Consider the following 45610-nt stretch of genomic DNA (forward strand, 5'->3'; position numbering starts at 1 on the left):
CGTAACCGTTCACCAAGGCCCTATTGACAGGCAGCTTTAAAGTCGTTGAGCAGAGGATAGGTGGTTTTATTCAGCGTCGCAGCAAGTATTGCCCGGATCCATTTCAGAGGATTCAGCTTTTGTTTTCGGCAGGTTTCTACGATGGTGAGTATACGTTGTCTGAACAGTTCGCCCCGATGTGACCACACGCCATAGCTGCCTTTTCGCCACAGCACATAGCTTCGCAATGAACGCTCGGCTTCATTGTTAGTGAGAGGGACGCCATCGTGACTGAGGAATACCCAGCACATGTCATCGTGTTTTAGCAGTAGCTTACACCGGTTCTGATAGCGGGGAGTCACACAGCGTCTTGATGCCAGTTCAAGTTGCTCTCGCCAGGCGATGCGTAGTTTTTCCATCCGGTCCAGGTATCGCTTTTCACTTAGTGCGTTACTCTCATACCGGTGTTGCAGCCGGAACAGTATGCGAATGAGCCTGACTAACGTTGTTCCATAGGTTTTATTCGTACCCCAGCTTTCCGCCAGCGCATTCATGTTTCTTAAGATATGCGCCCAGCACAATTGACGGTGGTCTGAATCGATGTAGTGATAACCGGCATACTGGTCAGTAACAACAATGTTTTCCGGATTATCGCCGAGTAGTTTCTTTGCCGCCCAGGCGCCACGTGAGAAGTGCGTCATAAAGCATGATAATTCTGCTGTGCATACCTGCCACATCCAGCGGTTTTCGTTACCACGCTGATGACGGGTTTCATCGCAGTGCACCACCGCCTCAGTGCGCATCGTCTCTTTGATATCCTGATACGCTGGCGTCAGTACTGAACTAACCCGGCCCTGCGCTTCAGAGATAGCACCGCGACTGAACGATAAACCGAAGTTCTGTTCGAGCTGCTGCTGGATTTTACTGATACTCTGGTGAAACTGCCCCGACTGCATTGCCACATAGGCTAGCAGGTTATTTCCCATCTGCCCCTGATTCACGTTGTCAGGTAGCGTTGCTTTTACCGTTTTACTGCACTGACAACACTGGCCCTGATGCAACTGATGTTCGACTACAGAGAATGCCTGGCTGGGAATATCAAATACCTGATGCCGACGATAAGGGGAATCATTGATAGCAATGTCACCACCGCAAGCACAAGTATCGTCGGGATAATAGGTGCGCGTCTCATCAACGGTATCGGCCAGCATCCGCTTACTACCTTTATGGCCGGATTGCGCACCGCGCTTACGGCCCGTCGGCTTTTTAGCTGGCGCAGATGAAGCTACACTCGGACCATTAGAAGATGGCGGGCGCGATGAATTACGACTGTTTTGATTCAGTCGGTCTTCGAGGTCATTTAGCCTGTCCCAGAGTGTACTAATGAGCTCATTGGCATCATCGAGATTAGTAGCGACGGGTGGCTTTGTGGGCTGCTTTTTACGTGGCATGAAACCACTCTGACAGACTGGCGGGATCAATCAATAGGATCCCCACGATCATTGAAAATAAATATTACTAACTGTCAATAGGGCCCTGGTGAACGGTTACTGAAACACCAGCCCGCCACCTTACTATGCCCGTGGGCCGCTTGCAGCAACACTGGCGTGGCAACTGCATTGCCATTGGCTTAGCCCAGGGCTTCATCGAGCCTCTGGAGGCTACCGCTCTGATGTTGGTGCATTATGGGATTTACCAGTTGTCCAGCCGGTTAGGTGAGCCGGTTAGGTGAGCCGGTAACAAATACTACCCGCTCCCAATACAATACAGAAATGAACAGGATGTTCGACGGGATCCGTGATTACATCGTGGCTCACTACTATCTGAATACTCGTACAGATACGCCATACTGGCAGGCTTGTCGCCATGATATCAGGGTCCCGGAAAACCTGTCTTTGTTGCTAAATGCCTGGGATGGCAGTGGCGAGTTTGAGGAAGCACTCGACAGTATTGACGATCAATTGGTTTATTTACGGCCTTCCTGGTACTGCATTCTGGCGGGTATGGGCAGGTTCACATCCAAGGCAGTCAACCTCCCTGATCCAGGCGCCGCTGCAGGGATTCAGCAGTATCTCACCAGCACTGTTGCTAAGCACTTCAGGGGCCGACTATACCCCCTTAGTTAGCCCAACCGTCTGAATTATCGGGTTTACGCAAGTTAATACCTGTCAACTGCCCTGCGGCGACTATCTGATAACAAGAGCGTTAATAATTTACACCTTAATATGCCGCCAGCGTGTTAAAAATACAGCTTTGCTGCAACCACCTTAAGTTGATTGACCACCGACATGTAAATAACTATCATTTGCGTTTTCATGCAATGCAACGAACTTGGAATATCAATGAACTTTCGTAAAAATGCCTTAACGGTGATGATCGGTATAGCCATGATTAGCCCTGCCGCCTATGCTCAAACGTCACAGCAAAACAGTGAGGCTAGTGACGATATTGAACATATCACCGTCAGTGGCTCTCAGGTAAAACTCAACGATAGTTTTGCCGGTGGCCAGGTGTCGCGCGGCGGCCGTGCCGGTATCCTGGGTAACCTGGATATGATGGATTCGCCCTTCAACAGCATTAACTTTACTGCCGATATTATTCGCGAGCAGCAATCACGCAGTGTCGCGGATGTGCTGCAAAATGACCCGGTAGTACGCGTTGCAAAAGGATTTGGTAACTTTCAGGAACTGTACGTTATGCGCGGTTTGCCCGTGTATTCCGACGATATGACTTACAACGGTTTATTCGGCATTTTACCGCGCCAGTATGTGGCAGCAGAACTCCTTGAGCGGGTAGAAGTGTTTCGTGGTGCCAGTGCCTTTCTAAATGGTGCTGCTCCGGGTGGCAGTGGTCTGGGCGGTTCGGTGAATATTGTGCCTAAGCGGGCCGGCGAAGAGCCGCTTAACCGCTTTACACTGGGCTATGAATCACAAGGCCATTTACTGGGCGCAGTAGATGTGAGCCGCCGCTTTGGTGAAGAAGGTAACAGCACTGGTGTACGTGTTAATCTGGTTCAACGCGGCGGCGAAACCAGCGTTGAGAATCAGGACCGCGATTTGAGCGTTGCCTCGGTGGGTATCGATCACGAAGGCGAAAAAGTAAGGGTGTCGCTGGATTTAGGCTTTCAGGATCACCAGGTCGATGCGCCACGCCCGGCAGTCACCCCCTCTGGTGGTATTCCAGACGCGCCTGAAAGCGATACCAACTTTGCTCAGCCATGGACTTATACCAATGAACGCCAGCTTTTTGGTGCCGTTCGCGGCGAATATGACTTTACCGATACCATTACCGCCTGGGCGGCATATGGATTCCGGGAGGGTGAAGAAGACAACATTTTTGCAAACCCTACCGCGCAAGTGAGCGGCGATAGCAGTGCTTATCGTTTCGACAACGCTCGTAACGACAGTATTCGCTCTGGTGAAGTAGGCGTGAATATAGAATTTGCCACCGGCGATGTGGCTCATACACTGATCACGTCGGCGTCGGTGTTTTCACTGTCGTCTGAAAACGCCTATGCGTTTTCCAGCTTCGCAGGGTTTCCTGGCAGTATTTATGATCCGCAACCGGCAGATATGCCTGCCGCAGATTTTTTTGTTGGCGGTGAACTCAACAACCCGCTGGTGACGGAAGAAACCGACCTGTCGAGTGTGGCTATTGCCGATATGTTGTCGTTGCTGGATGGTAGATTACTGGTAACCGTGGGGGGTCGTTTACAAAATATCGAGACCCGTTCCTTCAATTACAATGATGGCTCTGCCTTAGCGTCTTATGATGAGTCGAAATTCACACCGGTTGCGGGTGTCGTCTATAAATCCTCAGAGCAATTGTCTTATTACGCCAACTATATTGAAGGGCTATTGCCAGGAGAAGTGGCGCCAGCCAGCAGTGGCGGTGAGCCCATTGAGAATGCCGGTGAGGTGTTTGACCCTTATAGCGCTGAGCAGATTGAAGTGGGCGTAAAATACGATGCCGGCCGGTATGGTGGTGCGTTAAGTGTGTTTAGCACGTCGAAGCAGTCATCTGTGGTGAAAGACAATGTCTTTTCAACCGACGGCGAACAGGAAAATCAGGGCGTAGAACTAAGTGTGTTTGGCATGCCTGCCGACAACCTTCGCGTTGTAGGTGGCTTTACCTGGCTGGATGCCGAAATGACCAAAACCCAGGGCGGCCTGTTAGATGGCAAAACAGCGATTGGCGTGCCGGATCTGCAGTTAAATGTAAACCTTGAATGGGACGTTATGGCCCTTCCTGGTCTGACGCTCGACGCCCGCGCTGCCTATACGTCTGAGCAATACGCCAGTGCAGACAACAGCCTGGAAGTAGACGCGTCTAACCGGTTTGATATTGGTGCACGATACAGTTTCCTGGTTGGCCTGACAGACATCACGCTCCGCGCGCGTATCGATAACGTGTTTGATAATAATTACTGGGCGTCCGTTGGCGGTTACCCTGGTTCTAATTATCTGGTGCTGAGTGAGCCGCGAACGGTTAAGCTATCAGCGTCAGTGAGCTTTTAGTGGGTAAACCATGATGTTATCTCTCGCTGCCTTTACCGGCAGCGCGTTTGCGGTGGGGATGTTTTATACAGCCTGGCGCACTCAACGGCCCGCGCCTGGTCAGTTAATGAAGGGGTTAGCGGTGGTTTTGATGCTGTTCAGCCTTTGGTTGTGGTGCTATGAGCACGGCCCTGAATTAGGCACCTGTTACGCGGTGGTGGCGTTTTCACTGCAAGCATGGAGCTGGATTTATGTTGCCAGACAGCGCGTAGATAAAAATATTAAACGGGTGGTATTACCCTTTGAGTCGGGTATGCAATGGCCTGGTGTCAACAATATCACCCTGCGCTTGCTGAAAGCGGCTGCCGTTATCTTTTTATGCGCTGTCAGTGCCATGTTACTTACCGTGGTGTGGACCACGGCCTTGCCCATGAATAAGGTCAATCAGATTGCACTGGGCATTTATACCATGCCGGTGTTGTGGGGCGCTTTTGTTTACTGGCTGTGTGCCGACAACACAGAGTGGCGACCCGTTTTATCTGTCAGCCTCATTGGCGTGTTGAGTTATTTGCTAATTTACAGTGTTTAGTATGAAGATTTCGATTTCTCCCAACGCCAATAAAAATGCGTTAAAAAGCCATGCATGGGTAGGACTGGCTGTCAGTGTATTAATGTACTGGGTGTGTTTTTCCGGTGCACTTTCTGTTTTTTCGCAGGAACTGCTCCGCTGGGAGCAACCCCATGTCGCAGACAACCTCGATTATTCGCCGGCCACCATTCAGGCCGCCTACAAACAGTTCTTAACCATGCAGGGCGGCAGCGCGGAAGGTGACATCGTTGTGCGTTTACCCACACAGGATCTGCCTCGCGCGCGCATCAGTGCCGATGGCGAGGTATGGAATATTGCGCCTGATGGGTCTTTAAGTGAACCTTCCAGCACGCCGATCACCGACTTGATTGTAGACTTGCATGTTGCGCTGCATTTACCTGAAGACACAGGGATGATGATAGTGAGTATGCTGGGCGCCATGCTAAGCGCACTGATCATCTCCGGTATCATTGCCCACAGACGCATTTTTAAAGACGCATTTCGTTTACGTACCGGCAATAACGAACAATTAACCCAGGGTGATTTACATAATCGAATGAGCGTATGGGGACTCCCCTTTCACTTGATGATTGCATTAACCGGCGTGTATTTTGGCCTGGCGTCGTTCCTGACCTCGTTTTACGCCGATGCGCTGTATGCCGGCAATAAAATGGATTTGTTTGCCGATATTTATGGCTCATCCATACAGGTAGAGGCGCAACCTCAGATAGCAAACATAGCGGGCGCTTTGACCGAATTAGACCGCATTGCACCGAATACCCAGCCGATTTTTGTCACGCTGGAGAATGCTACCAGGGACAGTCAGTACATTTTGCTCAGTTCGCAACACATGGATAAACTGATCTATGCTGAACAGTATCGCTTTGATTCCCATGGCAATTACATCAACAAAGTGGGTTATTCGGATGGCAAAGCCGGGCAGCAGGCGATTTTTTCGGTGTACCGCATCCACTTTGGTCACTTTGGGCCAGAAGCCATGAAAATATTCTTCGGGTTGATGGGCTTTGCACTAACAATTATTTCTGTGACCGGGATAAACCTGTGGCTGGCAAAGCGGCAAAAACAGGATATTTTGAATCAACTTTGGATGGGCATAGTATGGGGTACACCTATAGCCATGGTTATTGCTGCCATTGCCTCGCTGCTATTCGGACTGGCAACAAAGCCCGTATTCTGGGTTATATTAACCGCTGTACTGGTTGGCGCATTGCGGCAACAAGTGTTGGTTAAAACCCATCTGGGCTTATTGAAAATGCTAACAATACTGCTTGTTATATTACCCGTTACCCACGCTGTAGTGCATTACCCTGACGTGATGGTATTGAATTCGCTGGTTATCGATGTTGCATTTGTTGTTTTTGCTGCCTGCGTATGGCGCTATCGCGACTCCCGAATTCGTAAAGGCTGGCTGAGTTAGTCTAATATATGGCTCCTGTGCGATTGTCTCCCAGGAATTATAACCGCAATACTGCAACCGGATTGTTAGAGTCAGCCTGATCATGAGAGTCTGAAAAGTTGTAGATAGTAAGTAGTTAATCTAAGGCTGATACTACAGTGCGGTTGTAGGGTTAATTGCTTCACACATCAGGCATATTGCGCCGCCGCCCAACCGCTACTCCAGGCCCATTGGAAGTTGTAGCCACCTAACCAACCGGTGACGTCTACTACTTCGCCGATAAAGAATAGTTGTTCTACTTTTTTGCTCATCATGGTTTTTGATGACAACTCGTCAGTATCTACGCCGCCAAGTGTCACTTCGGCCGTTCGATAACCCTCGGTACCGTTTGGCTGAATCTGCCAATCTTCAAAAAATCCGGCGATGGCGTCGGCTTCTTTGCTGTTTAACTGCTTAACCGGTTTGTTTTCCCAGTGGTTCAATTCGCAAAAGGTTGCAGCGACCCGTTTAGGGAAGTGTTTTGATAACCAGGTTGTTATTAAAGAATCAGGATTCTTTAACTGCGCTTCCGCCAGACTTTCAGCGATATCAAAAGTGGGGGAAGCGTTAATATGCAAGGTGTCGCCTGGTTGCCAGTAGCTTGAAATCTGCAGCATGGCCGGGCCGCTTAAGCCACGGTGGGTAAATAAGGTGTTTTCTCTGAAAGTGGTATTATTGCAGGTGGCATAGGTATCGATAGCCACGCCGCTCAGTTCGGCCAGGATCGTTTTGTCTTGTTCATGCAGGGTAAAAGGCACGAGCCCTGCCCGGGTGGGCAACACTTTAAGGCCAAATTGCTCTGCCAGCTTATAACCAAAGGGGGTGGCACCGAGTTTTGGCAGGCTCAGTCCACCGGTAGCCACCACCAGGGATTCACATTCGTAATCGCCCATAGAGGTGCTTAAGGCAAACCCCTCATCGGTTTTACTAACGTTGAGGATTTCACAGCGGGTGGTGATGTCGACGTTGGCCTTACGGCATTCACTTACCAGTAAATTCACGATATCGGCCGCGGATTCGTCGCAAAATAGCTGACCCAGGGTTTTCTCATGATAGGCAATGCCGTATTCGGCCACCAGGGATATGAAATCCCACTGGGTATACCGACTAAGCGCTGATTTACAAAAGTGTGGATTGTTACACAGAAAGTTTTCGTGGCTGGCATACATGTTGGTGAAGTTACACCGGCCGCCACCAGACATGAGGATTTTACGGCCGATTTTCTTTGCGTGATCCAGCACCGCCACGCTGCGGCCGCGCTTCCCGGCCTCAGCTGCACAGAATAATCCGGCTGCCCCCGCGCCAATCACTACTACGTCAAACTTATTCAAAACAACACGCTCCTCTCCTGACCGGCGTATTATAGGTCAGGAGAAGCGTGGTTAATATGGTTTGGCAGATTTAATTGCTGTGTTCAACCGCTGCTTTAACCACATCCAGCCGGGCTTTCCATGGGTCGGTAGCGTGCTTCATTTCGCCACTGCGGGTCATATTCAGCATATTACTTTGCGCCGGGTCGAAAGCCTGCCAGGCCGGTGCACCGTCACTCTCAGGCTGACCTGTTTTGGCAAAGCTGACGATATACTGATGAATAGTTTCAGCAGCCGCTGCGTCCTGCTCAGTTAAGGCATCGCCATACTTGGCTGCTACCGTATTAAAGAAAAACGGAATGTCCGAAGCATGGGGAGCCCCAGGACTATCGTTACTCTTGGCAACGGTGCCAAAACGGTAATAGAAAGCCTTCTGACCATGTGCGGTCATTTGTTCCGCCACAAATCTAGCTGGCTCCTGCATAGTGCGGTCCTGCCCTACCGAATAACCCACGGCCTGGAACGGTAAGTCACCGGCGGGATCATACACTTGCCGGGCCTTATCAGTATAAGGGCCGAAGGAAGCAAACAGCCCGGCTTTGGTTTTAAAACTATTAAAGCCAATGTCCATGCTGGTAGCCCCTACCATTACATCCACTTTCGCTACACTGCCATCGCGAAGGGCATCTTCGGTAGTTGCTGTGATAATTTCTCCATCTTGCATAGGGCCGCCCGCCCAGGTTGGTTTATCTGTTGGTGACGGATTAAACAGAGTAGCCAGATTAAACCCGTCAACGATGTCTTGCGCGCTCAATTCCCGCAGTGCAGCCAGGGCTTCTGCGTCTTTGCCGGTAATACCATGCTTCTCGGCATAATTGAGGCCGTACTGTTCACCGGCCAAAGAGCCTGGCACTGGCTCACTGACTTTGCGATGACCAAACAGTGAACGGCCACCGCCAGACATGATGATTGCCCGATTAAACAGCCCTCTTACCTGCTTCGCCTGCATCATGGCATGAACTGAGCCGCCACCGGCTGATTCCCCCATAATGGTCACGTTATTCGCATCACCACCAAAGGCAGCAATATTCTCATTCACCCACTTCAGCGCTGCAATTTGGTCCATGTACGCGTAGTTAGCCAGCATATCGCCAGCGGCTTTGGCTTCTGCCGTAAGCGCCGGATGGGCAAAGAAACCGAAGCGTCCCAGACGATAATTGAAGCTCACAAAAATAACGCCGTTTTTGGCAAATTCGCTGCCATCATAAACCGCTGGAGACGCGCCGCCATTAACAAAGCCACCACCGTAGATCCACACCAGTACCGGCGTTGAACCATCGGCATCTTTAGGTGCCCAGACATTGGCGTACAAGCAATCTTCTGCCGGCGTTTTCCCTAGCGGCGCTGCGTCGCTTGGGAAAGGCAACTGCATACAATCGTTACCGTAATCGGTGGTTTCCTTCACTCCGGTCCATGGCGTTACCGGTTGAGGTGGGCGCCAGCGTAATTCACCCACAGGGGGCGCAGCAAATGGAATACCTTTGTAGGTTACCAGTTGTTCAGTAACGGTGCCTTTTATTTTGCCGCCGGTTACTTCAACTTCCCCGGGTGTATTTGCAGCAGAGCAGGCAAACAACCCCATTAATGAACCCAACACAATCAGGCTATACCTTTGTACTGAACTACGGAACATCTTCGCATCCTGTGAATAATTAAAATAAGCGGTGCTGGTAATCTTTTGGTTACCTGTCACCGCCTAAAGAAACCGGCGCACTTTAAGTATACCGGGGGGAGTAGCGCTATAAGCTTTTCAGCATCGATTCGGCGTCACTGACTTCGAAACGACCCGGATCCTCAACATTCAGTTTTACCACTTCGCCGTCTTCAACCAGCATTGAGTAGCGCATAGAGCGAATGCCACCAAAGTCGCTGGTGTTCATGTCTAAACCAATGCTCTTGGTAAAAAATGCATTGCCATCAGCAACCATCAGAATTTCATCGGCATTGGCCGATTTGCCCCAGGCATCCATCACATAAGCGTCATTAACGCTTAAACAGATAATGCTATCCACACCTTTGGCTTTAATCTTATCGGCAAGAGCAACATAACCAGGTAAATGTGCTTCCGAGCAGGTTGGTGTAAATGCACCCGGCACAGCGAAAAGAACTACGCGTTTACCGCTAAATAATTCATTCGTATGCGGACTGGTCATTTTGCCGTCCTTCATTAATCCAAACGTCACTTCCGGCAGGGTGCTACCCACATCAATCATGTTGTTCTCCCAGAGAAATTATATAATTAACAGCAAGCTGTCTTAGGTAAATTACCTTTTAACTATAACAGTATCTGTAAATTGTGAAATAAAAAAGCCCCCGATTAACGGAGGCTTATTATTTTAAACAAACTTATCTGACAAAATTAAAAACTCACGGTCATTTCATCTGGACATTTTCGCAATCCTATCGCTCAGCTAGCTTAAGAATTAGAATGTTTAGGCTATCCCCCTGACGTCAGAAGTAATCATAGAGATACAGCAAACTGCGTTAGGTCTTTGCCAATATCATGCGTTTTTAATGTACACATCGAAGCGATGCTTCTTACTGGCGATTGCCATAGAAGGTTTTTGATTGGCCAGCAGTGATGCACTGTTAGGGCGCTTTACCACCACCCTCTTTGCGGCGGCATGAAGCGCTGCGGGTAACAGCAAATCGGCATCTTCGTCGGGGCCGAGCATCAGCTGGAACAGGCGCATTTCTTTTTTCACCAGCGCCGACTTTTTACGGTGGGGGAACATTGGGTCGAGGTACACTGCATCAACGCTACCTGCTGCCAGTTGCTGCATGTAATCGCAGCTGTTGGCATGGTACAACACAAATTGTCTGGCCAGCTCTGGTTCCTGCAGGGCGAGACGACGCAGGCCATCCGCTAACAATAAATAAGCCACCGGCGAACGCTCAATCATAATCACATTGGCACCCAGTGCGGCCAGGACAAATGCATCCCGTCCAAGCCCCGGCGTAGCATCCAGTACGGAAATAGGTTGGTTGGCTTTGATGCCCACAGCCTTAGCCACCGGCTCTTTACTGCCACCACCATGTTGACGTCGGTACTGACTCTGCCCCGACAGAAAATCCACGATTACACCGTTACTGTTGGCCACCGTCAAATCTGTTAACTGCAGGGTGTCATCAACGATCTCCAGCACCAGCGACTGCTCGCCCGACGCTTCACTCTCTGGTTTGATACCCACCGAACTGGTCAGCGAGATTAGCTGTTGCTCAACCTCAGTAGGCGCGGCCAGTTGTTGTGCTGACAGCCTTAAATACGGTAACTCAGGCATGACCATAATGCTCCTTCTGCCCTATCCAACGGTTGATTATGGCCTGCGCCCGGGCCGGGTATTCTGCCCATAGACGGTTGGCAATCTCCTGCACCTGTGGAATAAGCGGCGCGTCACGCACAATATCGGCAATTTTTAACTCAGCGATACCGGTTTGGCGTGTGCCCATAAGCTCACCCGGACCTCTGATTTCAAGGTCTTGCTGGGCGATATAAAATCCATCATTCGACTCGCGCAATACTGCCAGGCGCTTAGTGGCCGTTTTCGACAGCGGACTTTGGTACATTAGTACGCAATGACTTTCTACCGCGCCACGACCAACCCGGCCGCGTAACTGATGAAGCTGAGCCAGGCCCAGCCGCTCCGGGTTTTCGATAATCATTAAGCTGGCATTAGGCACATCTACGCCCACTTCAATCACCGTGGTAGCCACCAGTAAATCGAGTTCGCCAGACTTAAAAGCGCCCATAATTTGTTGCTTTTCCGCAGCCTTTAAGCGGCCATGAACAAGGCCAATTTGCAGGTCGGGCAGGGCGGTTTTTAAAATCACCGCGGTATCTTCAGCCGCCTGACACTGCAAAACTTCAGACTCATCAATAAGCGTGCACACCCAGTACGCCTGACGCCCTTGCTGCTGACAAGCCTCGCGCACCCGTTCAATAACATCGCCGCGGCGGGAGTCAGGTAAAGCCACCGTTTTTACCGGTGTACGCCCGGGCGGCAGTTCGTCAATAATTGAGGTGTCCAGGTCTGCATAGGCAGTCATCGCCAGCGTGCGGGGAATAGGGGTGGCGGTCATGATTAACTGATGGGGAAAACGCCCCTGCTGCTCGCCTTTTTCGCGCAACGCCAAACGCTGATGTACGCCAAAACGGTGTTGCTCATCCACAATCACCAGCGCCAGCTGATCATAGGTTACCTGTTCCTGAAAAATGGCATGGGTGCCCACCAGCATTTGCACTTCACCACTTGCCAGGCGCTCAAGTACTTCAGCACGTTGCTTACCTTTTAGTTTGCCGGCCAGCCAGCCCACTTCAATGCCGAGCGGTGCCAGCCAGTCCCTGAAGTTATTGGCATGTTGTTCGGCTAACAGTTCGGTGGGCGCCATGAGCGCGACCTGATAACCGCCACCGATGGCCGACAGCGCTGCCAGTGCGGCAACCAGGGTTTTACCGGAACCCACGTCGCCCTGTACCAGTCGCATCATGGGTCGGCTACGCGCCATATCCTGCTGAATATCGGCGGTTACCCGCTGCTGGGCACCAGTGGGTTTAAATGGCAGGGCGGCGAGTAATTTATATACCAGCTCTTGGTCAACGTTTATCGCAATACCAGGCTGCGCATCGCTTTGCTGGCGTACTTTTAGCACACTTAAATGCTGGGCCAGCAGTTCTTCCAGGATCAGGCGCATCTGCGCCGGGTGCTCACCGTTTTCGAGTTCCTGTAGCGCAACGTCTGGTGGCGGACGATGCACCAGCGTAAGCGCTTCTTTCAGGCTGACCTGTTGCTGATACATGCCGTCGGGTAATAGGTCGGTCAGGCCGCCCTTATTGAGAATTTCCAGAGCCTGATCGGTAAGGTTACGTAAGGTAAGCTGTTTCACGCCCTCGGTAGTGGGATATACCGGTGTGAGGGTTTCTTCCATGGGCGCGGCATCTTCTTCAATCAGCATAAATTCGGGGTGCATCATTTCCAGCCCCCATTTGCCGGTGCGTACTTCGCCAAAGGCCCTGATCTGATTACCGGGCGACATCATGGTGCGCTGCAAAGCGCCAAAATGAAAAAATCGCAGCGTTATAGTGCCGGTACCATCGGATAGCTTCACTACCAGCATGCGCTTTTTGCCATACTGGATATCAGCTGATTTAACTTCGCCAAGAATACTAACGTGGGTGAACGGCAAGCAATCGCCGATGGGATAGATACGTGTGCGGTCTTCATAGCGTGCAGGCAGATGAAAGAGCACATCCTGCACGGTTACCAGATTGATTTTAGCCAGTTTCTCCGCCACTTTGGCGCCAACGCCCTTAAGCTGGGTAATTGGCATTGTGGCAAGAGGCTGTTCAGACCGCATGTGAGTGTCATTCCTTACTTTTAGGGGCATATTAAATCAAGCGCTTAGGCATTGCGAGCTTCAATCGCCCCACACGCTTATTCCGGCTGGGGCTACTACTTTAATTGGCCTAAAGTACCCTTTCGCCGTGACGTCTCGCGTCTATAGTTAGCTAAAGACCGACTACCTGGATGCCGCCATGAACCTGTTAACCCTCGCTGCCCTGCTTTTGGAATTGATGGGCGTAAGCCATTCAATTGCTGTTGCGCAACCTGATAACCCGCTCTCAGGTGAGAAGCGCATTATATTAAAAGGCAATAAGGGCGAGCAACTGGACATCGGCAGTGTCACTTTCATGCCCGGCGCTGATGCGATTCACTACACACTCACCATCGACCACAGCCACTTCACCGATTACTTTTTATCAATGAAAGAAATGAAATGCCTGGAAGGCCCAGAGTTGTGGTGTCACCTGCCTTACCCTTATGAGCAACCCCGCACGGTGAGTACCGATGATTTTAGCTGGCTGGCACACGATTTACTGTTTATGTACAAGAAAAAAGGGGAGTTTGGCGCTAACTTCTGGAACGGTATCTACTATAAGATGACAATTGAAAATGGCCGGATCACCGGTGTGGCGCAGGCGGTAGACTTAAATCAGCTCGCGGCGCCGCCGGATGATCTTACCCTACCACCTTTCGGCGAATTTGAACGCACCGACATTGAACCTCAGCCGCGTTTTTTACCCTTTGTGGAAATTCGTTGATCACGTATTATCAAAGGCTAACCCTGATATCTGAGAGTCTTTATGTTTGTCCCGTCGGCTTTTTCTTTTACCGATACCGAAGCCCAGTTAGCCTTTATTAAAACGCATCCTTTTGCCCTGTTAACCACACCCGACCTGCAGACAACCCATGTGCCGTTACTGGTAAGGCAAGCAGGCGACAGCCTTGTTTTGACTGGCCATATGGCGCGCGCCAACCCGCACTGGAAGACGTTGGATAGCACTCCGGTAGTTGCCGTGTTTAGTGGCCCGCACGCCTATATCTCGCCAAAATGGTACGCCAGCAAACCCAATGTCCCCACCTGGAATTATGTTGCGGTGCACGCCAAAGGCACAGTAAGCGTAATGGATGATGAGGCATTACCCGCAGCCCTCAACGAGCTCATGCAGGCCTTTGAGCCGGATTACAACCCTGACATGCTCGGTACATCACTAGTCGAATATCAGCAAAAACTGATCCGCGGCATTGTCGGAATAGAGATCAAAGTAGACAGCTTGCAGGGCGTACGCAAACTCGGTCAGCACAAAAAAGCCGTCGATATGGCCGGGGTTTGTGAGGGACTGAAGAACAGTGGTGATCACGAATCACTGGCGCTGCTCGACTACATGCAGCGCCATGATATTGGTTACGCAGATTAACGCTCGCTGGCGAGAACTTCAGCCACTGATAAAATCAGTTTAGCCGAAGGGCGCACTTTAAAGTCAGGGTTTACATAACTGAACTCGATAAGCCCCTGTTGATTTACTATGAATATACCTGGTGCCGGTAATACCGGCGTGCCGGTGTTGTCTTTGGTCAGTGCGATATTATAGTCGTCGTACTTTTTCGCTGTGGCATCATCCACGTAAAAGCCAATGCCAAATTCGCGCAAGGCATCCAGTTTAACGTCTGACAACTGCTGGACTTTCATTTCGGTTTCGAGTTCCTGAGATTGCAGCGCTGCCGGTGTTTGCGGTGAAATCGCGAGGATTTGGTAACCTAAATCGAGTAATTGGTCTTCAATGGTCTGTAGCTCACCAAACTGACGATTGCAATATGGGCACCAGCCGCCGCGATAAAACAGAATGATGGCGGGTTTATTCATGGTCAGCGCATTCAGACTTACCGGGCTACCATCAGGAAATTGCAGGGTCACGGCTGGTACTTTCATACCATTTAGCAGCGGGGTGACGGCGTTAGCCTCAGGCGCTAACTGTTTGGCAGAAACACTCAGTGGCAGCACTATACACAGCAGGATAAAAAAAAATTTTTGTCGCATCATTGTTCTCATTAATTAAGCATCAGAAACAAAAAAGACCCGCAAGCGGGCCTATTTCTTTCAGTACAATTTTATCTAATCTATCAATGACTGCTGACGGCTATCACTCCGGCAGTTCCATCACGCCGTCGATTTCAATTTGAGCGCCTTTAGGTAACTCTTTAATGCCAATTGCTGCGCGCGCAGGATAAGGCTTGGCAAAGTACTTAGACATAATTTCGTTTACGGTGGCGAAATGGCCAAGGTCAAGTAAGTAAATGTTTACTTTCACCAGATCATTTGTAGTACCGCCAGCGGCTTCACATACGGCTTTGATGTTTTCGAACACCTGAGTGGCCTGCTCGGCAAAATCCTGGGATACCAGTTCCATAGTGGCTGGTACTAATGGGATCTGACCAGACAGGTACACCGTAGTGCCGGCTTTAACAGCCTGGCTGTATGTACCAATCGCGGCTGGCGCGTTATCAGTTTGAATAATCGACTTTGCCATGATGAGTCCTTCTCAATTAATGATGTCGCGACTGGCTGTGTCGCGAAACCCGTTGTACCTCCGGCATGATGCGAATTTTACGCATGACGTTGGCCAGATGTACGCGGTTATAAGTGGTTAATTCAAGATCTACAAAGTAGATATTGCTTTCTTTTTCCTCGGTTTGCAGCCCAATGATGTTTGAATCGCACGAGGCAATGTTATTGGTCAGTGTAGCCAGTGTACCCTGATGATTAAACAGCTCAATACGTAATGACGCTTTAAACTCGCCCTGAGGCTCTTCATCCCAGGTCATTTGCAGTACCCGCTGGGGCTCTTCTTTAGCCAGCTTACGGATATTCGGGCAACCATTCTGGTGAATGGTCATGCCTTTACCCGGGCTCAGCACCGAAACGATTTCATCATCCGGGATGGGGTGACAGCATCGCGCGTAGGTTACCAGCAGGCCTTCCGTACCACGGATGGCCACATTGCCTTTCTTGTCCGGAATATCTTCGTTCTCGCCCAACAGACGACGAGCCACAATAGCGCTTAACTCATTACCCAGGCCAATATCCACCAGCAAGTCCTCAAAGGATTCGTGCTTGGTTTCTGCGACCACGCGGTCTACCGACTCCTGGCTGATATCGTCCAGTTTTACCGCGCCCAGGGCGTGGCGTAACAGGCGGTTACCCATGGTCAGGGCTTCCTGAGAACGCTGTTTGCGCAGGTATTGGCGAATGCGCGTACGCGCTCTGGCACTGACCACAAAGTTCAGCCAGTTAGCATTTGGCTTAGCTCGTGGTGAGGTAATGATTTCCACCGTCTGACCATTTTGCAGCGGCTTGCTTAAACTGTAATTGCGGCGCTCTACCCGCACACCTACGCAGGTATTACCAATATCAGAATGCACCGCATAGGCAAAATCCACAGCCGTAGCGCCGGCAGGCAACTCGATAATTCGCCCGTCCGGGGTGAACACGTAAATCTCATCCGGGAACAGGTCGGTCTTAACGCTTTCGATAAACTCAAAGGACGAACTGGCGCTTTGCTGTAGTTCCAGCAGCGACTGCATCCATTTACGGGCCCGCAGCTGGGCGGTAGTGCCATCACTGGATTCTTTGTACATCCAGTGGGCAGCAACCCCTTTATCGGCCATTTGGTCCATGGCCTGGGTGCGGATCTGCACTTCCACCGGAATACCGTGAGGCCCCACCAACGAGGTATGCAACGACTGATAGCCATTGGTGCGTGGAATCGCAATATAGTCTTTAAAGCGTGTTTCAATGGGCTTGTACAACCCGTGCATAGCGCCAAGTGAGCGATAGCAGTCGTCCACCGAATTCACCACAATACGAAAAGCGTAGATGTCCATGACTTCGTTGAACATCTTCTCTTTGTTCTTCATTTTGCGGTAAATGGAATAGAGGTGCTTTTCGCGGCCTACCACGGTGGCTTCAATATTGTAGCCTTCCAGGCGGGTGCCCAGTTCCTGACGAATATTCTCGATGATTTCTTTACGATTGCCCCGCGCTTGTTTGACCGCTGACTTCAGGGCACGATGACGCATGGGGTACATGGCCTGGAAGCCAAGATCTTCCAGTTCATTTTTAATATCGTGAATACCCAGACGATGGGCAATAGGCGAATAGATTTCCAGGGTTTCCAGCGCGATACGACGACGCTTATCCGGGCGTAACGAGCCCAGGGTACGCATGTTGTGCGTGCGGTCGGCCAGTTTTATCAGGATTACGCGAATATCCTGCACCATGGCCATCATCATTTTGCGAAAGTTTTCGGCCTGGGCTTCCTGCTTACTGCTAAAGGCAATCTTATCGAGCTTACTGACACCTTCCACCAAATCAGCCACCGTATCGCCAAAGGCTTCGGCCAGATCTTCCTGACTGTAGTGGGTATCTTCAATAACGTCGTGCAGGAGCGCCGCCATGAGGGTTTCATGATCGAGGTGCATATCAGCCAGAATGCTGGTTACCGCAACCGGGTGGGTGATGTACGGATCACCACTTGATCGCATCTGACCATCATGGGCTTCATGTGCCAATACAAAAGCTTCCTGAACGAGCTGAACCCGTTCTGGCGGCAGGTATTCGGCGATCTTTTGTTTTAACCCTTCAAACAGATACACGTGTGTGGCGTATTTCCAATAATTTCAAGCGTTTTTCAAGAATACGGTGAAACGCGTCGGTTTCCAACGAAAAACGCCAGTGTTTCTTATAAAAGACACACTGGCGCTGTCAATTTGTGCTTCCGAGGACTACCCGATTTACTGATCAGACAGAATATTTGCAACAGATGCAAACTCAGCGTGTTCCTGATCCTGCTGGTCACGCAGCTCATCTTGCTCAAGGGTTTCAGAAGTCACTAATCCTTTTTCGATTTCGCGCAGCGCGATAACCGTTGGCTTATCATTACTTACATCAACCATTGGATCTTTGCCTTCAGTGGCGATTTGGCGGGCACGACGTGCAGCAACCAATACCAGATCAAAACGGTTACCTACTTTTTCTACTGCATCTTCGACTGTTACGCGAGCCATGAAAATCTCCGATTCGAACAAAAATATTAAAAAAATGGCCGCGTAGTATACAACAAGCCATACTTAATTGGGTAGCAATAAATCACTCAGCGCTTAATAAACTCTCTATTAGCGCCTGGTGACGTACTTTTTGCTTAGCCGTACGTAAACGCTGGGCTTCAACAATGCTGCTTAACTCCTGCAAAGTTTCAGAAAACTCGTCGTTAACCAGCACATAATCAAATTCATCAAAATGCGACATCTCTGACACCGCTTCTGCCATGCGCTTATCAATTACGCTCTGCTCATCCTGGCCGCGGTTAACCAGCCTTTCGCGGAGCGTTTCGGTAGACGGTGGCAAAATAAAAATGCTACAGGTATCGGGCATCAGGGCCTTTACCTGACGGGCGCCCTGCCAGTCGATATCCAAAAACACATCAATGCCCTGACTCAGGGTATTTTCGATGGTAATACGCGACGTGCCGTAATAATTGCCGAATACTTCGGCATACTCGAAGAATGCCTGCTGGGCAATCAGCGCTTCAAACTGCTCACGGGTGACAAAATGATAATGCTCACCATCCACTTCGCCGGGGCGGGGTGCCCGGGTAGTGTGCGACACAGACACCTGCTTCGGATTAAAGTTAACATCCGGCGCTTTAGACAATAGCGCTTTTATCAAACTGGATTTACCGGCACCGGACGGGGCCGCTAAAATAAACAGATTGCCGAGTTGTGTGGTCATAATGGTGTTCTATGCTTCATTTTTATGATGATGTTATACGGCGAAAGTGTAGCACACTCGGCGTCGACATAAACGCCGCAACAACAATATTCATCAATACCGGTCAGACCATTGTACCTGTGGTCGGTGAGTGTTAATTTTAATCTGTGATAACAATAGCAAAAGGAACTATCGGTCAATGAGCAGTGCACTACCTTACATCGAAACCAATCCGGTCTCAGAGATTAAAGCCACCGTTATCTGGTTACATGGGCTGGGCGATTCCGGCCATGGTTTTGCGCCAATCGTTCCGGAGTTAAGATTACCCGATGCCCTGGGTGTACGTTTTGTGTTCCCCCACGCGCCAGAACGCCCGGTCACTATCAACGGCGGCATGCGAATGCGCGCCTGGTACGACATTAAGTCCATGGATTTCGATAAACGCGCCGATCTCACCGGGGTCAGAGAATCGGCCGAACAGGTAGAGCAGCTAATCGAAGCAGAAATCAGTAATGGCGTTCCGCCAGAAAAAATCATCCTGGCTGGTTTTTCTCAGGGTGGCGTCATTGCGCTGCATCTTGGCCCGCGCTTCAGCAAATCACTGTGCGGGATTATGGGACTTTCAACCTACATGTGCCAGCCGGAGTTACTGGCCAACGAAGCCCATCCGGCCAATCAACAAACACCGGTCTTTATGGCCCATGGCGAAATGGACGACGTGGTCCCCATCGCAATGGGCAAAGCCGCCTACGATACGCTCACAGCAAATCAGTACAATGTCAGCTGGCAAAGCTACCGCATGCAGCATAACGTCAACATGGATGAAATAAACGCCATCAGTCAATGGCTGCAAGCGCGCTTGGCATAGATCAAATACAGGCGGTATAACATCGCCTGTGTCTGCAAAATCGTTTACACTTTGCGCTTTAGCGCCGCTGAAACAGAGCAGGCGTAATGATTGAATTCAAATTTAAAGGCGAATATTGCATTGAAGTCTTCCCGCACTATCCGAATTGCCACCCGTAAAAGTGCCCTGGCCATGTGGCAGGCCGAGTATGTTCAGGCACAGTTATTAAAGCATCACCCCGAGTGCAAGGTGGAGCTGGTTCCCATGTCGACCCAGGGCGACCGTATTCTTGATACGCCACTGGCAAAGATTGGCGGTAAAGGTCTGTTTATTAAAGAGCTCGAAATTGCCATGCTGGAAGGGCGCGCTGATATCGCCGTGCACTCCATGAAAGATGTGCCGGTAGAATTTCCCGCAGAATTTGGTCTGCATGCTATCTGCCCGCGGGAAAATCCGTTCGATGCCTTTGTATCCAATACTTATAACAACATTGACGAATTACCAGCCGGTGCCGTCGTAGGTACCAGTAGCTTGCGTCGTCAGTGTCAGTTAAAGCACCTGCGCCCGGATTTGGTTATTAAAGACCTGCGCGGCAACGTAAACACGCGACTGGCTAAACTGGACGCCGGTGATTACGATGCCATTATTCTGGCCTGTGCCGGTCTTATCCGTCTGGGTATGGAAAACCGCATTACCCAGCCTATTCCCCAGGAGCAGTCGTTACCTGCAGTGGGGCAGGGCGCTGTTGGCATTGAATGTCGCAACGACGATGCCGAGCTCATAGAGTTACTGGCTGCTCTTAACGATGCCGACACCGCTTCTCGGGTAATTGCAGAACGCGCCATGAATGAACGCCTTGAGGGCGGATGTCAGGTACCTATCGGGAGTTTTGCTACCCTTGCGGATGACACGCTGTCGCTTACTGGTATGGTAGGCTCGGCGGATGGTCAAACTCTGTTATACGCGAGTACCCAAGGCCACCGCGATAATGCCGTTGCACTAGGCAAAGAGGTTGCTGAGTCGTTGCTGGAGCAGGGCGCCGGTGAAATCTTAAAGGCTTTGCATCAGTAAACCGCTATGTATCTAATCACCCGGCCGCTGGCAAAATTAGCCACCACTGACTCGGCTTTTACCGAGGCCGGGTTGTCGGCCAGTGTGATTGCCTTACAGCAAACCAAAGAGCTCCCGGCTGGTATTGTCCGCTTACAGGATTTGCTGAAAGCTCATCCGGATGCCATTGTCATCGTTACCAGTACGGCGGCCGCCGCACCGCTGGCGGCGAATCTGGCTGGTGATATCGTTAGTCAGCCGCTGATTGCCGTCGGTCAGAGTACCGCTAACATCCTTACCCACGCTGGTTTAAACCCGATCGTCCCTGATAACGAAAATTCAGAGGGCGTACTCGCTTTACCTTTGCTCAATGATTGCGCCAATAGGCACATTTTGTTATTAAAGGGTAAAGGCGGGCGCACCACAATCCCGGAACAATTAACCCTACGCGGTGCCAGGCTAAACGAGGTGGTTCTTTATGAAAGAGTGCCATTAATCCCCCCCGTATTTAGCCGGACCTGTAACTGGACACAACTGACAGGCATTATTGCCACCAGTAGCGAACAGGCCCAGGCACTATTAAAACAATTTAATACCCAGCCGCTAACCGGTGTAAAATGGTTGACGGTCAGTGAGCGCATAGCGCAACAGCTTCATCAACAAGGCATCCGGCAAACCGATGTTTGTCCTAAAGCCAGCAACGAAGCGCTCATTACATGGATTCAGCAGAATTGGGAGTGATATATGGCTGATCAGCAGCAACCAAACCAAGAGCAACCCAAGCAGTTGCCCGACACAGCCAGCGCCAAACAATCTTCGGCCAAAGCCGCTGCGCCCAAAAGCTCACCAGACAACCCTAAACCTGCTCAGTCTGCACCGCCCAAAACAGCCAAAACTGGCCTGCTGTGGCTGGTCACTCTGCTAAACCTGCTGTTACTTGGTGGCGCGGCCTATGGTGGATACTGGTACTTCAATCAGCATAGCGTTACCCAAACCAAACTCGACACGCTGCGTAGCGAGCTAAATACTGAGCTTGGCCAGAAACACAGCCAGATGACCAACCGTGCAGCAACGCTGGAACAACAAATCAGTGCCCAGTCTGAGGCAACCCAGGATGTACTGGACGGTGAAGCAGCTCAGCAGGCCACTGTAGAGCAACTGGAAAATCAACTACAAGGCGCACTGGCGCAGATTCAGGAATTAGATGGCCGCCGGCCCACCGACTGGCTAATAGCCGAAGCCGATTATCTGGTGCGCATGGCCGGGCGTAAAATGTGGCTTGAAAAAGATCTGCGCACTGCCATTATGCTGCTTGGTAATGCCGACCAGCGCTTAAAATCATTAGCTGATCCATCGGTTCTGCCGGTAAGAGCTTTAATCGCCCAGGACATTCAGGCTCTTCAACAGGTCAACCCGGTATCGGAAGTGTCAGTCGCGCTGGCCCTCGACGGCCTGGTTAAACAGGTTGATAAACTGGCCATTATCACCCCCAAAGAAGCCAATGAATTTACCAGCGACGAAGTCAGTGACTCCGCCAGCGACTGGAAGCAAAACCTGTTGAATGTGTGGCGCTCACTGGTGGATGACTTTATTCGGGTTGAATATCGTGACGAGCCGGTTGAACCCATGATGACCGCTCAACAGGAATGGCTGTCACGCGAGCAAATAAAGCTGGCCCTGCAACAGGCGCAGGCCGCCGCTCTGGCCGGCGAACAGGCGCTGTATCAGGCGTCGATTGAACGCGCTGCTACCATCATCAGCGACGACTACATTCAGTCAAACAGCGACGTATCAGGTTTTCAAAGTGCCCTGAGCCAACTGAAGAACACCGATATCAGTAAAGCTGTGCCCACCGAGCTCAGCTCCCAGGCGGCGCTTGAGTCGCTGCTCGATAGCCGGGTAAAACGTGTGTTTGGTGAAGGAGCCAGCGCACTATGAAAAAGCTAATTTATATTTTAGTCATCGTGGCGATATGCCTGGTCGCGATGATTGCAGCGCCGTCATTAGTGGGTGACAAAGGCTATGTGATGATTCAGATGGGCAACCTGGTTTTAGAAACCAGCGTTGTCGCCCTGGGTATCATGATATTTATTGGCCTGGTAGGCTGGATCATTATCTCAACCTTACTCAGCCGTACCTGGCGACTAACCAAACTGTCGGGCAGCTGGTTTGGCAACCGTTCACGGCGCAAAACACAAAAAGCCTTTTATCGCAGTATTCAGGCCCTGGCAGAGGGTGACTGGGATGCCGCCACTAAAGCGGCGGATCAGGCCGAGAACGGCGAATTTGAAGGGGTAAATTATCTGGTTTCAGCGCAGGCTGCCGTGGCCAGAGGCCGTAAAGACACTGCCGAGCGCAAGCTAAACGAAGCGGCTGATTATGAGAGTTCGGCACTGGCCGCCAGAGTAACACTGGCGCGAATGGCGCTGGCCGAAGGTCAGCCTGGCGACGCCTTAAAAGAGCTGGCTCAGCTCAGCGACAAACAACAGGCCACTGCACCAGCCATCAAGTTAAAAGTGCAGGCGCTGGCCGAGTGTAATCAGTGGGCCCAACTGGAAGAAGAGCTGGGCAGCTATAAAAAAGTGCTCGGCGATGACTACGCCAAATGGTCTAAGCAAATTGCCAAAGGCCGGCTGGCCGAAGTGGCCAGTAAACAAGGGGCCATTGCCCTCAAATCGTTCTGGGATAACCTGCCACGCAAGCAGCGCAATGATATTGGCTACCAGGCAGCCTACGCCGAGCAATTGCTTACTCAGGGCATGCATCAGGAAGCCCAAACCGTATTACTGGACTGGCAAAAGCGCGGCCCCCAACCACAACTGTTACCGCTGCTTAAAGGCTTACAGTTACCTAATCCGGCACCTGCCATTAAGGCGCTGGAAAAATGGATCAAGGCTGACGACGAGAATCACGAGCTGTATATGGTGCTCGGTCATGTAGCTTATAACGCCGGCGACAATATGCTGGCCGACAAAGCACTGCAAAAAGCCATGAAACTTAATCCCACTCAGGAAGGTTTACTGTTGCTGGCCGAAATAAACGAAAAGGCCAATAACCGCGAGTCGGCGATGGCCTTTTACAAGCAAAGCCTTAACCTTAAACAGTAGTTTGGGATCGGGATAAAACACGCACCCGATACCAGCCTGATTTTGGCTTTTTGAGTAGGCTTATGAGTCGATTTAATATCGTTTTAGTAATCTTTGTGACGATGCTGGAAATCGCACCACGGCTTGCTCTGGCATCCCCAAACGACACCGAAATAAATGAATACCTGCAAAGTGAGTTGCAGCATATCACAACCTTAAGTGAGCGCAGTGATGTAGCAGGTACCAGACTGTACATTTCTGCCTCGCCAGTTATCAATAGCGCGATAATTTGGCAAGCTGATGGTAAACAGCGCTACCCGGCTACCGCACAAGTACTCCATGTAATGGATCAGCCTGTTATTGCTGCCGAAAAGCGATTAAAAGCACTTGCAGAACTCGCCCGTCCCTGGCGGGCAGAAAAGGCAGATGCTTCGGGCGCCGAATTATTTTATTGCTATCGGACCCAGCAGATCATCTGCGCATTGCTTAATGTCGAACAACTGGCCGCTGTACTTTCTGTTTCACCTGATGAGCTCAATCAGCAACTCACACTTGCCGATACTGAAGTACCAAATCGTACCTGGGTCGTAGCCGCTTTGGCGATACTGGGGATATCAGTAAGCGGCGTTTTATTCTGGCGCCGCCAGCAACCAGCAAAGGCAAGCCAAACACTTTCTCGGGAAACCGGTTTCAGGTTGGGCGATCTGACTATCTATCCGAAACAACTGCGTGCTTTAAGGCAGGACTTAGCCATCGACCTAACAGACCGGGACGTAAAGTTACTTCGGCATTTTGCCAGTCACCCTTGCGAAGTTATCACTAAACAAGAATTATATGATGCAGCATGGGGCCGGGAATTTATGCCTAATAGCCGCGCGCTGGAACAACACATAATCACCTTACGTAAAAAACTCGATCCCGAAAAGAAGCTGCCACCGGTAATTGAAACCGTACACGGCCAGGGATACCGATTTAGCCCTCCCGCATAAGCCTTTATCATCATTTTTACTCCAATCTTGCAAATTTCTTGCGAATAACTTTGCGTTTTCTGGCATACCCGTTTGCCGTTTAGTGTGCAATGAGCTGGTCGATTAACTAGCAACAAAAGGTATCACAATGTCATGGATTGGAATTTGGTCAGAACACGCACAAACCTACCTGTTGGTAATAACGCTTATCACGTTTTTTGCTTTCAGCCTGCCGCTTTTTTTTAAGCCTTGTCTGTGGGCAAAGCTTTTACTGTGGAAGGTCCCTGATGACACGCACCTGACCATATACTTCGGAAGGTGTCTGGGAGCCTTTGCCATTGTCACCAATATTATGTTTATGCAAGCGGCTCTTTATAATCTTGGGACGCCCTTTATTCTGCAGTTTTTTATACTGTTTTGTGGCTTGATGGTGATTGTACACATCTGGGGCGCAGTCCTGCGTATTCAGCCTGTTACAGAAACCATTGAAACAGGCTTCTGGGTGTTGTTACTTATCCTCAATTTTCTGTTCTATCCTGTTCAGCAATAAGGGGCTAAATGATGAAAATCTTAAATTACGTCATGGTGCTGATGATTTTCATGCCTCTGCACAGTGGAGCTCAATTTCTGGATGGCGAGATCGACGAATATGGCGGCGTGTTAAATCCTACGGATTTTTCCTGGCATTACTATCAGGAACAAATGGACCGCTTTCCACAGCGTATTGGCACGATCTGCTATAACGCCTACTTGCTCGACAAAGGGGGCTTACATAGTGATAGTGAAAAGTTTTTCATCCAGTGTGCGCAGCGAGGTTCGACTTCGGCAATGATCTATTTAGCACTGCTTTACGAACAAGGCACCATCAGGGAGCCACAACCAGCATTATCAACCCAGTGGCTGGCTAAAGCTGCCGATGCAGGTAACCCGATTGCTCAGTATCATTATGGCATGGCACTGATTAACGGCGTAGGGATAACTGAGCAACCGCAAGCGGGCATACAGTGGATAGCCAGGGCAGCTAAACAGGGAGAAGCGTTAGCCATAAAGCATCTGGCGAACGCTCGTTGCCTGAATTGCCAGTAGTTCTGCTAAGGTATTAAGCGGTCTGTTAAAGCAGACCGCCAACCTGATTGACGGCAACGGCAATGATATATGCCAGCAGCCCGTAAGCCACATATAAGCCCCAGGAGAGCTTGCTGCTGCCACTTTCACCTTTCAGCATGGCTACCGTTGCCACACACTGCAAGGCGACCACGTAGAACAGCATAAGGCCGAGACCGGCTTCGGTTGTCATACCGTCAGCCTGTACGCGCTCGGCAAGACCAGCCACATCTTCATCTGCGCCTTCAAGGCCAAACAGAGTACCCAACGCGCCAACAAAGACTTCACGGGCAAGGAATGACATCAGTATGGCTACACCATAACGCCAGTCGAGTCCCATGGGAGTGAAGATCGGCTCAATAAAGTGACCAATCTGGCCTAACCAGGAATCCTGCAGTGTGGAGTTCAGTGGGAAGTAGCCCAGGATCCAGATGCCTACAGACACCATAAAAATAATCGGACCGGCGCGCTTAATAAACATAATGCCGCTGTTTAATACGCGTTGGAACAGTGGCTTCCAGTGCGGCAAGCGGTACGTTGGCAGCTCCAGAATGAACGGCATATCGGTTTTTTCCAGATCCCGGGGTAAGAAGCGATTAAGGATCTGACTGACCACCAGGGCCATGAAAATACCAAAGAAATACAGGCCAAAGAAGGCCGCGCCCTGCATGTTGAAAATGCCCAGGAAAGTCTCGTTAGCAGGCACCAGCACTGCCACCAACAGAGCATATACCGGTAAGCGTGCCGAGCAGGACATCAGCGGAATAGTCAGCATGGTAATCAGGCGTTTATGCGGTGACTCAATGGTTCGCGCTGCCATGATGGCCGGAATAGCACAGGCATGGCCGGATAAATACGGAATAAAGCTGCGGCCGGAAAGGCCGAAGAAACTGAGCGGCCGGTGACACATTAACGCCGCCCGGGCCAGATAGCCGGAGTCTTCCAGCAGGCCAATGATCAGGGTTAACACCATTATCTGCGGGACAAACACCAGGAAGGAACCGAAGCCTCCGAAGATGGCGTCGTTAATAAAATCGTGAACCACGCCTTCTGTAGTCACCGCGCCAACACCGCCGGCCAGGGTTTCGATAAAGCTTTCTACCCCGTCCATTAACGGCGTAGCCAGGGTAAAAATACTCTGGAACAGCACAAACATTACCGCGATAAAGATAAGGCCGCCGGTCCAGTTGTTAAGCATGAAGTTATCGATGCGGTTCTGGTTTTTGAGCACGATGTCGTGCTGAATGCCGAAATCCCGGGCCAGTTCCTGACTGCGCTCGGCGGCTTCTGCGTGAGGTGTGCCGTTGGTTGTAGCGTAGCGCTCTGGCTCACCAGCCATGCCGAGCAGGCTTTGCTTAAACTCGTGTAAACCGTCTAACGAACGGGCCGACAGCGCCAATACCGGGCTGCCCAGCGCTTTTGATAAACCGTCGGTATCGATGGTCTCGCCAACCCGCTTTACTTCGTCAATAAAGTTCAGGGCAAACATCACCGGCTTGTTATGCTCAAAAGCGAGTCGCTGTACCTGCAGGCCCATCACCAGGCTTTGCGCCAGACGTGTGGCGTCGAGCACCACCAGCACCATCGAGGTGTCATCGTCGGCAACTGAGCGTTTAATTTCATCGACTGCGATCACTTCATCGCGGGTAAGACCGTTCAACGAGTACGCGCCGGGTAAATCTACCAGCTCGAACTTGTCACACTTACCACGCGTGATCTCGACAGTGATTCCTGGATAGTTAGCGACTTTCTGGCGTAACCCGGTAAGCTGGTTAAACAGCAAACTCTTACCACAGTTGGGTTTACCTACCATTAAAATGCGTTGCATGAATACGGCTGTCCTGAATCTAGACTAACTGGATATTTCAGTCAGTGGGGGAAATATGAATACGGGTGGCCAGGTCGTGCTCCATGGCAAAAACACTTCCACCTAACTGCATGACCATTGGCCCACCTAAGGGACCGCGTCGGATACACTGGACATCACGGCCTGTGGACAGGCCCATTTCGCTAAGGCGGGCTATAATCTGTTGATCGAGGGAGGCGTCAATTTGAGTCACCTTGGCAGACTTTGACTTACCTAATTCCCATAACGTCATACTAAAAACACCTAATCAGTGGCACCTGCTGGCCAAAACTGTGCTGCGGTCATACCGCGCACCACTTAAATAACAATCATTCCCATTTAGACTACCAGAATTTGACCAGTCAGGCTATAGCAGACCGGGTTTTGTTAGCCGTCGGCAGACGATTTGTTGAGATTAGTTCGTTTTGCCCCATATGTCTTGTAGAACAAAGACCTTATCAGGCCTGATAAATATTCATTCCGTGCTCTGAGGTCTTGCTCTAAACTAGCTTACAAGCCAATGGGGCCTGTTAATAACAAGGAATTTTACATGATTGCTTACACTATCGTTGGTACCAACAATATTGAAAAGGCCGCTGCCTTTTACGACGAACTGCTCAGTCTGGCAGGCGCACAACGCGCTATAGACGCGCCGCGCATGATTGCGTGGGGCAATAACCCTGCCGCGCCAATGTTCGCCATCGCAACCCCTTATGATGAAAAGCCAGCGACCGTAGGTAACGGTAGCATGGTGGCAATTGCAGCTACTGATCCTGATCAGGTAAATGCGTTTTATAGCAAAGCCCTTGAGCTGGGTGGCACCACAGAAGGTGAGCCCGGTGTGCGCATGGATGCCTACTATTGTGCCTACGTACGCGACCTCGACGGTAATAAACTGAACTTTTTTTGCATGGCAAAATAAACTGCACTCATAAAAAAAGCCACCTCAAAGAGGTGGCTCAACCGTCGTGAGTCAACGAGGTTATACGGAAATCAGAACTTCACGCCTACAGCCAGTTGGACACGGCGTGGGTTGTAGTATTGACGTGGCGTACCAAACAGATCAGACACAACATATGGGTTGTAGCTATAGCCAGTTTGCTTGTCGAACACGTTGAAGATATCAGCACGGAAACGCGCGGTGTAACCTTCAACAAATTCCCAGTTTTGCGTATAGCTTAAATCCACCTGCCAGTGGCTAGCGCCACGACGACCACCTGCCGGTTCAGCAAAACGGCTGGTACCTGATGAATAACCGTAAGGGGTACCATCCCACGCAGTCCAGGCTTCACCCGACTGGAACACAAAGTACGCACCAAACACACCTTCCCAGTCAGCAGTATAGGTACTGATCACTTTTACTTTATGCGGCTTATCACCAATCATATTACCGTAGCGGTTATCCCATACCATGCGGCCGCGGCCGTCACCGTAGTAAGATGAACCGATAAAGGTGTTGGCATCGTTAGTGGCAGTTGTGTTGTCCTGGTCGAAGTTACCGTAGTAGTGGCTCCAAACGTAAGAAGCGTTTACATACCACTTATCATTCTGGTACTCACCTTCGATACTCCATTCCCAGTACTTGGTCTGGCCGCCATCGACTTCAGCAATGACGTAAGACGAACCACCCACTTCCTCGCGCATGGCGTCGAGGTTAGGAATGTACAGGCCTTTCTCAGCGATATTGGCCGGTACACCACCGAAATCACCGTAGTCACCGTACAAGCGAGCACCGTTAGGCATATCTTCCCAGAAGTGACTGCCGTAGCGATAACGTAAGTGCGAGCGTACAAACAGCTCGTTAGTTACCATTTTAGTGGTACCAATAGTAAATTCGTCGATGCGACGCGGACGCATATTGTCGGCGAAGAATTTACCTGACGAACCAGGTGCACCACCGGCATCCACATAATCACCATTCTCATCAAAACGTACTAACAAGGTACGACGAGTATTGCGGTCCCAGGAAGCTGCCCGCGCCAGTGAGCTGGCATTCGGGTTGTAGCTGGCATAGTTAGCAAACACGGTAGCCGATTCTTCGTATTCCCAGGTTACGCCCAAACGCGGCTGGATCATGTCTTTCCAGTCCGTCTTGTACATTTCGTATTTCTCACCCGGCGCTAACTCGTAGCCTGAGATATTGCTACTGTTTTTACGCAGGCCCTGACCATACAAGGTATCGCGACTGATCATGACGCCGATATTATAGGTAAAGTCACCGTGTTCGATTTCATCATTGATTTCAAAATCAATCGACTCTGCATAGGAGGTAATCGATGATACTGCACTACCATCCTGGACCAGACTCATTTGCTGGATAGACGCTTCGTAAAATACGTTAGTTAAATCCGTATCACCGCCATCAGCACCAAGACCACCAATATAGCTGATAGAACCCCAGCCATTAGACAGGCGTGACAGATCTTCTTCCAGTTCAGACCAGCGTGCACCAAAGTGCAGGAAGTGAGTCATGTCACCGGTGTAGATTTCAGTATCGAAACCGACCTGGAAAGACTCACGGGCGAAATCCTGATTATTGATAGTAGAGTATGCCCCTACGCCGCCACCGCCACGCAATTCACCGTCATCGCCCACATAACCATACTGGGCAACCAGCGGCGCTGCACCAGCGTTAAAGGCATCGATAGCAGCGATTTCTTCAGCGGTTGCACCATCCGGATAGTCACGAACGCTAGGCACGCCAAAGTAACCCATTTGTACCAGGTTATTGATATCCAGCGACTCACCGAGTACCGGTACTACATCCAGCATAACGTCTGGCGTCGAGCTGCCTTCCTCAGTATATTTCGCGTATTTGAAGGTCAGGCTGGACGTATCGCCAAGCAGCCAGGAACCGTCTACACCGGTAATTGTTGTTTTATTGTCGCTTCCGTAAGAAACGCTGTCAGTCTCGAATTCACCGATTGACTGACCTTCGCCATCACGCTCTGACACGCGTTGACTGATATTCAGCAGGATATCATCGGTTGGCGCCCAGGTTACCTTACCGAAAAACTCATCCCGCACACTCTTATAAGGTTTAGCCGGGCCATAAGCAGTTACTTTATTCTCACCGGTCACTTCCGGACGGAAGTATGAACCGTAAAAGAATAACTGGTCTTTTAAGATGGGACCACTAACTGAGCCAATAATCCAGGAGCGGTCAACATCACTGATAACACCATCTACAGGCGTAGACGTAAAACCAGAGTTTTGCAGACGATACTCCAGGCTGGCGTGGAATTCATTGGTACCTGATTTAGATGCCGAGTTTACTGCAAAACCACCGGAGCGGTTAAAACCAATCGCTTTAGCACCACCGCGATCAACAGAAACATACGCAATATCGTGAGTGGCCGGTTCAGATGATAAGTTACCGAACATCGGTAATGACAAGTCCACACCATCTAAAGCATAGCTATTATCAACACCAGAACCACCGGCTGCGGGGCCGAGGATACCGTTCTCACTGTATTCCACACCTGGTAGAATTTTCAGCATGTCACGGTAAGACTGACCGATTGGCATATTCGCGATAACGTCTTCGCCAAACGAGTTAGTCAGCGATGAATCACCTTCAGTAATAATTGCCGTACCGTAAACTTCGATACGCTCTGTCTGCGCAGGTTCAAACGCTAGATTAACCACCGACGCCTGCTCCAGCAGTACTGTGGTATTGGTTTTACGTACCGAGCCGTCCGGAAAAGTAAAAGTAATATCGTAATTGCCCGGGATCAGGTAAGGCAGAGTAAATGTTCCGTCCGGACGGGTAGTTGCCGAACGCGGCTTAGGCATCACATCACTGGTAACAACAACCTGAACACCACTTACAGCTACATCACCGCCAGGCGCTGTAACCGTACCTTTAATACTCCCCGTAATCTGCTGAGCCTGAACGGGTGCGCAAATACCTGCAGCCACTGCACCGGCAAACATAACGGCAGCAGTAGAGGTTGAACGATTTTTCCAGGATTGACGAATTGCCTGGCGAATCTGACCAGACAGATACTGCCCGGCAAATTTCGCCTTAATTGACGTGAGTTCCTTATGCATGAGTGTGACCCTTTTGCTGTTTTTAGTGCGGCTAAATTACCATTTATGGTCAACATTTAACCCACAGCACGACCACACGTCAAGAATAATTTTTTCTAATTATTCATATTTTTTGAAATATTTTATCTCAGATCAAGAATAATTTTCTGCTCAAAGCTTTTATTTATTCTGCTCTAATATAAAACTCCCCGTCCTGAATCCCGTTCATGTCGAAAACTCATTAAAAAATAACCAATAATACAAAATTTAACCATATAAATTCATGAGCTTAAAATTTGAACGGCCGCTAAAAGCAAAAAAATTATTTATATCAATGTGGCGGTTAATCAGCGCATCATTATTCGTAAACGTGATTAATTATTACGCAGGAATAGGATATTGATAGGAATAAAATATTAATTATTCCTAATAAACCGGCTAAAATTATTCCAGATTTAGCACGGCAGCCGGGTTGGCTGCCGCGTTTTGAACGCTTAAGCGTTGAGGTGATTCCAGGGGCCCGAAATCGCCAGGGTTTTGGTGGGAGAATAAAGGTTTACAAACAGCGTTTTGCCAGCAGGTGAGAAACACGCACCGGCCAGTTCGGTTTGCAGGGCCAGTTGTGCAAAAGGATAAATCTCACCGGCTGGCGTTACCCCCCTTAAATGATTATCCACAATGGCGGTGTACTGATCTTCACAAATAATCAAATGGCCATTGGGCGTAACCGTAAGGTTATCACCGAAGTTAAGCAGTTGGCTGTCAGCACTTTCAACAAATAGCTGCAAAGCACCCGGTGCATCACTTTCTCCCGGGCTGCCCTCGTAAGCAGAAGGTTTGTAAGCCATGACCTGCCCCAGCTTTTTGTGCCCGCCGTTAGTGCAGCAGAAATACAACCGGTCTTCGGCCCAGTGAATGCCTTCGCCGCGGGCAAATAAAGCGGCACCGGCCTGATACCCTTGCTTTCGCAAATCATCTTCGGCACTGTCGGGCGAAGCGATATCCACCCAGGTAGTATTCAGCCACTCGCCCACGGGCATTTCCCGTTTGCTCCAGTTGCGTGAATCAAACTTCGGATAGCCTTTAACCGCCAGCGCCTGCAATTTACCACCAGCGGCCAGATTGCCATATTCGTTAGGAATTAAGCGATACAGTAAACTATCGCCGCGGTCTTCGGTGAGATAGACGATACCGGTTTCAGGGTCAACACAGGCCGCTTCATGGTTAAACCGGCCTAACGCCTTAAGCGGCTTAGCCTCCACCAGTTCGTTTGCGGTGGCAGGGACTTCAAACACGTAACCATGGTATTTATCGCCATCATCGGCGGGTGTATCCACGCTTTCTTCACAGGTGAGCCAGCTCCCCCAGGGAGTAACACCGCCAGAGCAATTTCGTACCGTGCCTACCAGACTCAGGTATTCCTGCTCTTTGATACCGGTCTTCGTATTGTAAACAAGCGTGGTGGTACCGCCGGGCAAGGCTTCGTTGCGTTCATTGTTATCGTAAGCCAGGGCAGATTTGAACGGCGCAGGTTGGCCGGGCCCGAATTCAGCTAAATGCTTGGGCTGTAACTCGTGGTTACGGATCAATGCAACCCGGTTTTCATCGAGTGGTAAACAGCCCATCCCGTCGGCGCGATCGGGGACCTGCAAGCCATCATCCATCTTATCGCCGAAAGAGGATAAAACCTGATAAGAAAAGCCTTCAGGTAATGCCAGTATGCCGTTCGGATCTTCAATCAGCGGGCCATAACCGGCACTGGTCTTCATAGTAATATTGGTTGCAGCCATAGGCTGGCGGAAAAGGCCGCCTGACATACCGGCAGCTGCCAGAGTTCCTAAGGCGACGGTAAACTGTCGTCGAGTAATCATGATGTTCCTTTGTTTTGCACGGCCATTTTTATTTTTTATGCTACCTCAGTAACATGTCTTTAGAATGACAAAATGGGTGTTGGTTCCTTCCAGACAACGGCGTAAACGCCCAGTACGCTAATTTTGCCGATAAACTACGCGCTAAACCGATGGCTACTTTTCTTCTTCCAGTAAGCGCATCAGGGTTTTACCCAGTCGAACGTTCAGTGCGCCGGCAGCCACGGCCTCGGCAGAGTTTTCCATTAACTTGGCGGCCAGTGAGCCACTGAGCTGATTGGTCATCTCATCGGTGGCTAAATCAAAAATGCTCTGCGCGGCCAGGTTCTGGGCAAGGATTTTCATCAGTTTCCAGTTGCCGGCGGTGGCCGGGCGCAGGCCGTACACTCTGGCCACCCGCTTGATGGTGCGCATGCTGATCCATAAAATCATCAGCGACTGAATTAGATGATTCGGGCTAATAAACGCCATGCTGCCGCTGGCCATGGATTCCTTTTTCACCACTTCACTGGCTTTTGCTTTCACCGGCTGTGCCACAAATTGGCGGTACATTTCTACAATTTCGGCACTGGAGTGGTCGGCCTTTAACAAGCCGGTAAAACGCTTGTAGCATTGTTCGGCATAACTGTGGCGGGTAAACTGGCTGGCATGTAGCTGTAGTGCATCCAGCGTTGCCTGCCTGGCGTCGTTGCGCGCCAACTCCGAGAGTTTTGGCCGGCGGTGGATAAACTGCGTCACTTTGCGATAGCCCCGCACCTCGCCAAGGGTCATGGTGGATACACTCAGCACAAAAATACCCAACACTGCGGCCAGCACCGAAGTAGCTACCGGCGAGGAAGCAAAGTTACTTTCAATAAACGTCACCGCCTCAAATAAGCTGAAACCCACCACGCAGCCGATACCTGAAAGCAGCGCCAGCCACTTGGCAGAAAAGCCCCTGGCAGGTTCAACAACAGTTAACGGCTCAGCCTCCCGCTTGGCCGGCATGGCATGATCCGGCGGTTGCATATCAATTTCCGTTTGTGTGACTTTGGAGCGATACGTTTTTTCTGTGGTGCTCACGGTTAGTCCTCCAGTAGATACTGAAACAGCCTGTCCAGGCCATTGCCATTTAAAATACGCGCCAGATGATCTTTAGGCACACCTGCCGGTAACGCCGGGTAATGTTCATCAGCAGGCATGGCTTTCAGCGAGTCGGGTAACGGCTCGAAGGTCGCTTCAATATAGCGCCCTTCGCTGTTTACGTAGCGCAGAGCCTGCTCATTTGAACCGGCATCGGTGGCCTGAATAGCCGACACCAGAAAGTGTTCAAACTGGATTTCGTCTTTATCCAGCTGGGCCGTTGCGCCCCGGGTTACGTCTTTCAGCAGCGCCAGCAGGTTGTCTTTCTGGGCCGCTGGAATAAGATCGCTTTTGGTGGCGACAAAGGCTACTTTGGCAATTTTTTGCTGGCGCAACAGATGGCGTTGCACCCAGCCCGGATCGCCATACACAAAGGTTTGCGCCAGATTACTTAAGGTTTCCCGCAGCTGATACAGGTGGCTCTTACTGTGGTTCAAGCCTTCAAACAAATCCACCAGTATGATCTGCTTGTCTGTCTCGCGAAACGTACTTTGCTTTAATGCCGCCAGCCAGTTCTTCTTGAACACATCAAAATGATGGGTAAAGCGCTGGGTCCAGGGGCTGGATAGATCGCTGCTGATCCGCGACGGCAAGGGCGTAAAGCCGTATTCCTGCCAGTCGAAGCCAGAGCCGGGGATAAGAAAACTGCCCGGTTGAAGCATGGAGATCCCCTGAGCTTTGGCAGCCAGCAGGTAATCGCGGTACTTACTGACCAGCAAATTAATTGCATCAGGAGTTGGCGGCTGTTCAAAATCAAATCCGCTTACCGCTTCATGCCAGCCTTTAGCAAACTGATTCTGCGGCTCATTCATTTGCTGCGCCCAGGCGGAGTCCGACCATTGGGTAAAGGATTTGTCCAGCATGGGTAAATCAGTGAGCCACTCGCCGGGATAATCAATAAACTCAAATACGATATCGGTAAACGGCAGCAGGTACTTTTTAACGCCGTGGGTCTGGCGCAGCCGCACGGTTAACTGAAACCCAGCCACCGATTCGGTAGCCGGCGGCCATTCGCCTTGTTCCAGCGCCGCCATGTGCTCTTCTACCGGGAATTCAGGCAGGTCGCCCAGCGGCTCAACCCACATGTTCTCCACCAGATCCATGGGCAGGTAACGCAGCAATGGCAGGCACTGATACTGCTGTTCACTACGGTATTTTAAGATGGTCATCAGACTGGTAAACAGCATGGATTTACCACTACGGCTTAAACCGGTAATGGTAAAACGGTGGCGGGACTGCATAAACCATTCGGCAAATTGTGCCGAGCCGGTATCAGACGCCCGTCTGACCGGTTTAAGCACGCTGTCCAGCAAGTTTCGCATGGTATTCCTCCCGCCCCTGTATACTGCTAATCCTTGAGTGTATTACTTAACTTGGGTGGCTTTGCAATCAATATCAAGCTTTTGCCACACTTTGTTACAGTTATAGCCCAAAGGGGTTATTGATGGAGTGAGCCGGTTGGGTAAACCAGCGTGGGCCGTCTTCTGCCATATAAAAATGGTCTTCCAGACGGATCCCGAACTCGCCGGGCACCACTATCATTGGCTCATTGCTAAAGCACATGCCCGGGGCTAATGGCTGCGGATTGTCTTTAACCAGATAAGGCCACTCGTGGATATCCATGCCAATGCCATGGCCGGTGCGGTGAGGTAATCCCGGCAAATCGTAATCAGGTCCAAGGCCAGCGCTTTCCAGACTAACCCGGGCCGCGGCATCAACGTCGCCACAGGGCGAGCCATTGGCCGCCGCAGCAAAAGCCGCCAGTTGCGCATCTTTTTCGGCCTGCCACAAACGGGCCTGTTTTTCGCTGGCCCCACCAAAAGAATAGGTGCGGGTAATGTCTGACAGGTAGCCATGTAACTTACAACCGGTATCGATAAGCACCAAATCGCCGGGTTTTAATACCTGCGGATCCTTTACGCCATGGGGGAAAGAGGTGGCTTTGCCAAACAGCACAATACAAAAATATGAGCCACTGGCGCCCACTTTTTTATGCGCTTCATGAATAAACTGTTCTACCTCAGTGGTGGTGATCCCTTCATGTAAGATACTGGCGGTTGCCTGATGGACTGCCAGTGTCATGTCCATGGCACGCTGAATAAGCGCCAGCTCGCTGGCCGATTTATGCATACGGCAATGGGCTGTCACGCCACTGGCGTTAATGATCTCAATATCCGGCATGGCTTTGTTAAAACCATCAACGATAAAAAACGCGGTGGCTTCATCCACACCCAAAATATCGCCGCCGCTCAAACCGGCTTGTTTTAATACTTCAGCGACCAGCGCATAGGGGCTTTCATGCTCCTGCCACCCCACAATGTCGCCGGCGATCACCTGACGTTCCGACAGCGAGTCAATCTCAAACAAAGGAGCAATATAAACTACCTCACCACTGGCGGGCAGAATAGCGCCTACCAGGCGTTCGCTGGCATACCAGTCCATGCCGGTAAAATAACTCAGGTTAGTGCCGGCATTAAGATAGATAGCCGCAATCTGATGCTCACGCATATAGTGTTGCGCCTGGTCGATACGGCTGGTGTATTCGGCTTTATCTACCGGGCGGGTGTCTTTTGTCATGTCGGTCAGTGTCGCCAGTGCCGACGTTTTGCTTGCCCCGCCTATACCTTTTTGCATGCCTTACTCCTGTGAAAAATTCCGGCTTTCAGATAGCGCTCACTATAACTCATGGGCCGGACCGGCGACAGGCAGCCGCCGGGAATTTGGTCTACCCAGACCGGCAACCGGACGGTTTCCTCTCGCTCAGGGCATTTCACTGAGGCAGTATGAATAAGGTACGATAGAATGAATAATATCCGCATATAACAAAAACAGGAGACTCTGGTGCTCACAGCTCAATCCCCCAACCCAGTAAAAATAGTAGCTTTATCTATAATGGTGGCGTGTTCAGTCATCGGTGTAACGGCTTGCTCTTCCACTTCTTCGCCGTCAGCTACCACCAGTGTGGTTCAGAATACCGCCGACAGCCGCTTTGAAGCGCTGTATGAGGCAGAGTGGGCGTGGCGCCAGAATAAAGACGCCACGGATGAGAACAGCAATACCACCAGCGCGCCGTCGAGCCTGCCGGATGTTAGCATTCCTACTCAACAAAAACGCCTTGCCCGGTGGCAGGAGACCCTGGCACAGCTCGACGCTATCGACGTAGCAGCCTTATCAGAAACCAATCAAATCAACTACGCGGTGTATCGCCTGCAAATTGAAAACCTGATTGCTGACCAGCAGTTTAAAACCTACGAAAAGCCTTTACTCGGTGATACCGCGTTCTGGAGCAACCTGGCCTATATCACCCGTGAAACCTTTCATAGCGAGCAGGATTTCGAGAACTACATTCAGTGGCTGCAAGACATGCCGCGCTATTTCGATCAGCAAATTGCCAATATGAAACTTGGCCTGGCGCGTAAGTTCACGTTACCGAAGATTTCCTTACAGGGCCGCGATGCTTCAGTGATTTCAGTTATCGAGGCGAAAGGCGCGGATAACATGTATTTCAAGCCGTTTAAGAAAATGCCTTCCCGCTTAAGTGAGGAAAAACAAGCGCAACTGCAGGCCAAAGCCAAAGCCGCTATCGCCGACTATGTTATTCCGGCTCACCAGACATTGCTGACCTTCTTACAGGAAGACTACATTCCTAATGCTCAGCCTTCGATTGCCGGTTATGACCTGCCCGATGGCAAAGCCTATTATCAGGCGCAAATTAAAAAGTACACCACGCTGGATTTGAGCGCCGAGGAAATCCATCAGATTGGTTTGAATGAGGTCGCCAGGATCCGCCAGCGCATGCATGAGGTAATGGCCGAGGTAGGCTTTGACGGTGACTTGCAGGCCTTTTTAACCTTCCTGCGTACCGACGAACAATTTTATGTTGATACCCCACAGGCACTGCTCGACCGCGCGGCCTGGACTGCCAAGGAATTTGATGGCGTCGCAGACCAGTGGTTTGGTCATCTGCCCCGCAAACGCTTTGCCATCATTAAAGTACCCGACGATATTGCGCCGTTTTATACCGCCGGCCGTGGCGGCCCGGGCACCTATTGGGTAAATACCTATGATCTGCCCTCCCGCCCTCTGTACTCACTGCCGGCACTTACGCTACATGAATCTGCACCAGGCCACGCGTTCCAGATGCCCCTTTCGCTGGAAAACGACGCCATACCAGAGTTCCGCCGTAAGAGCTATATCTCGGCTTTCGGTGAAGGCTGGGCACTGTACAGCGAGTTATTAGGTGAAGAAATGGGCCTTTACCATACCCCTTATGAGGTATTTGGCATGCTCAGCTACCAGATGTGGCGAGCGGCTCGTTTAGTGGTGGATACCGGTATCCACGCCAAGGGCTGGACCCGCAAAGAGGCGCAGGATTTTATGAAGGAGAACACCGCGCTGTCGATTCATGAAATCACCACCGAAGTCGACCGCTACATTGCCTGGCCTGGACAGGCACTCTCCTACTATCTCGGTCAGATGGCCATTGTTGACCACCGCGCGCGAGCAGAAGAAGCCCTTGGTGAGCAGTTCGATATTCGTAACTTTCACGACATGATCCTGCAAATGGGCTCAGTGCCTCTTGCGGTACTGGAAGAGCGAGTGGATAAGTTTATTGCCGAAGGCGGCCCATCGCCCTACCCGGCTGGTTAACATCCGGTAAGAGGGCATAAGCACTTATGCCCTTTTTTAATCAGCAAACTTCTGTTTATTTATAAAGCCTCGGTTGCCAGCTCAAGCGCTACAGACATCGCCTGGTCAGCGTCTGTTTGCACATCAGGTATAACGCCGCTGTATTTCCAGCTGTCGCCGGTTTGGGGATGTTGCAGCTCAGCGTAAGCCATCACCATGCTTAAATGCTCACTCAGTTGCTCCACGGTTGTCATATAACCAAGGCCAATGGTTGGCATGCCCACTATCGTCGCCCGGTCGGCTTGCTGTAATGTGAAGGCAACAAACTCCCAGGAACCGGCAACAAACGGCGATGTAACAATAAATAAAGGCTTATCACTTCGAACAGGATTCGCAACTGGTTGCGCCAACAAAGGAGTACGTTGCTGGTGAGCAAGAGTGACCATCGATAGCGGCTGCCCCTCCGGCATAAAATGACTCAGAAAATGTTGCGAGAGCGGCAATGAACTCATGCCGGCACTTCTGAGGTCGATCACTATGGCCTGACTACCTGCTAAAAACGCCATGGCTTTATCAATTTCTGCCTGCCAATGGGTATCAAATAGATCACCATCGACGGCCAGGTAGCCAATATCACCATCCAGCATTTGCGTTTGCAGCGTGCCGGGCAGCTCATCGCTTGCCATCGCGGAACCGTTAAGCCCGGAGCGCCAGTGCAGCTCAAAGTTGGAATCCTGACTTACTGAGTAAAGCAGAGACTCCAGTTTGATTTTCAGGCGGCCAAAAGAAAACGGACCGTTCAGTTCACCTCGCTGCTGCGCAGTGTTTAGCAACTCAACCGTGTCCTGACGTGCGTCTTCGCGAATATATTTCTTCTCAACAACACTAACCAGCCTGGTCATTGCACTCTGTACCTCCTGTTCGGAGAGTAATGGTTCGTCCGCCGCCAATGCGAGTGCCAATGCCGGGATTAGCCCGCCAAGCTGTAAAATGAAGACCAGGAGTAAAATGCGTTTAGCGAAGGTCACCGGCTTATTCCTTTATAGTTGCCTATTCCATAAGTTGGTATTAAGTGCCCGCTTTCAATGCGTGGTGAATAAAAACAGGTATCAGGTTATAAACTACAACTAAGCTGCCAACCGTTAAAGTGCTACAATAGCGCCGTCTTTTTTTAATCAGTAGCGATGTAAGTTATGCGTTTTTCCAACCTCGGGCTGCACACCCAATTGTTAGCCAGCCTAGACGAGCTTGGCTATCAAACGCCAACGCCCATTCAACAGGCTGCCATACCCGAGGTACTGGCCGGGCGGGACGTACTGGCCGGTGCGCAAACCGGTACCGGCAAAACCGCTGCCTTTGCACTGCCGTTAATTCAACGTTATCTGACTGACCAAAGCCCCCACAATACCATTCGGGTGTTAGTACTTACCCCAACCCGCGAGCTCGCCCAGCAAGTGCATCAGAGCTTTGTTGCCTACAGTCAGGATACCGGCCTGCGCTCCGTAGTGGCCTACGGCGGGGCAAGTATCAACCCGCAGATTGAAGCCTTAAAGCAGGGCTGTGAGGTACTGGTAGCCACCCCCGGTCGTTTACTGGAACTGGTTATCAAGGAGCTTATTGACCTGAGCACCCTGCAAACGCTGGTACTCGATGAAGCCGACCGGATGTTGGATATGGGCTTTATTATCGATATTAAGCGAATCCTCCGCCACCTGCCAGAAGAGCGCCAAACGCTGTTTTTCAGTGCCACATTTAACGATGAGGTATTTGCCCTCAAAAACACCCTGCTAAAGGATCCGGCGCTAATTGAAGTAGCCGAAAGGAATACCACTGCCGCGAAAGTTGAACAACGCATCTATGAGGTGGACAGTCACAAAAAAGCGGCTCTGGTGGCTTACCTGATTGGAGCTAACAACTGGCAACAGGTGCTCATTTTTACCCGTACCAAGCAGTCGGTGGATGCCCTGGCCAAAGAGCTTGGCAAAGACGGTATCACTGCCTCGGCCGTTCATGGTGACAAAGCGCAAGGCGCGCGTGAACGAGCCCTGGAGGCGTTTAAAACCGGCCAGGTACGTACACTGGTTGCCACCGATGTGGCTGCCCGGGGCCTCGATATCCAGCAGTTACAGTATGTCATCAACTTTGAGCTTCCCTATAATGCCGAGGACTATATCCACCGCATTGGTCGCACTGGCCGGGCCGGTTTAGCCGGGCTGGCAGTATCGCTGGTTTCTCATAAAGAGAAATACCTGCTTGAAGACGTTGAAAAGCTCACTGGCGAACATTTTATCCCTCAGTGGGTGGAAGGTTTTGAGCCCAACCCAGCAGCACAGGAAAGCGCGGGTAACACCCGGCGCAAACCGTCAAAAAAGTCTCTGCGCGCGAATGCTCTTGGCCAAACCGGCAATAAAGGAAAGGCCGGCAAGCGGCGCCGCCGCTAAGGCTTTTGAATATATAAAATGCCAAATCCGCAGGTTTGGCGGCCGTGTTTTTTGCCCGGTGGCGGGGTACCATAGCGCGTCTTTAGTTGCGGAGCTCTCATGGCCCATTCATCACAACTGCTCACCGGCCCCATTCACAAAGCGCTGTTGTCACTCGCTATTCCCATTGTGATAAGCCAGCTCTTACAGTCTGCCTATCAACTGACCGATGCGTTTTGGGTGGGCCGACTAGGCCCGGCAGAAGTAGCCGCCGTGTCGATCAGTATGCCGGTAACTTTTCTGGTGATCGCCATTGGTGCCGGGCTTGCCATGGCCGGTGCCACACTGGCCGCTCAGTATATTGGCGCCGGGCGAAGAGAGGAGGTCGACAAAGTCTCAGCCCAAACCTTATTGATGGTACTGGTTATGTCTACAATACTGGGGACCTGTGGATACTGGTTGTCGCCCCATTTTCTGACCCTGCTTAAAGTCGAACCCGAGGTTTACAGCAACGCCCTGAGCTTTATGCATGTCTCTTTCATCGGCGTGATCTTTGTATTTACCTTCAACATGTTTCAGGCATTAATGCGCGGTATTGGCGAGGTGCGGATTCCACTCCTGATTGTGCTTGGCACCGTACTGCTAAACCTGGTGCTCGACCCGCTGTTTATCTTCGGTTATGGCATCATGCCAGGCCTGGGCGTAACCGGCGCGGCCCTGGCCACCCTGGTTACCCAGGCCATTGCGGCATTAATCGGTATCGGCATTTTACTTAAAGGCCGCCATGGTATTCATGTGCGACTGCGCTATTTTATTCCGGATTACAGCTATATCCGCCGGGCGTTTTTCTTAGGTATTCCCGGCTCAGTGGATCTCTCCGCACGCGCCCTGGGGCAAATTATAATGTCGTTCCTGGTAGCCAGCTTCGGCACTGTGACCATTGCCTCTTACGGTGTGGGCAATAACATTTTGATGTTTGTTACCATTCCGGCGTTAGGGCTGGGCATGGCGATATCGACCCTGGTGGGGCAGAATCTCGGCGCCGGGCAGATCGAGCGTGCCTCACAGGCCGCCACCACCGGCGCAATCTGGGGCTTTGTTTCACTTAGCCTGGTTGGCGGACTGAGCTTTTTGCTGGCGCCGCAAATCATTGCGTTTTTCGTGCCCGAACAACCTGAAGTTATCGCCACCGGCGCTCAGTTTGTTGAAGTAATGGCACTGACCTGGGGCGGTATGGCCGTGCAGGTATGCATTACCGGTGCTTTTCGGGCATCCGGCAATATGATAAACGCCATGGTGCTGTCGCTATTATCGCAGTGGGTGTTTTTATTCCCTATTGCATTTGTCTTATCAAAACACACAGAGCTCGGTAAAGCCGGTATCTGGTGGGCCTTTGCGGCTACCAACATCCTGATTGGTATTGTGAGTGTCTGCTGGCTGGCCCGGGGTAGCTGGAAGCACACCAAACTCACTCAGCAAAAGCAGGAAGTGCTGCATGTTACCGAAGAGGCCCTGCGTGAATCAGACGATCATTACTATCCTTAACTCAGAGAAACCACTATGAAAATCCACCGTATTAATCCCACCCAACGTTGGTCAGACATCACCGTTTTTAACGGCATTGCCAACTTTGTTGAAGTACCGGAAACTGACGAAGTACTGGACATTGAAGGTCAGGTGAGCGCTATTTTTGCGCAGGCAGAGGCCTCTCTTGCTTTAATCGGCAGCGATAAGTCGCGCATTCTGAGTGTGACAATTTACCTTACCGATTTTAGCCTGGTCGACCGCCTGAATGCCGTGTGGGATGCCTGGTTTGATGAGGGCACAGCGCCAAGCCGCGCGTGCGTAAAAGTGGAGCTGGCCGACCCGGACTGGCTGCTGGAAATGGCCTTTACCGTGGCCGCGGGCGAAGCCTATTTATAAGCGCTCATGGAGCGGCCTCTGCCGCTCCTACAAGCACAATTAGCTTTCTTTTACCTGATTACGCAACACAAATTTCTGAATTTTACCGGTGGACGTTTTCGGCAGTTCACCAAATACGATTTTCTTCGGCACTTTAAAGCGCGCCATATTGTTACGGCAGAATTCAATTACCTCGTCGGCGCTTACCTGCATACCGTCTTTAAGCTTAATAAACGCGGCGGGCACTTCTCCCCACTTTTCATCCGGCTGGGCCACCACTGCAGCTTCAATAATGGCCTGATGGCGATAAAGCACGTCTTCTACCTCGATACTCGAGATATTTTCCCCACCGGAGATAATGATATCTTTGGAGCGGTCCTTAATTTCGGCATAACCGTCGGGATGCCACACCGCCAGGTCGCCCGAGTGGAACCAGCCGCCCTCAAAGGAATCCTCGGTGGTTGAGGGATTCTTTAAATAGCCTTTCATTACCACGTTACCGCGCATAAAGATTTCGCCCACGGTTTTACCGTCCTGTGGCACCGGCTCAAGGGTAGTGGGGTTAGCCACCATAATGTCTTCCTGCATGGGCACCTTAACGCCCTGCCGGGCTTTCTTTCTGGCCTTTTCTTCAATGGGCAGTTCGTCCCACTCGTCGTGCCAGGCGCACACCACACACGGGCCGTAGGTCTCAGTTAAACCGTAGACATGGGTTACCGCAAAGCCCATTTCTTCCATGCCCTGAATAACCGCTGCCGGTGGTGCTGCGCCCGCCGTCATGACACTCACCTGATGCTCTATGCCCTGCTTTAACTCATCCGGCGCATTGTTGAGCATGTTCAGCACAATGGGCGCACCGCAGAAGTAGTTCACGCCGTCTTCTTTGATGGCATGGTAAATCGCATCAGGCCGAACGTGACGTAAGCACACACTCACGCCGGCATTGGCGGCAATGGTCCAGGGAAAGCACCAGCCATTACAGTGGAACATGGGCAATGTCCACAAATAACGGGGATGCGGCGCCATATTCCACGACACAATATTGCTTACGGCGTTAAGGTAAGCGCCGCGGTGGTGATACACCACGCCTTTTGGGTCGCCGGTAGTGCCCGACGTATAGTTAAGCGTAATGGCATCCCATTCATCCTCAGGCAATGACCACTCGTAACCTGACGCATCGCCGCCGGCAATAAACGCTTCGTAGTCCATTTCGCCAATCAGTTCGCCGCCTTCGTAATAGGGATCATCAATATCAATCACTAACGGCTTTTTGCTGAGCATCTTGATGGCTTTGCCAACCACTTCGGAAAATTCGCGGTCAACCACGACTACCTTAGCCTCACCATGCTGCAGAATGAACGCGATGGCTTCGGCATCAAGGCGAATATTAACGGCATTTAATACTGCGCCGGTCATCGGCACGCCAAAGTGGGCTTCAAATAGTTCTGGTAAGTTGGGCGAGATAAACGCCACGGTGTCGCCCTTGCCGATGCCCCGCTGGGTAAGCGCACTGGCCAGCTGCTGGGTGCGTTGGTAAGTTTCAGCCCAGGTGCGGCGGGTTTGCTGATGAATAACCGCCAGATGATTAGGGTACACCGCCGCGGTTCGTTTGATAAAAGACAACGGGCTTAAGGCCGCAAAGTTGGCCGGATTCTGGTCGAGTCCTAACGCGTAGGGGTTATGATGATGTGTAGGGTTCATGGGTATCCTTATCGCATTCAAACAAGCGTTTAATTTATT

General features: G+C 50.9%; 40 protein-coding genes. 20 read left to right on the forward strand and 20 right to left on the reverse strand.

Annotation, left to right across the window (positions count from 1 at the left end; all coding sequences use genetic code 11):
• Nucleotides 1-20: 20 nt before the first annotated feature.
• On the reverse strand, nt 21-1430 hold the full coding sequence (tnpC, locus tag D9T21_RS00005) for an IS66 family transposase (RefSeq protein WP_123323152.1): 1410 nt from the start codon (nt 1428-1430) through the stop codon (nt 21-23).
• Nucleotides 1431-1555: 125 nt separating this feature from the next.
• Here tnpC and D9T21_RS23080 point away from each other — a divergent pair, with 125 nt between their 5' ends.
• From D9T21_RS23080 to D9T21_RS00025, 5 genes are all read left to right on the forward strand, one after another.
• Complete coding sequence (locus D9T21_RS23080) at nt 1556-1711, forward strand: tryptophan 7-halogenase (protein WP_277423843.1); 156 nt, start codon at nt 1556-1558, stop codon at nt 1709-1711.
• A gap of 40 nt (nt 1712-1751) precedes the next feature.
• The gene (locus D9T21_RS23085; protein ID WP_277423844.1) at nt 1752-2105 is read left to right on the forward strand and encodes a tryptophan 7-halogenase; all 354 of its coding nucleotides are present in this window, start codon (nt 1752-1754) and stop codon (nt 2103-2105) included.
• 216 nt (nt 2106-2321) lie between these two features.
• Nucleotides 2322-4496, forward strand: a complete 2175-nt coding sequence (locus tag D9T21_RS00015; RefSeq protein WP_123323153.1) for a TonB-dependent receptor — start codon at nt 2322-2324, stop codon at nt 4494-4496.
• 10 nt (nt 4497-4506) lie between these two features.
• Nucleotides 4507-5064 carry a hypothetical protein gene (locus tag D9T21_RS00020; protein ID WP_123323154.1) on the forward strand — a complete coding sequence of 186 codons (558 nt, stop codon included), beginning with the start codon at nt 4507-4509 and terminating at the stop codon, nt 5062-5064.
• A gap of 1 nt (nt 5065) precedes the next feature.
• On the forward strand, nt 5066-6502 hold the full coding sequence (locus D9T21_RS00025; protein ID WP_123323155.1) for a PepSY-associated TM helix domain-containing protein: 1437 nt from the start codon (nt 5066-5068) through the stop codon (nt 6500-6502).
• A gap of 167 nt (nt 6503-6669) precedes the next feature.
• On the opposite strand, the gene D9T21_RS00030 is transcribed toward D9T21_RS00025, so the two are convergent.
• The 5 genes from D9T21_RS00030 to recG form a co-directional block, all read right to left on the reverse strand.
• Nucleotides 6670-7851 (reverse strand): BaiN/RdsA family NAD(P)/FAD-dependent oxidoreductase, encoded by a 1182-nt coding sequence (locus D9T21_RS00030; protein WP_123323156.1) that lies wholly within the window; start codon nt 7849-7851, stop codon nt 6670-6672.
• 70 nt (nt 7852-7921) lie between these two features.
• The gene (locus D9T21_RS00035; protein ID WP_123323157.1) at nt 7922-9523 is read right to left on the reverse strand and encodes a carboxylesterase/lipase family protein; all 1602 of its coding nucleotides are present in this window, start codon (nt 9521-9523) and stop codon (nt 7922-7924) included.
• 106 nt (nt 9524-9629) lie between these two features.
• The gene (locus D9T21_RS00040) at nt 9630-10103 is read right to left on the reverse strand and encodes a peroxiredoxin (RefSeq protein WP_123323158.1); all 474 of its coding nucleotides are present in this window, start codon (nt 10101-10103) and stop codon (nt 9630-9632) included.
• Between the two features lie 288 nt (nt 10104-10391).
• Nucleotides 10392-11171 carry a class I SAM-dependent methyltransferase gene (locus D9T21_RS00045; protein WP_123323186.1) on the reverse strand — a complete coding sequence of 260 codons (780 nt, stop codon included), beginning with the start codon at nt 11169-11171 and terminating at the stop codon, nt 10392-10394.
• Nucleotides 11164-13245: an ATP-dependent DNA helicase RecG gene (gene recG, locus D9T21_RS00050; protein ID WP_123323159.1), complete on the reverse strand. Its 2082-nt coding sequence runs from the start codon at nt 13243-13245 to the stop codon at nt 11164-11166. Before recG ends, D9T21_RS00045 begins: the two co-directional genes overlap by 8 nt.
• Nucleotides 13246-13423: 178 nt before the next feature.
• Here recG and D9T21_RS00055 point away from each other — a divergent pair, with 178 nt between their 5' ends.
• Together D9T21_RS00055 and D9T21_RS00060 are read left to right on the forward strand one after the other, a co-directional pair.
• Nucleotides 13424-13990, forward strand: coding sequence for a hypothetical protein (locus tag D9T21_RS00055; protein ID WP_123323160.1), 567 nt, complete (start codon nt 13424-13426; stop codon nt 13988-13990).
• A 42-nt stretch (nt 13991-14032) separates the two neighbouring features.
• Nucleotides 14033-14647 (forward strand): FMN-binding negative transcriptional regulator, encoded by a 615-nt coding sequence (locus D9T21_RS00060; RefSeq protein ID WP_123323161.1) that lies wholly within the window; start codon nt 14033-14035, stop codon nt 14645-14647.
• Here the strand turns inward: D9T21_RS00060 and D9T21_RS00065 are convergent.
• From D9T21_RS00065 to gmk, 5 genes are all read right to left on the reverse strand, one after another.
• Nucleotides 14644-15267, reverse strand: a complete 624-nt coding sequence (locus D9T21_RS00065; RefSeq protein WP_241155586.1) for a peroxiredoxin-like family protein — start codon at nt 15265-15267, stop codon at nt 14644-14646. The two genes, D9T21_RS00060 and D9T21_RS00065, sit on opposite strands and share 4 nt — an antisense overlap.
• 103 nt (nt 15268-15370) lie before the next feature.
• The gene (locus D9T21_RS00070; protein ID WP_105934219.1) at nt 15371-15757 is read right to left on the reverse strand and encodes a RidA family protein; all 387 of its coding nucleotides are present in this window, start codon (nt 15755-15757) and stop codon (nt 15371-15373) included.
• A gap of 16 nt (nt 15758-15773) precedes the next feature.
• Nucleotides 15774-17882 (reverse strand): bifunctional GTP diphosphokinase/guanosine-3',5'-bis pyrophosphate 3'-pyrophosphohydrolase, encoded by a 2109-nt coding sequence (gene spoT, locus D9T21_RS00075; RefSeq protein WP_105934218.1) that lies wholly within the window; start codon nt 17880-17882, stop codon nt 15774-15776.
• 138 nt (nt 17883-18020) lie between these two features.
• Nucleotides 18021-18293: a DNA-directed RNA polymerase subunit omega gene (rpoZ, locus tag D9T21_RS00080; RefSeq protein WP_123323163.1), complete on the reverse strand. Its 273-nt coding sequence runs from the start codon at nt 18291-18293 to the stop codon at nt 18021-18023.
• Nucleotides 18294-18375: 82 nt separating this feature from the next.
• Nucleotides 18376-19017, reverse strand: coding sequence for a guanylate kinase (gene gmk / locus D9T21_RS00085; RefSeq protein ID WP_123323164.1), 642 nt, complete (start codon nt 19015-19017; stop codon nt 18376-18378).
• A gap of 178 nt (nt 19018-19195) precedes the next feature.
• Between gmk and D9T21_RS00090 the strand changes: the two genes are divergently transcribed.
• From D9T21_RS00090 to D9T21_RS00125, 8 genes are all read left to right on the forward strand, one after another.
• Nucleotides 19196-19864: an alpha/beta hydrolase gene (locus D9T21_RS00090; protein WP_123323165.1), complete on the forward strand. Its 669-nt coding sequence runs from the start codon at nt 19196-19198 to the stop codon at nt 19862-19864.
• 120 nt (nt 19865-19984) lie between these two features.
• Nucleotides 19985-20914 carry a hydroxymethylbilane synthase gene (gene hemC, locus D9T21_RS00095; protein WP_377908162.1) on the forward strand — a complete coding sequence of 310 codons (930 nt, stop codon included), beginning with the start codon at nt 19985-19987 and terminating at the stop codon, nt 20912-20914.
• A 6-nt stretch (nt 20915-20920) separates the two neighbouring features.
• Nucleotides 20921-21634: a uroporphyrinogen-III synthase gene (locus D9T21_RS00100; RefSeq protein ID WP_123323166.1), complete on the forward strand. Its 714-nt coding sequence runs from the start codon at nt 20921-20923 to the stop codon at nt 21632-21634.
• 3 nt (nt 21635-21637) lie between these two features.
• Nucleotides 21638-22831, forward strand: coding sequence for a uroporphyrinogen-III C-methyltransferase (locus D9T21_RS00105; protein ID WP_123323167.1), 1194 nt, complete (start codon nt 21638-21640; stop codon nt 22829-22831).
• Complete coding sequence (locus D9T21_RS00110; protein WP_123323168.1) at nt 22828-24000, forward strand: heme biosynthesis HemY N-terminal domain-containing protein; 1173 nt, start codon at nt 22828-22830, stop codon at nt 23998-24000. The genes D9T21_RS00105 and D9T21_RS00110 overlap by 4 nt, the downstream gene beginning before the upstream one ends.
• A gap of 62 nt (nt 24001-24062) precedes the next feature.
• Nucleotides 24063-24968: a winged helix-turn-helix domain-containing protein gene (locus D9T21_RS00115; RefSeq protein WP_123323169.1), complete on the forward strand. Its 906-nt coding sequence runs from the start codon at nt 24063-24065 to the stop codon at nt 24966-24968.
• Between the two features lie 127 nt (nt 24969-25095).
• Nucleotides 25096-25497 (forward strand): hypothetical protein, encoded by a 402-nt coding sequence (locus tag D9T21_RS00120; protein WP_123323170.1) that lies wholly within the window; start codon nt 25096-25098, stop codon nt 25495-25497.
• 8 nt (nt 25498-25505) lie between these two features.
• Entirely contained in the window at nt 25506-26033 is a 528-nt protein-coding gene (locus D9T21_RS00125) for a tetratricopeptide repeat protein (protein ID WP_123323171.1), read from the forward strand.
• Between the two features lie 25 nt (nt 26034-26058).
• Here D9T21_RS00125 and feoB read toward each other — a convergent pair whose 3' ends face one another.
• Nucleotides 26059-27879 (reverse strand): ferrous iron transporter B, encoded by a 1821-nt coding sequence (gene feoB, locus D9T21_RS00130; RefSeq protein WP_123323172.1) that lies wholly within the window; start codon nt 27877-27879, stop codon nt 26059-26061.
• Between the two features lie 37 nt (nt 27880-27916).
• Complete coding sequence (locus D9T21_RS00135; protein WP_123323173.1) at nt 27917-28150, reverse strand: FeoA family protein; 234 nt, start codon at nt 28148-28150, stop codon at nt 27917-27919.
• Between the two features lie 297 nt (nt 28151-28447).
• Here D9T21_RS00135 and D9T21_RS00140 point away from each other — a divergent pair, with 297 nt between their 5' ends.
• The gene (locus tag D9T21_RS00140) at nt 28448-28819 is read left to right on the forward strand and encodes a VOC family protein (RefSeq protein ID WP_123323174.1); all 372 of its coding nucleotides are present in this window, start codon (nt 28448-28450) and stop codon (nt 28817-28819) included.
• Between the two features lie 71 nt (nt 28820-28890).
• Here D9T21_RS00140 and D9T21_RS00145 read toward each other — a convergent pair whose 3' ends face one another.
• The 5 genes from D9T21_RS00145 to D9T21_RS00165 form a co-directional block, all read right to left on the reverse strand.
• Entirely contained in the window at nt 28891-31950 is a 3060-nt protein-coding gene (locus D9T21_RS00145) for a TonB-dependent receptor (RefSeq protein WP_123323175.1), read from the reverse strand.
• Nucleotides 31951-32423: 473 nt separating this feature from the next.
• Nucleotides 32424-33800, reverse strand: a complete 1377-nt coding sequence (locus tag D9T21_RS00150) for an alkaline phosphatase PhoX (RefSeq protein ID WP_123323176.1) — start codon at nt 33798-33800, stop codon at nt 32424-32426.
• Nucleotides 33801-33953: 153 nt separating this feature from the next.
• Nucleotides 33954-34859 carry a YcjF family protein gene (locus tag D9T21_RS00155; RefSeq protein WP_123323177.1) on the reverse strand — a complete coding sequence of 302 codons (906 nt, stop codon included), beginning with the start codon at nt 34857-34859 and terminating at the stop codon, nt 33954-33956.
• 2 nt (nt 34860-34861) lie between these two features.
• Nucleotides 34862-36241: a YcjX family protein gene (locus D9T21_RS00160; RefSeq protein WP_123323178.1), complete on the reverse strand. Its 1380-nt coding sequence runs from the start codon at nt 36239-36241 to the stop codon at nt 34862-34864.
• A gap of 100 nt (nt 36242-36341) precedes the next feature.
• Nucleotides 36342-37553, reverse strand: a complete 1212-nt coding sequence (locus D9T21_RS00165; protein ID WP_123323179.1) for a M24 family metallopeptidase — start codon at nt 37551-37553, stop codon at nt 36342-36344.
• A 258-nt stretch (nt 37554-37811) separates the two neighbouring features.
• On the opposite strand from D9T21_RS00165, the gene D9T21_RS00170 reads away from it, so the two are divergent.
• Nucleotides 37812-39569: a DUF885 domain-containing protein gene (locus tag D9T21_RS00170; protein ID WP_123323180.1), complete on the forward strand. Its 1758-nt coding sequence runs from the start codon at nt 37812-37814 to the stop codon at nt 39567-39569.
• Between the two features lie 59 nt (nt 39570-39628).
• Here the strand turns inward: D9T21_RS00170 and D9T21_RS00175 are convergent, their stop codons facing one another.
• The gene (locus D9T21_RS00175; protein ID WP_123323181.1) at nt 39629-40576 is read right to left on the reverse strand and encodes a S41 family peptidase; all 948 of its coding nucleotides are present in this window, start codon (nt 40574-40576) and stop codon (nt 39629-39631) included.
• Between the two features lie 165 nt (nt 40577-40741).
• Here D9T21_RS00175 and D9T21_RS00180 point away from each other — a divergent pair, with 165 nt between their 5' ends.
• The 3 genes from D9T21_RS00180 to D9T21_RS00190 all read left to right on the forward strand — a co-directional run bounded on the left by D9T21_RS00180 (nt 40742) and on the right by D9T21_RS00190 (nt 43891).
• Nucleotides 40742-41989, forward strand: coding sequence for a DEAD/DEAH box helicase (locus tag D9T21_RS00180; protein ID WP_123323182.1), 1248 nt, complete (start codon nt 40742-40744; stop codon nt 41987-41989).
• 99 nt (nt 41990-42088) lie between these two features.
• Entirely contained in the window at nt 42089-43513 is a 1425-nt protein-coding gene (locus D9T21_RS00185) for an MATE family efflux transporter (RefSeq protein ID WP_123323183.1), read from the forward strand.
• 15 nt (nt 43514-43528) lie between these two features.
• Nucleotides 43529-43891 carry a RidA family protein gene (locus D9T21_RS00190; protein ID WP_123323184.1) on the forward strand — a complete coding sequence of 121 codons (363 nt, stop codon included), beginning with the start codon at nt 43529-43531 and terminating at the stop codon, nt 43889-43891.
• Between the two features lie 39 nt (nt 43892-43930).
• Here D9T21_RS00190 and D9T21_RS00195 read toward each other — a convergent pair whose 3' ends face one another.
• The gene (locus D9T21_RS00195) at nt 43931-45571 is read right to left on the reverse strand and encodes an acyl-CoA synthetase (protein ID WP_123323185.1); all 1641 of its coding nucleotides are present in this window, start codon (nt 45569-45571) and stop codon (nt 43931-43933) included.
• Nucleotides 45572-45610: the final 39 nt, after the last annotated feature.

The organism is Marisediminitalea oceani (assembly GCF_003731635.1).
Classification (GTDB): domain Bacteria; phylum Pseudomonadota; class Gammaproteobacteria; order Enterobacterales; family Alteromonadaceae; genus Alteromonas; species Alteromonas oceani.

Bases quoted from the DNA above. Each gene is read 5' to 3' on its own strand.
- tnpC (WP_123323152.1), bottom strand. From the start codon at position 1,430: ATGCCACGTAAAAAGCAGCCCACAAAGCCACCCGTCGCTACTAATCTC.
- D9T21_RS23080 (WP_277423843.1), top strand. From the start codon at position 1,556: ATGCCCGTGGGCCGCTTGCAGCAACACTGGCGTGGCAACTGCATTGCC.
- D9T21_RS23085 (WP_277423844.1), top strand. From the start codon at position 1,752: ATGAACAGGATGTTCGACGGGATCCGTGATTACATCGTGGCTCACTAC.
- D9T21_RS00015 (WP_123323153.1), top strand. From the start codon at position 2,322: ATGAACTTTCGTAAAAATGCCTTAACGGTGATGATCGGTATAGCCATG.
- D9T21_RS00020 (WP_123323154.1), top strand. From the start codon at position 4,507: ATGATGTTATCTCTCGCTGCCTTTACCGGCAGCGCGTTTGCGGTGGGG.
- D9T21_RS00025 (WP_123323155.1), top strand. From the start codon at position 5,066: ATGAAGATTTCGATTTCTCCCAACGCCAATAAAAATGCGTTAAAAAGC.
- D9T21_RS00035 (WP_123323157.1), bottom strand. From the start codon at position 9,523: ATGTTCCGTAGTTCAGTACAAAGGTATAGCCTGATTGTGTTGGGTTCA.
- D9T21_RS00040 (WP_123323158.1), bottom strand. From the start codon at position 10,103: ATGATTGATGTGGGTAGCACCCTGCCGGAAGTGACGTTTGGATTAATG.
- D9T21_RS00045 (WP_123323186.1), bottom strand. From the start codon at position 11,171: ATGCCTGAGTTACCGTATTTAAGGCTGTCAGCACAACAACTGGCCGCG.
- recG (WP_123323159.1), bottom strand. From the start codon at position 13,245: ATGCGGTCTGAACAGCCTCTTGCCACAATGCCAATTACCCAGCTTAAG.
- D9T21_RS00055 (WP_123323160.1), top strand. From the start codon at position 13,424: ATGAACCTGTTAACCCTCGCTGCCCTGCTTTTGGAATTGATGGGCGTA.
- D9T21_RS00060 (WP_123323161.1), top strand. From the start codon at position 14,033: ATGTTTGTCCCGTCGGCTTTTTCTTTTACCGATACCGAAGCCCAGTTA.
- D9T21_RS00065 (WP_241155586.1), bottom strand. From the start codon at position 15,267: ATGCGACAAAAATTTTTTTTTATCCTGCTGTGTATAGTGCTGCCACTG.
- D9T21_RS00070 (WP_105934219.1), bottom strand. From the start codon at position 15,757: ATGGCAAAGTCGATTATTCAAACTGATAACGCGCCAGCCGCGATTGGT.
- rpoZ (WP_123323163.1), bottom strand. From the start codon at position 18,293: ATGGCTCGCGTAACAGTCGAAGATGCAGTAGAAAAAGTAGGTAACCGT.
- gmk (WP_123323164.1), bottom strand. From the start codon at position 19,017: ATGACCACACAACTCGGCAATCTGTTTATTTTAGCGGCCCCGTCCGGT.
- D9T21_RS00090 (WP_123323165.1), top strand. From the start codon at position 19,196: ATGAGCAGTGCACTACCTTACATCGAAACCAATCCGGTCTCAGAGATT.
- D9T21_RS00100 (WP_123323166.1), top strand. From the start codon at position 20,921: ATGTATCTAATCACCCGGCCGCTGGCAAAATTAGCCACCACTGACTCG.
- D9T21_RS00105 (WP_123323167.1), top strand. From the start codon at position 21,638: ATGGCTGATCAGCAGCAACCAAACCAAGAGCAACCCAAGCAGTTGCCC.
- D9T21_RS00110 (WP_123323168.1), top strand. From the start codon at position 22,828: ATGAAAAAGCTAATTTATATTTTAGTCATCGTGGCGATATGCCTGGTC.
- D9T21_RS00115 (WP_123323169.1), top strand. From the start codon at position 24,063: ATGAGTCGATTTAATATCGTTTTAGTAATCTTTGTGACGATGCTGGAA.
- D9T21_RS00120 (WP_123323170.1), top strand. From the start codon at position 25,096: ATGTCATGGATTGGAATTTGGTCAGAACACGCACAAACCTACCTGTTG.
- D9T21_RS00125 (WP_123323171.1), top strand. From the start codon at position 25,506: ATGATGAAAATCTTAAATTACGTCATGGTGCTGATGATTTTCATGCCT.
- feoB (WP_123323172.1), bottom strand. From the start codon at position 27,879: ATGCAACGCATTTTAATGGTAGGTAAACCCAACTGTGGTAAGAGTTTG.
- D9T21_RS00135 (WP_123323173.1), bottom strand. From the start codon at position 28,150: ATGACGTTATGGGAATTAGGTAAGTCAAAGTCTGCCAAGGTGACTCAA.
- D9T21_RS00140 (WP_123323174.1), top strand. From the start codon at position 28,448: ATGATTGCTTACACTATCGTTGGTACCAACAATATTGAAAAGGCCGCT.
- D9T21_RS00145 (WP_123323175.1), bottom strand. From the start codon at position 31,950: ATGCATAAGGAACTCACGTCAATTAAGGCGAAATTTGCCGGGCAGTAT.
- D9T21_RS00150 (WP_123323176.1), bottom strand. From the start codon at position 33,800: ATGATTACTCGACGACAGTTTACCGTCGCCTTAGGAACTCTGGCAGCT.
- D9T21_RS00160 (WP_123323178.1), bottom strand. From the start codon at position 36,241: ATGCGAAACTTGCTGGACAGCGTGCTTAAACCGGTCAGACGGGCGTCT.
- D9T21_RS00165 (WP_123323179.1), bottom strand. From the start codon at position 37,553: ATGCAAAAAGGTATAGGCGGGGCAAGCAAAACGTCGGCACTGGCGACA.
- D9T21_RS00170 (WP_123323180.1), top strand. From the start codon at position 37,812: ATGGTGGCGTGTTCAGTCATCGGTGTAACGGCTTGCTCTTCCACTTCT.
- D9T21_RS00180 (WP_123323182.1), top strand. From the start codon at position 40,742: ATGCGTTTTTCCAACCTCGGGCTGCACACCCAATTGTTAGCCAGCCTA.
- D9T21_RS00185 (WP_123323183.1), top strand. From the start codon at position 42,089: ATGGCCCATTCATCACAACTGCTCACCGGCCCCATTCACAAAGCGCTG.
- D9T21_RS00190 (WP_123323184.1), top strand. From the start codon at position 43,529: ATGAAAATCCACCGTATTAATCCCACCCAACGTTGGTCAGACATCACC.
- D9T21_RS00195 (WP_123323185.1), bottom strand. From the start codon at position 45,571: ATGAACCCTACACATCATCATAACCCCTACGCGTTAGGACTCGACCAG.